At 72.7% G+C, this 57340-nt stretch carries 49 protein-coding genes (1 of these 49 cut by a window edge); 7 read left to right on the top strand and 42 right to left on the bottom strand.

What is annotated here, in order from left to right; genetic code table 11:
• Together AC2TEW_RS14560 and AC2TEW_RS14555 are read right to left on the bottom strand one after the other, a co-directional pair.
• Positions 1-485: the 5' portion of an ABC transporter permease gene (locus tag AC2TEW_RS14560; protein ID WP_484623758.1), read on the bottom strand. Its footprint begins 499 nt before the window's first position; 485 of the gene's 984 nt are visible here — the first part of the coding sequence; it begins with the start codon at positions 483-485; its stop codon lies beyond the left edge, outside the window.
• Between the two features lie 15 nt (positions 486-500).
• Positions 501-2237 (bottom strand): ABC transporter substrate-binding protein, encoded by a 1737-nt coding sequence (locus tag AC2TEW_RS14555; protein ID WP_484623757.1) that lies wholly within the window; start codon positions 2235-2237, stop codon positions 501-503.
• Between the two features lie 236 nt (positions 2238-2473).
• Between AC2TEW_RS14555 and AC2TEW_RS14550 the strand changes: the two genes are divergently transcribed.
• The gene (locus AC2TEW_RS14550) at positions 2474-3937 is read left to right on the top strand and encodes an aminopeptidase P family protein (RefSeq protein ID WP_484623756.1); all 1464 of its coding nucleotides are present in this window, start codon (positions 2474-2476) and stop codon (positions 3935-3937) included.
• A gap of 103 nt (positions 3938-4040) precedes the next feature.
• Here the strand turns inward: AC2TEW_RS14550 and AC2TEW_RS14545 are convergent, their stop codons facing one another.
• The 3 genes from AC2TEW_RS14545 to AC2TEW_RS14535 form a co-directional block, all read right to left on the bottom strand.
• Entirely contained in the window at positions 4041-5069 is a 1029-nt protein-coding gene (locus AC2TEW_RS14545) for an NAD(P)H-dependent flavin oxidoreductase (protein WP_484623755.1), read from the bottom strand.
• A gap of 252 nt (positions 5070-5321) precedes the next feature.
• The gene (locus AC2TEW_RS14540; protein WP_484623754.1) at positions 5322-5954 is read right to left on the bottom strand and encodes a response regulator; all 633 of its coding nucleotides are present in this window, start codon (positions 5952-5954) and stop codon (positions 5322-5324) included.
• Positions 5951-7111 carry a sensor histidine kinase gene (locus tag AC2TEW_RS14535; RefSeq protein ID WP_484623887.1) on the bottom strand — a complete coding sequence of 387 codons (1161 nt, stop codon included), beginning with the start codon at positions 7109-7111 and terminating at the stop codon, positions 5951-5953. Before AC2TEW_RS14535 ends, AC2TEW_RS14540 begins: the two co-directional genes overlap by 4 nt.
• Positions 7112-7342: 231 nt before the next feature.
• Here AC2TEW_RS14535 and AC2TEW_RS14530 point away from each other — a divergent pair, with 231 nt between their 5' ends.
• Together AC2TEW_RS14530 and AC2TEW_RS14525 are read left to right on the top strand one after the other, a co-directional pair.
• Positions 7343-8413, top strand: a complete 1071-nt coding sequence (locus tag AC2TEW_RS14530; protein ID WP_484623753.1) for an FtsX-like permease family protein — start codon at positions 7343-7345, stop codon at positions 8411-8413.
• Complete coding sequence (locus AC2TEW_RS14525; protein ID WP_484623752.1) at positions 8410-9114, top strand: ABC transporter ATP-binding protein; 705 nt, start codon at positions 8410-8412, stop codon at positions 9112-9114. Before AC2TEW_RS14530 ends, AC2TEW_RS14525 begins: the two co-directional genes overlap by 4 nt.
• Before the next feature lie 14 nt (positions 9115-9128).
• Here the strand turns inward: AC2TEW_RS14525 and AC2TEW_RS14520 are convergent, their stop codons facing one another.
• The 24 genes from AC2TEW_RS14520 to arc form a co-directional block, all read right to left on the bottom strand.
• Complete coding sequence (locus AC2TEW_RS14520; protein ID WP_484623751.1) at positions 9129-9725, bottom strand: Uma2 family endonuclease; 597 nt, start codon at positions 9723-9725, stop codon at positions 9129-9131.
• A gap of 88 nt (positions 9726-9813) precedes the next feature.
• The gene (locus AC2TEW_RS14515) at positions 9814-10524 is read right to left on the bottom strand and encodes a GntR family transcriptional regulator (protein WP_484623750.1); all 711 of its coding nucleotides are present in this window, start codon (positions 10522-10524) and stop codon (positions 9814-9816) included.
• A 54-nt stretch (positions 10525-10578) separates the two neighbouring features.
• Positions 10579-11535 carry an ornithine cyclodeaminase family protein gene (locus tag AC2TEW_RS14510; RefSeq protein WP_484623749.1) on the bottom strand — a complete coding sequence of 319 codons (957 nt, stop codon included), beginning with the start codon at positions 11533-11535 and terminating at the stop codon, positions 10579-10581.
• On the bottom strand, positions 11532-12554 hold the full coding sequence (locus AC2TEW_RS14505; RefSeq protein ID WP_484623748.1) for a proline racemase family protein: 1023 nt from the start codon (positions 12552-12554) through the stop codon (positions 11532-11534). Before AC2TEW_RS14505 ends, AC2TEW_RS14510 begins: the two co-directional genes overlap by 4 nt.
• On the bottom strand, positions 12551-13927 hold the full coding sequence (locus AC2TEW_RS14500; protein ID WP_484623886.1) for an aldehyde dehydrogenase family protein: 1377 nt from the start codon (positions 13925-13927) through the stop codon (positions 12551-12553). The genes AC2TEW_RS14505 and AC2TEW_RS14500 overlap by 4 nt, the downstream gene beginning before the upstream one ends.
• Positions 13928-14023: 96 nt before the next feature.
• Entirely contained in the window at positions 14024-15025 is a 1002-nt protein-coding gene (locus AC2TEW_RS14495) for a proline racemase family protein (protein ID WP_484623747.1), read from the bottom strand.
• 67 nt (positions 15026-15092) lie between these two features.
• Positions 15093-16034, bottom strand: coding sequence for a dihydrodipicolinate synthase family protein (locus AC2TEW_RS14490; RefSeq protein ID WP_484623746.1), 942 nt, complete (start codon positions 16032-16034; stop codon positions 15093-15095).
• 58 nt (positions 16035-16092) lie between these two features.
• Positions 16093-17493, bottom strand: a complete 1401-nt coding sequence (locus AC2TEW_RS14485; protein WP_484623745.1) for an FAD/NAD(P)-dependent oxidoreductase — start codon at positions 17491-17493, stop codon at positions 16093-16095.
• A complete protein-coding gene (locus AC2TEW_RS14480; RefSeq protein ID WP_484623744.1) occupies positions 17474-17794 on the bottom strand; it encodes a (2Fe-2S)-binding protein in 321 nt (106 codons plus the stop codon). The genes AC2TEW_RS14485 and AC2TEW_RS14480 overlap by 20 nt, the downstream gene beginning before the upstream one ends.
• Positions 17791-18960 (bottom strand): NAD(P)/FAD-dependent oxidoreductase, encoded by a 1170-nt coding sequence (locus AC2TEW_RS14475; RefSeq protein ID WP_484623885.1) that lies wholly within the window; start codon positions 18958-18960, stop codon positions 17791-17793. The genes AC2TEW_RS14480 and AC2TEW_RS14475 overlap by 4 nt, the downstream gene beginning before the upstream one ends.
• 156 nt (positions 18961-19116) lie before the next feature.
• The gene (tatC, locus tag AC2TEW_RS14470) at positions 19117-20055 is read right to left on the bottom strand and encodes a twin-arginine translocase subunit TatC (RefSeq protein WP_063794311.1); all 939 of its coding nucleotides are present in this window, start codon (positions 20053-20055) and stop codon (positions 19117-19119) included.
• Between the two features lie 218 nt (positions 20056-20273).
• Positions 20274-20447 carry a hypothetical protein gene (locus AC2TEW_RS14465; protein WP_484623743.1) on the bottom strand — a complete coding sequence of 58 codons (174 nt, stop codon included), beginning with the start codon at positions 20445-20447 and terminating at the stop codon, positions 20274-20276.
• Positions 20448-20475: 28 nt separating this feature from the next.
• A complete protein-coding gene (locus AC2TEW_RS14460; protein WP_484623742.1) occupies positions 20476-20706 on the bottom strand; it encodes a hypothetical protein in 231 nt (76 codons plus the stop codon).
• A 6-nt stretch (positions 20707-20712) separates the two neighbouring features.
• Positions 20713-21669, bottom strand: coding sequence for a helix-turn-helix transcriptional regulator (locus tag AC2TEW_RS14455; protein WP_484623741.1), 957 nt, complete (start codon positions 21667-21669; stop codon positions 20713-20715).
• A gap of 6 nt (positions 21670-21675) precedes the next feature.
• A complete protein-coding gene (locus tag AC2TEW_RS14450; protein ID WP_033819243.1) occupies positions 21676-22641 on the bottom strand; it encodes a helix-turn-helix transcriptional regulator in 966 nt (321 codons plus the stop codon).
• 147 nt (positions 22642-22788) lie between these two features.
• Positions 22789-23160 (bottom strand): FKBP-type peptidyl-prolyl cis-trans isomerase, encoded by a 372-nt coding sequence (locus AC2TEW_RS14445; RefSeq protein WP_484623740.1) that lies wholly within the window; start codon positions 23158-23160, stop codon positions 22789-22791.
• Between the two features lie 153 nt (positions 23161-23313).
• The gene (locus tag AC2TEW_RS14440; protein ID WP_484623739.1) at positions 23314-24594 is read right to left on the bottom strand and encodes an FKBP-type peptidyl-prolyl cis-trans isomerase; all 1281 of its coding nucleotides are present in this window, start codon (positions 24592-24594) and stop codon (positions 23314-23316) included.
• Positions 24595-24710: 116 nt separating this feature from the next.
• Positions 24711-25697, bottom strand: coding sequence for an FKBP-type peptidyl-prolyl cis-trans isomerase (locus AC2TEW_RS14435; RefSeq protein ID WP_484623738.1), 987 nt, complete (start codon positions 25695-25697; stop codon positions 24711-24713).
• Between the two features lie 124 nt (positions 25698-25821).
• Positions 25822-27183 carry a Pup--protein ligase gene (gene pafA / locus AC2TEW_RS14430; protein WP_033819240.1) on the bottom strand — a complete coding sequence of 454 codons (1362 nt, stop codon included), beginning with the start codon at positions 27181-27183 and terminating at the stop codon, positions 25822-25824.
• Positions 27184-27327: 144 nt separating this feature from the next.
• Positions 27328-28134, bottom strand: a complete 807-nt coding sequence (gene prcA / locus AC2TEW_RS14425) for a proteasome subunit alpha (protein WP_484623737.1) — start codon at positions 28132-28134, stop codon at positions 27328-27330.
• 36 nt (positions 28135-28170) lie between these two features.
• Positions 28171-29013 carry a proteasome subunit beta gene (prcB, locus tag AC2TEW_RS14420; RefSeq protein ID WP_484623736.1) on the bottom strand — a complete coding sequence of 281 codons (843 nt, stop codon included), beginning with the start codon at positions 29011-29013 and terminating at the stop codon, positions 28171-28173.
• A gap of 224 nt (positions 29014-29237) precedes the next feature.
• On the bottom strand, positions 29238-29456 hold the full coding sequence (locus AC2TEW_RS14415; protein WP_033819237.1) for a ubiquitin-like protein Pup: 219 nt from the start codon (positions 29454-29456) through the stop codon (positions 29238-29240).
• Positions 29457-29615: 159 nt separating this feature from the next.
• Positions 29616-31127, bottom strand: a complete 1512-nt coding sequence (dop, locus tag AC2TEW_RS14410) for a depupylase/deamidase Dop (protein WP_484623735.1) — start codon at positions 31125-31127, stop codon at positions 29616-29618.
• A 187-nt stretch (positions 31128-31314) separates the two neighbouring features.
• Positions 31315-33081, bottom strand: a complete 1767-nt coding sequence (gene arc, locus AC2TEW_RS14405) for a proteasome ATPase (RefSeq protein WP_484623734.1) — start codon at positions 33079-33081, stop codon at positions 31315-31317.
• 288 nt (positions 33082-33369) lie between these two features.
• Between arc and AC2TEW_RS14400 the strand changes: the two genes are divergently transcribed.
• Entirely contained in the window at positions 33370-33657 is a 288-nt protein-coding gene (locus AC2TEW_RS14400) for a ferredoxin (protein WP_033819234.1), read from the top strand.
• A gap of 34 nt (positions 33658-33691) precedes the next feature.
• On the opposite strand, the gene AC2TEW_RS14395 is transcribed toward AC2TEW_RS14400, so the two are convergent.
• The 3 genes from AC2TEW_RS14395 to AC2TEW_RS14385 form a co-directional block, all read right to left on the bottom strand.
• Positions 33692-34297 (bottom strand): hypothetical protein, encoded by a 606-nt coding sequence (locus AC2TEW_RS14395; protein WP_484623733.1) that lies wholly within the window; start codon positions 34295-34297, stop codon positions 33692-33694.
• A 188-nt stretch (positions 34298-34485) separates the two neighbouring features.
• Positions 34486-35451 (bottom strand): tRNA (adenine-N1)-methyltransferase, encoded by a 966-nt coding sequence (locus AC2TEW_RS14390; protein ID WP_484623732.1) that lies wholly within the window; start codon positions 35449-35451, stop codon positions 34486-34488.
• Between the two features lie 48 nt (positions 35452-35499).
• The gene (locus tag AC2TEW_RS14385) at positions 35500-36711 is read right to left on the bottom strand and encodes a site-2 protease family protein (RefSeq protein WP_484623731.1); all 1212 of its coding nucleotides are present in this window, start codon (positions 36709-36711) and stop codon (positions 35500-35502) included.
• Between the two features lie 253 nt (positions 36712-36964).
• Between AC2TEW_RS14385 and AC2TEW_RS14380 the strand changes: the two genes are divergently transcribed.
• Positions 36965-37858 carry a RecB family exonuclease gene (locus tag AC2TEW_RS14380; RefSeq protein ID WP_484623730.1) on the top strand — a complete coding sequence of 298 codons (894 nt, stop codon included), beginning with the start codon at positions 36965-36967 and terminating at the stop codon, positions 37856-37858.
• Between the two features lie 54 nt (positions 37859-37912).
• Entirely contained in the window at positions 37913-38584 is a 672-nt protein-coding gene (locus AC2TEW_RS14375) for a response regulator (protein WP_033819230.1), read from the top strand.
• Positions 38585-38659: 75 nt separating this feature from the next.
• Here the strand turns inward: AC2TEW_RS14375 and AC2TEW_RS14370 are convergent, their stop codons facing one another.
• From AC2TEW_RS14370 to metH, 3 genes are all read right to left on the bottom strand, one after another.
• Positions 38660-40267, bottom strand: a complete 1608-nt coding sequence (locus tag AC2TEW_RS14370; protein WP_484623729.1) for an ABC transporter substrate-binding protein — start codon at positions 40265-40267, stop codon at positions 38660-38662.
• 346 nt (positions 40268-40613) lie between these two features.
• On the bottom strand, positions 40614-41312 hold the full coding sequence (locus AC2TEW_RS14365) for an HAD family hydrolase (protein ID WP_484623728.1): 699 nt from the start codon (positions 41310-41312) through the stop codon (positions 40614-40616).
• Between the two features lie 138 nt (positions 41313-41450).
• Positions 41451-44975 (bottom strand): methionine synthase, encoded by a 3525-nt coding sequence (gene metH / locus AC2TEW_RS14360; RefSeq protein ID WP_484623727.1) that lies wholly within the window; start codon positions 44973-44975, stop codon positions 41451-41453.
• A gap of 155 nt (positions 44976-45130) precedes the next feature.
• Between metH and AC2TEW_RS14355 the strand changes: the two genes are divergently transcribed.
• Positions 45131-46189: a glycoside hydrolase family 18 protein gene (locus AC2TEW_RS14355; RefSeq protein WP_484623726.1), complete on the top strand. Its 1059-nt coding sequence runs from the start codon at positions 45131-45133 to the stop codon at positions 46187-46189.
• 31 nt (positions 46190-46220) lie between these two features.
• Here the strand turns inward: AC2TEW_RS14355 and AC2TEW_RS14350 are convergent, their stop codons facing one another.
• From AC2TEW_RS14350 to AC2TEW_RS14320, 7 genes are all read right to left on the bottom strand, one after another.
• On the bottom strand, positions 46221-46784 hold the full coding sequence (locus AC2TEW_RS14350) for a TetR/AcrR family transcriptional regulator (RefSeq protein WP_484623725.1): 564 nt from the start codon (positions 46782-46784) through the stop codon (positions 46221-46223).
• Positions 46781-47143 (bottom strand): DUF1304 domain-containing protein, encoded by a 363-nt coding sequence (locus tag AC2TEW_RS14345; RefSeq protein ID WP_484623724.1) that lies wholly within the window; start codon positions 47141-47143, stop codon positions 46781-46783. The genes AC2TEW_RS14350 and AC2TEW_RS14345 overlap by 4 nt, the downstream gene beginning before the upstream one ends.
• A 64-nt stretch (positions 47144-47207) precedes the next feature.
• Positions 47208-48824: a glycoside hydrolase family 13 protein gene (locus AC2TEW_RS14340; RefSeq protein WP_484623723.1), complete on the bottom strand. Its 1617-nt coding sequence runs from the start codon at positions 48822-48824 to the stop codon at positions 47208-47210.
• Between the two features lie 42 nt (positions 48825-48866).
• Positions 48867-49736 (bottom strand): carbohydrate ABC transporter permease, encoded by an 870-nt coding sequence (locus AC2TEW_RS14335; RefSeq protein WP_484623722.1) that lies wholly within the window; start codon positions 49734-49736, stop codon positions 48867-48869.
• Positions 49737-49748: 12 nt separating this feature from the next.
• Positions 49749-50696 (bottom strand): carbohydrate ABC transporter permease, encoded by a 948-nt coding sequence (locus tag AC2TEW_RS14330; RefSeq protein ID WP_484623721.1) that lies wholly within the window; start codon positions 50694-50696, stop codon positions 49749-49751.
• An 86-nt stretch (positions 50697-50782) separates the two neighbouring features.
• Positions 50783-52183 (bottom strand): extracellular solute-binding protein, encoded by a 1401-nt coding sequence (locus tag AC2TEW_RS14325; RefSeq protein WP_484623720.1) that lies wholly within the window; start codon positions 52181-52183, stop codon positions 50783-50785.
• A 479-nt stretch (positions 52184-52662) separates the two neighbouring features.
• Positions 52663-56958: a galactose-binding domain-containing protein gene (locus AC2TEW_RS14320; RefSeq protein ID WP_484623719.1), complete on the bottom strand. Its 4296-nt coding sequence runs from the start codon at positions 56956-56958 to the stop codon at positions 52663-52665.
• Between the last annotated feature and the right edge of the window lie 382 nt (positions 56959-57340).

Genomic DNA, 57340 nt, shown 5'->3' with positions numbered 1-57340 from the left:
ATGAAGCGGCTGATCACGGCGTCGGTGCGGCCGCCGAAGTAGCCTGCGGTGATGCCCAGCAGGACGCCGATCACGGTGGTGATGAGTGCGGCGCTGAAGGCGACCAGCAGGCTGATCTGCGCGCCGTACAGGAGCCGGGCGAAGATGTCGCGGCCGAGGGCCGGTTCGACGCCGAGCCAGTGGCCGGCGCTGACGCCGCCGAGCGCGCCCTTGGGCATGCCGCCGAGGTAGAGGTCGAGGGCCTTCTTGTCGGTGTCGGCCGGGCCGTGGCCGCCGAGGGCGCTGAGCACCGGGGCGAGCAGGGCGGCCAGGACGAAGAAGACGATGATGCCGAGGCCCACCATGGCGGGCCGTTCGCGGCGCAGGCGGTGCCAGGCGAGGCGCCAGGGGGAGGCGGGGCGTGCGGCGGGCGCGGGGGCGGGGTCTGCGGGGCCGACCGCCGCCCCCGCTCCCGGGGCCGCGGCCTCGGAGAGCGGGGCGGTCATGGGTCAGACTCCTGACTACTTGACGGACTTCAGGCCGATGACGGCGTAGTCGAGCTGGCCGGACCACACCGGGTGGGCGAAGGCGCCGGCGATGTTGGAGCCGACCAGCAGCGGCTTCTTCTGCCAGGTCATCGGGATGGCGGGCGACTTGTCCATGATCTTGGCGTCCAGGGCGAGCCAGGCGGTGTTGGCCTTCTGGAGGTCGTCCAGGGCGGCGATCCGGTCCAGTTCGGCGATGGTCTCCGGGTCGTTGAAGCGGCTGTTGTTGCCGTTGTTGCCCTTGTCCTTGATGGACCGGCCGTCGAAGATCATCGGCAGGAAGGTCGCGGCGGACGGGTAGTCCGGGCACCAGCCGCTGAGCGACAGGCCGGGCTGCTTGTCCTTGTCACCGGTGATGGAGGCGACGGCGGTCGGGTCGACGGTGGTGACGGTGACGTCGATGCCGACCCGCTTGAGCGCCGCCTGCACGGCCTCGGCCTGCGGCTTGCCGCCGGTGGAGGTGACCAGTTCGGTCTTCAGGCCGCCCGCGAAGCCGGCCTCGGCCATCAGCTGCTTGGCCTTGTCCGGGTCACCGGCCGGCTTGATCATGAAGTGGTCGATCGGCGCGCCCGCGGTCAGCACCGGCGGCAGGAAGGTGGTGGCGACGTCGTTGAAGGCGGGACCGCCGACCGCGGTCGCGTACGCCTCCTTGTCGACCGCGTACTGCAGCGCCAGGCGGAGCTTCTGGTTGTCGAAGGGGGGCTTGCTGGTGTTGGTCACCAGCATCGAGGTGCAGCCGGAGTTCTCGCTGATCAGACGCTTCTTCAGGTCCGGGTTGGTGAGCACCTCGCCGACCTTCGCGGAGACCAGGTCGACGTAGGAGACCGCGTTCTTGTCGTCCCCCTGGTCGGCGATCAGCCGGTCGGCGATGCCGGCGCCCTTGAGGGTCTGCTCGACCACGATCCGGTCCGGGTACGCCTTGCGGACCGGGTCGGTCTTCTCGTCCCAGTTGGTGTTGCGGACCAGCACCATGCGCTTGCCCCGGTCGTACTCCTCGATCTTGTACGGGCCGGAGGAGACCGGGTGGTTGCTGTAGTTGGCGCCGGCCTCCTTGGCCTTGGGCACCGGCGCGAAGGTGGGCAGGGTGACGGTGTAGCCGAACTCGGCGACCGGGCGCTTGAGGTGGAAGATGATGGTCTTCGCGTCCGGGACCTCGATCGCCTGCTTGCCGAGGCGCTCGCCGGTGAGCGGGCCCTGGTAGCCCTCGGGTGCGTCCAGGTAGCGCACCGCGTAGTCGGGGCCGCCCGGGAGCTCGGGCGAGAAGGAGCGCTCGACGTTGTACTTGATGTCGTCGGCGACGATCGGGGTGCCGTCCTCGTACTTGAGGCCGTCCTTCAGGTGGAAGGTCCAGGTCTTGGCGCCGTCGCTCGGGGTGCCGAGGTCGGTGGCCAGGTCGGGCTCGATCTTCAGGCCCTCGGCGCCGGGGGCGGCCTTGAAGGTGGTGAGGGTGCGGTAGAGCATCCGGACGCCCACGTCCATCACCGGCATGGTCCAGTTGCGGGCCGGGTCGAGCTGGTCGAAGTCCTGGTTGGACAGGATGGTGAGGGTGCCGCCCTTGACCGGCGTCCCGCCGATGATGCCGTTGCCCTCGGTGGTGACGCCCGCCTGGTCGCCGGCGCCGCCGCTGTCGGCGCTGCTGCCGCAGGCCGAGAGGCCGAGGGTGAGGGTTGCTGCGATGGTCGCCGCCAGGGCGACGTGGGTGCGCCTGTTCATGTCGAACTCCGAGATGGGGGGCCGAAGATGAGGCCCGGTCCGCCCCGGGGCTGATCCGGGGCCCACACCGGAGGGGCGACCTGGGGTCTAGCCCCTCCGGGATGTGACCCGTAACATAGTAATGTGAAATTGCACTGGCAAGAGCTGGTGCGGCCCGTTACCGAGCCGTGTCCTCCCCGGGCCCAACCCCCTTGCCGGTCCTGGTACTTCCACCCCAGGTCAGAGGAGTCGCAGCAGTGACCGCCGAACCCGTACCGCACCTCAACACCGGCAGCCACGATCTGCCCGTCTCGCCCGCACTCGACGCCTTCATGGGCACCGCCTGGGCCCCCAGCCCGCTGCCCGCCGGCGTCCGGGTCCCCGGCCACGACGCCACCGGCCCGCGCCGCCGGCGGCTCGCCGCCGCCTTCCCCGGCGAGCGACTGATCGTCCCCGCAGGGCAGTTGAAGGTCCGCAGCAACGACTGCGACTACCGCTTCCGCCCGCACAGCGCCTACGCCTGGCTCACCGGCCTGACCGGCGAGGACCAGGTCGGCCACGTCCTGGTGATCGAACCCGACGGCGAGAGCGTCCTGCACCTGCGCCCGCGCTCCCCGCGCGGCGGCGGCAGCCCGTACGGCTCCGAGTTCTACCGCGACCGCCGCTACGGCGAGTTCTGGGTCGGCCGGCGGCCGGACCTGGCCGAGGCGGCCGCCCTCACCGGCATCCGCACCGCCCACCTCGACGACCTCGCCAAGCTGCTGACCGGCCCGCAGCCCGCCACCCGGGTCCTGACCGGCGTCGACCCGGCCCTCGACGCCCTGACCGGCCGGACCACCCCCGCGCACGGACCCCAGGACGCCGCGCTCGCCACCACCCTCGCCGAACTGCGCCTGATCAAGGACGCCTGGGAGACCGGCCAGCTCCAGCACTCCGTCGACCTCACCACCACCGGCTTCCAGGACGTGGTCCGCGCCCTGCCCACCGCACTGCGCCACGGCCGCGGCGAACGCTGGCTGGAGGGCACCTTCAACCTGCGGGCCCGCGCCGAGGGCAACGGCACCGGCTACGACACCATCGTCGCCTCCGGCGCACACGCCTGCGTGCTGCACTGGATCCGCAACGACGGCGCCCTCGACCCGTCCCAACTGCTGCTGCTCGACGCCGGCGTGGAGACCGACACCCTCTACACCGCCGACATCACCCGCACCCTCCCGCTCTCCGGCACCTTCTCCCCCGTCCAGCGCCAGGTGTACGAACTGGTGCTGGCCGCCCAGGACGCCGCCATCGCCACCCTGCGGCCCGGCGCCAGCTTCCGGGACTTCCACCGGGCCGGCATGCGGGTGATCGCCGAGGGGCTGGCCGACTGGGGCGTCCTGCGGATCCCCGCCGAGCAGGCGCTGCACGAGGACAGCGGCCTGTTCCGCCGCTACACCCTGTGCAGCAGCGGGCACATGCTCGGCCTCGACGTGCACGACTGCGCCAAGGCCCGGGCCGAGACCTACCTCGACGGCGTCCTGGCGGAGGGCATGGTGCTCACCGTCGAACCCGGCCTCTACCTGCAGCCCGACGACGAGACCCTGCCGCTGGAACTGCGCGGCCTCGGCGTCCGGATCGAGGACGACCTGGTGATCACCGCCGACGGCGCCCGGCTGATGTCCGGCGGCCTCCCGCGCACCGTCGACGCCATCGAGGAGTGGATGGGCACCCTGCTCGGCTGAACCGGCCGGAGCCCCCCGGAGCGCTCGCGGACGGCCGGCCCCGCCCTGACGGCCCGCCGGCGCCCGCGCCCGCGCCCGCCCCCGCCCGTCCCGCCGGAGCGGCTCAGCCCGCCGCGTCCGCGGCGATCGAGCGGGCGATGGCGGCCGCCGGGCCGGTGCGGGCCAGCCGGTGGCCGGTACCGGCCCACAGGTGCATCGCGTCCAGGTCGCCGCGCGCGGCCGCCGCCGCCCGCAGCGGCTGGGTGAGGTGGTGCACCTCCGGGTAGGCGGTCGGCGCGTACGGCTCGTAGCGGTCGATGAAGGCGTTGCGCAGGCCGCGCGCCGGGCGACCGGTGAAGGTACGGGTGACGGCCGTTTCCGGGAACCGGTCGTCGACCAGCGCGGCCCGGTGGGCGGCCGGGGCGCCGGACTCGGCGGAGCGCAGGAAGGCCGTACCGAGCTGGCCGGCGACGGCGCCCGCGCGCAGGACCGCCGCCAGGGCGGGCCCGTCCGCGATGCCGCCGGCCGCGATCAGCGGCAGGCCGGTCACGGCCCGGACGGCCGCCAGCAGGTCGGCCAGCGGCAGGGTGCCGGGTTCGGCGTCCGCCCGGTGGGTGGCCCGGTGGCCGCCGGCCTCGGGGCCCTGCACCGTGAGCGCGTCCATCCCGGCGGCCTCGGCCGCCACCGCCTCGGCGGCCGAGGTCACCGTGGCGACCTGGGTGGTCCCGGCGGCCCGCAGCGCCTCGGCCTCGGCCGGGCCGGGCAGCCCGAAGGTGTACGAGACCACCGGGACCGGGTCGGCCAGCAGCAGGTCGAGCTTGGCCTCCCAGTCGTCCCGGTCCGGGGCGATCACCTCCGGCAGCACCACACCGTGCCGCTGCGCCTCGGGCCGCAGCCGCTCCCGGTAGGCCGCGACGGCGGCCGGGTCGCCCGGCTCCGCCGGCACGAACAGATTGAGTCCGAACGGGCGGCCGGTCAGCTCCCGGACGGCCCGGATCTGCTCGCCGACCGCGGCCGCGGTCCGGTACCCGGCGGCCAGGAACCCTAGGCCGCCGGCCTCGGACACCGCCGCGGCCAGCTGCGGGGTCGAACCTCCGCCCGCCATCGGCGCCGCCACCACAGGCAGGTCGAAGCGGATCCGATGCACCGTCATACCGTGCTCCCCTCGGGCCGTTTCGCCCCACCCTAGTACCGCGCCGGTCAGCCTCCGCCCGTCGAGCAGCGGCCCGTGGCGCCCGGCCGGGGGAGGCGCCGGAGCAGCCGCGCCCTGGACGTACCCGGGTACTCCGGCGCTGCGTCCGGGCGGGGTACCTCCCGGCCGGAAGCCGGGGAGGGACGTACCGGGGCGCGACGGGAGGCGGGCTCGGACCCGGCGGCTCGGACCCGGCGGCTCGGACCTGGCGGCTCAGACCTGGCGGATCAGGCCCGAGTTGAGGCCCGCCGCGACCGCGCTGGTGCGGCTGTCGACTCCCAGCTTGTCGTACACGTGCACCAGGTGGGTCTTGACGGTGGCCTCGCTGATGAACAGCCGCTTGGAGATCTGCCGGTTGGCCAGACCCTCGGCGACCAGCTGCAGGATCTCGGTCTCCCGGGGGGACAGCGTCGGACGGCCCGAGCGGACCCGCCCGAGCAGCCGGGCGGCGACCGGCGGGGCGAGCACGGTCTCACCGCGGGCCGCGGCGTGCACGGCGGCGGCGACCTCCTGCGGCGGGGCGTCCTTGAGCAGGTAGCCGGTGGCGCCCGCCTCGACGGCGGCGAGGATGTCGGCGTCCGTGCTGTAGGTGGTCAGGATCAGGACCGCCGGCGGGTCGGGCAGCGCGGTGATCCGGCGGGTCGCCTCGACGCCGTGCATGCCGGCGCCCATCTGGAGGTCCATCAGCACCACGTCCGGCCGCCGGTCCAGCCTGGCGAGCACCTCCAGCGCCTCGGCGCCGTCGGCCGCCTCGCCGACCGCGGTGACCTCCGGCAGGTCGTCGACCATGGCGCGCAGCCCGCGCCGGACCACCGGGTGGTCGTCCACCAGCAGCACCCGGATCACCGGGCGCCCGCCTCGGCGAACAGGCCGACGCCGTCGGCCGGGCGCAGCGGCAGCGCGGCGGCGACCGCGGTGCCCTCGCCCGGCGCGGACTCGACACTCAGGCTGCCGCCGAGCGCCGCGATCCGCTCCCGCATGCCGTGCAGGCCGAAGGTGCGGCGCTCGCCCTCCGGGCGGGCCAGCGGGTCGAAGCCGACGCCGTCGTCGAAGACGTCCAGCGTCACCTCGTCGTCCAGGTAGGCGAGGGTGACGGCGATCCGCTGCGCCCCCGCGTGCCGTACCGCGTTGGCGAGTGCCTCCTGGGTGAGGCGCAGCAGTGCCACCTCGGCCTCGACGGGCAGCGGGTGGGGTTCGCCGTCCAGGTGGAAGCCGGCTCCGGCGCCGCGGGCCAGGCGGCGCAGCGCCTCGGTGAGGGTGGTGTCGTCGAGGGCGGGCGGGGTGAGCGCGTGGACGAAGCGGCGGGCCTCGGCGAGGTTGGCGGAGGCGGTCTGCCCGACCTCGCGGATCCGGTTCGCGGCGGCGTCGGGGTCGGCGGGCAGCGCGGACTCGGCGGAGCGGGCCAGCAGCACGATCGAGGACAGTCCCTGGGCGAGGGTGTCGTGGATCTCGCGGGCGAGGCGCTGCCGTTCGGCGAGGCGGCCGGCCTCGCGCTGGGTGGCGGCGAGCTCGTCGCGGGTGCGCACCAGGTCGTCGATGAGGCGCTGGCGTTCGCGGCCCTCCCGGTAGAGCGCGGCGTAGCCGTAGGCGGTGAGCAGGGCGACGGCGGCGCCGGCGACCGGGCCGAGCACCTTGGCGGTGGTCAGGCCGCCGTCGGTGCCCGCCTGGGCGGCGACGACGACCCCGGTCAGGGCGGCGACCGCCAGGACGGCCCGGCGGGCGGGCAGCAGGTGCAGGCAGACGAAGTACAGCGGGAACGCCAGGTAGCAGAACTCGGGGTGGAGCAGGGTGAGCACGACCCAGAGCAGGACCACCGTGGCGAGCCAGAGCAGGGCGCCGGTCCGGGTGGTGCGGATCCGGCCGACCAGGCCGCCGGCGGCGTAGGCCGCGGCGAGCAGGGCGGCGGTGGCGAGCGCGCCCGGTCCGAGGCCGCGGTCGAGGACGCCGCGGGCCAGCAGGACGCCGAGCAGCGCGAAGAACAGCCCGTGCAGGGCGAGGTTCATCAGCCGCAGGGCGGGGGTGCTGCCGGTGTGCGCGGCCGGGTCGTCACTGGTCACGCCTTCCGAGGGTACGGGGTGCGCGGCGGGCGGCCGACCGGCCGGGCGTCAACCGTTCGATGGATTTCCGGGTGCACCGCGGGGTGGAGCCGGGGGCCGTTCCTCTCCACGATGGCATCGGCGGCCGCGGCGGACAGGGTGGACGGCAGGACAAACCACCTCCACCGGAAGGTCCCCGTGTTCGTCGCACTGCGTGACATCCGCTTCGCCAAGGGCCGGTTCGCGCTCATGGGCGCGGTCGTCACCCTGATCACCATGCTGGTCGTCTTCCTCTACGGCCTGACCGGCGGCCTGGCCGCCGCCGCCTCCTCCACGGTCGCCGGACTGCCGGCCGACCGGATCGTGTTCGGTGCCCCGGCGGGCGCCGCCGCGACCGTCTCGTTCGGCAACAGCGTCGTCTCCGCCGGGCAGCAGGCCGCGTTCGCCGCGGCGCCCGGGGTCGGCGCCGCGCACCCGCTGGGTGTCTCGCTGACCCGGCTGACCGCGTCCGACGCCGCCGGGTCGGTCAGCGTGCTGGGCGCCCCGGCCGCGCTGCTGCCGCCGCTGCGGCAGGGCGCGGCGCCCGCGGACGGGCAGGTGGCCGTCGGTGCGGACACCGCGGCCGCGTACCACCTGGCGGTGGGCGGGCAGGTCCGGGTCGGTCCGAGCACCCTGACCGTCTCCGGCGTCACCGAGCAGCGCTCGTACTCGCACGCGCCGACCGTCTGGACCACCCTGGCCACCTGGGAGCAGCTGAGCGGCCAGGGCCGGCCGACCGCGCTGGCGCTGACCGGCTCGCCCGCGGGCGGCGCGGCGCTGGACGCGGCGCAGGGCACCACGACGGTCCCCCTCGCGGACGCGCTGGCCGGGATCAACGGCTTCTCGGCGGAGCAGGGCAGCCTGCAGCTGATCCAGGGCTTCCTGTTCGCGGTCAGCGCGCTGGTGGTGGGGGCGTTCTTCACCGTCTGGACGGTGCAGCGCCGCCCCGACATCGCGGTGCTGAAGGCGGTCGGGGCGAGCAGCGGCTACCTGGTGCGCGACGCGCTCGCGCAGGCGGCGGCCGTGCTGCTGGGCGGGGCGCTGCTGGGCGGGGCGGCCGGCGGGGTCGGGGGGCTGCTGGCGGCCTCCGCGGTGCCGTTCGACGTCGGCCCGGCGACCGTGGCCGTCCCGGTGGCGGCGATGGTGCTGCTGGGTCTGGCCGGGGCCGCGCTGGCGGTCCGCCGTATCACCTCCGTCGACCCGCTGGCCGCCCTGGGAGCCTCCCGATGACCACCACCGCACAGAGCACCACCGCCACCCGTACCGGCCTCGCCCTGCGCGGGGTGACGCTGACCTACCCGGACGGCGAGAGCCGGCTGACCGCGCTGGACGAGGTGACGCTGGAGGTGGCGCCGGGCGAGTTCACCGCGGTGGCGGGACCGTCCGGGTCCGGCAAGTCGAGCCTGCTGGCGGTCGCCGCGACCCTGCAGCGGCCCGACCGGGGGCAGGTGCTGATCGACGGTCTGGACGCCGGTGCGCTGGGTGACCGGGCGCGGACGGCGCTGCGCCGCGAGCGGCTGGGGATCGTCTTCCAGCAGTCCAACCTGCTGGCCTCGCTGACCGCCGTCGAGCAGCTGCTGGTGCTGGAGTCGGTCCGCGGCGGGCGCCCGTCGGCGGCCCGGGAGCGGGCCGAGGAGCTGCTGTCCTCGGTCGGGCTGGACGGTGCGAAGCAGCGGCGGCGCCCGCACCAGCTGTCGGGGGGTGAGCGGCAGCGGGTGAACATCGCGCGGGCGCTGTTCGGCCGGCCGTCGGTGCTGCTGGTCGACGAGCCGACCTCGGCGCTGGACCACGAGCGCGGCGCGCAGATCGTCGGCCTGCTCGCGGAGATCACCCGCAGCCACGGCACGGCGACGGTGATGGTCACCCATGACCGGGACCTGCTGGGCCGGGTCGACCGGGTGCTGGAGATGCACGACGGCCGGCTGGCCTGAGCGCCGCCGGGCGGCTACTTCTCGGGGCCGAGGACGGCGTCCACGTCGAGCTTGACCTCGGCCCCGACGGAGGCGGGCAGGACGAAGGACTGTCCGGGCCGGTGGACGGCGTTCACCCGGTACTCGCCGTCGCTCGGCTCGGTGAGCACCATGACCCGGCGGTTCTGTCGGTCGACGATCACGTAGACCGGGATGCCCGCGGAGGCGTAGGCCGACGGCTTCTTCCTGAGGTCGTCGCCGAGGTCGGCGGAGGTGACCTCCAGGACCAGCCGGAAGGCCGCGGGGTCGTAGCAGTTGTTGCCCGCGGGGTGGTCCGCGAAGTCCGCGTCGACCAGCGCGAGGTCCGGCACGGCGTAGTCCGACGGACCGTCCGGGAGCCGGACCCCGATCGCCTGGATGAGCTGGGTCTCGGTTCCGTGCAGGCCTGCTGCCAGGAACGGGATCATCAGGGTGGTGAGGGCGCTTCCGTGCTGCCCGTCTGCAGGTGGCGTCACGATGATCTGACCCCCGATGATCTCGACCCGGTGCCCCGTCAGGCGACTGGAAATCAGGTCGGCCGCCTCGAGCAGCGTCGGCTGCTCGTACGGGTGCTCCACTGCTGCGGCGGACATGGATTCCTCCTGGCTGCCGATGTCGGGACCATCATCGTAGGCCCGGCTCCCCGGAACGGCCCGGATCGCGGCCCTTCACCCGGACGGGTCAGCGGGCGCCGAGCCGCAGGGCCGGGCGCTCCTCGGCGGCGGACTCCGCGCCGGCCGCCCAGAGGTTGCGGATGTGGCCGAGGTGGCGGGCCATGCAGTCCTCGGCGTCGTCGGCGCGGCCGGCGATCATGAGGTCGAGCAGTTCCAGGTGCTCCTCGGCCGAGGAGACCAGTTCGCCGCGCTGGTCGAGCCGGTTGAGGCCGTAGAGGCGGGAGCGCTTGCGCAGGTCGCCGACGGTCTCGACGAGCCGGGCGTTGCCCGCGAGGCCGAGCAGGTCGAGGTGGAACTGGCGGTCGGCCTCCAGGTACCCGATCAGGTCGTGCTCGCGGGCCGCGACCACGATCGCCTGGGCCTCGGGGCGCAGCGCCTCGAGCTGCTCGGGGGTGGCGGTGCGGGCGACCCGGCCGACGGTGGGCACCTCGATCAGGGCGCGGATCTCGGTGTACTCGTCGAGGTCGCGCTCGCTCAGCTCGGTGACCCGGAAGCCCTTGTTGCGGACCGCCTCGACCAGGCCCTCGCGGGCCAGGTCGAGCATGGCCTCGCGGACCGGGGTGGCGGAGACCCCGAAGTCGGCGGCGAGGGCGGGGGCGGAGTAGACGACACCGGGGCGGAGCTCGCCGGAGATGAGCCCGGCGCGCAGTGCGTGGGCGACCTGGTCGCGCAGCCGCTCCTGGACGGAGATGAGGGTGCGGGGCTTTCGGTCCGCCATGGTGTTCCTCCGGAGGTTCGCAGGACACCATTGTACAATGTCACGTTACTCAATTTATGGAAGATTCAAGCGAAATCCGGGGGACATTTCGTATTGCATGGCAGCGACTGCCAGATCCTGCCAGGCCATCCCGACGCTTTTGAAGAACCGCGGCCGGTCGAACGCCACAGCGGCCTCATCGTTCACCAGTTCTGAGAGGTTCGCAAGCATCGCTGCCCCCGGTGCCCGGCCCATCGGAAAAGCCATCAGGAGGTCCCCCGCCTCCCGCAGCGCACTGGCCCGGGACTCCGTGTACAGCGCCGATCTGCGCACCAGCGCACCGTCCACCTCCCGGGCGCCGGGCTCGTGCGAACCGACCGCCGCCACCACCGCCCGGTCGGCCACCGCTCCGCCGTCGAACAGCGGCGTCCGGGAGGTGGTGCAGCACACCACGATGTCCGCGCCGGCCACCGCCGCCGCCGTCCCGGGCGCGGCGTCGAGCCCGAGCGTCCGGGCGTGGGCGCACAGGTCCTCGGCGGGCGCCGCCCGGCGGGCCACCACGGTCACCCGGGTCAGCGGCCGGACCTCCGCCAGCGCCGCCAGGTGCCCGTACGCCTGCGGGCCGGCGCCGAACAGCACCAGGTGCGCCGCGTCCGGTGCGGCGAGCCGGCCGACGGCCAGCGCGGTCACCGCCGGGGTGCGCAGCGCGGTCAGCGCGGCGCCGTCGAACAGCGCCAGCGGCCGCAGGGTCGGGCCGTCCAGCAGCAGGTGGCTCCCGGTGATCCGGGGCAGGCCGAGCCCGGGGTTGGCAGGGGCCACGCCCGCGATCTTCACCCCGGCGTAGCGCCCGGTGGCGGCGGGCATCAGCAGCAGCTCGCCGGCGGGGACCGGGATGTTCGAACGCGGCGGGCAGCTCTCCGGGTCCAGGCCCTCCCGCAGCACCCGCTCCAGCGCCTCGCGGGCCTGCCGCGGCGTCAGGGTGAGCTCCAGGAACGGCAGGGCGGCGCCGGCCCGGGCGGGGGCGGGCGTCACAGCAGGAACCCCGTTCCGAGCGGGTCGCCGGGGTCGAGGTCGAACCGGTGCTCGCCGGTGCGGTACGCGCTGCCGGTGACCTCGGTGACCACCCCGCCGTCCCGCTCGCCCGCCAGCCGCCCGGTGAACACCGTGCCGATCACCGACTCGTGCCGCAGTTCCTGGCCCGCCGTCAGCCGGCCCTCGGCGGCCAGCAGGGCGAGCCGGGCGGAGGTGCCCGAGCCGCACGGCGAGCGGTCGATCTGGCCGTCCGCGAAGACCGTGACGTTGCGCTGGTTCGGGCCGCCCGGCAGGTCGGGCAGCTCCTCGTGCAGGATCACCCCGTAGACGCCGGACAGCCGCGGGTCCGCCGGGTGGCGGGTGGCCGGCTCGGCGGCCAGGGCGGCGCGGATCTCCCGTCCGGCGGCGGTGAGTTCGGGCAGCTGGGCGGGGTCGACGCGCAGGCCGAGGTCGGCGGCGCGGACCGAGGCGTAGCAGGCGCCGGAGTGGGCGAGGCCGACGGCGACCGGACCGCGGGAGGTCTCCACCCGCAGGTCGCGGGCGGTGACCCGGGTGGGGACGTTGCGGAAGGTGACCGCGGTGGTCCGCCCGCCGCTGCGGTGGACGGCGGCCGAGACCCGGCCGGACGGCACGTCGATCCGGACCCGGGTGGTGCCGTCGGCGGGGGCGGCGACCAGGCCGGAGTCGACCGCCCAGGCGCCGAGCGCGATGGTGCCGTGGCCGCAGGCGGTCGAGTAGCCGTCCTTGTGCCAGAACAGCACCCCGAAGTGCGCCTCGCTGTCGTCGGCGGGCACCACGAACCCGCCGTACATCCCGGCGTGGCCGCGCGGCTCGCGGGAGAGCAGCCGGCGGACGTCGTCCAGCGCGCCCGGGCGCGGGGCGGTGGCCGTGCCGCCGGCGCCGAGCGCGACGGCCCGGCGCTCCGCGACGGTGTCGCCCGGCACGGGCGGCAGGCCGCCGGTGACGATCCGGAACGGCTCGCCGGCCGTGTGGTAGTCGACGGTGGTGACGGTCCTCATCGGGGCGTCCCGGCGGGCAGCAGGGTGATGGTGCGGCCGGCCGTGAAGAAGTCGAGCGCGGCCTGTCCCTGTTCCCGGCTGCCGTAGCTGGCGGCCTTGGCGCCGGAGAACGGCAGGTGGAAGTCGACGCCGCTGGACGGGGCGTTGACCCGGATCATCCCGGCGTCCAGCCGGTCGGCGGCGGCCAGTGCGGTGTCCAGGTCGCGGCTGTGCACCGAGGTGGCGAGGGTGTGCCGGGTGCTGTTGGCGAGCGCGATCGCCTCGTCCAGGGTGGCCGCCCCGGACAGCACGGCCAGCGGGCCGAAGAACTCCTCGGTCAGCAGCGGGTGCCCGGCGGGTACGTCCTCGAGCAGGGTCGGCCCGAAGTACCAGCCGGCCCGCTCGACCCGCCCGCCGCCGGCCACCACCCGGGCGCCGGCTGCGACCGCCGAGTCGAGGGCGCCGGTCAGCCGGTCCAGCGCGGCCTCGTTGATCACCGGTCCGCAGGCCGTCGCCGGGTCGGCCGGGTCGGCGGGCGCGGCGGCGGCCAGCGCCTTGGCGAGCGCCTCGCGCAGCGGCCCGAGGGCGTCGCCGACGGCGATCACCCGGCTGGTGGCGGTGCACTTCTGGCCCGCGTAGCCCGCGATGGCGGCGGCCAGGTGCGCGGCGGCCTGCTCGATGTCGGCGTCCGGGAGGACCAGCGCGGAGTTGAGCCCGCCCATCTCGGCCTGGACCGGGACGCCGCGCCCGGAGGCCGCCGCGACCACCGCCCGGCCGACCCCGGTGGAGCCGGTGAAGGAGACCACGTCGACGGCGTCGACCAGGGCCGCCCCCTCCTCGGCCGCCCCGGGCACGACCGTCAGCACGCCCTCGGGCAGGCCGGCCAGCTCGGCCAGCCGCAGCGCGCAGGCGGTCGCCTCCGGGGCCGGCTTGAGCACCACGGTGTTGCCGGTGGCCAGGGCCGGGGCGGCCTTCCAGACCGGGATGGCCAGCGGGAAGTTCCACGGCGTGATCAGCCCGGCCACCCCGTACGGGCGGCGCCGGGTCATCAGCAGGCCCTGGCCGGCAGCCGGTTCGTGCAGCTCGCCGGCCGGGGCGTACGGCGCCTGCGCGTAGTAGCGCCAGATCGCGGCGGTCCTGGCGACCTCGCCGCGCGCCTCGGCGACCGGCTTGCCGACCTCGCGGACCACCAGCGCGGCGAGCTCCCCGGCGTGCGCCTCGACGGCGTCGGCGGCGCGGGTGAGCGCGGCCGACCGGGCGGCCGCTCCCGCGGCGAGCCAGCCCGGCTGGGCGGCCCGGGCGCGCCCGACCGCGGCGGCGGTACCGGCCGCGCCGGGCGCCTCGACGCGGACGACGAGGTCGGCCGGGTCGGCCGGGCTGTACGAGTCGATCATCACGGGTGGGAGCCTTTCGGGAGGGCGGTCGCCCCGGTCGGGGGGCGCGGCGGCGCGCCGGCGCGGGCCGCCGCGCCCGGTCGGGCCCGGGACGGGTCAGAGCAGGAAGCCGGCCGGGAAGGGGTCGGTGGGGTCGAGGAAGTACTGCGCGGTGCCGGTGATCCAGGCCCGGCCGGTGACGGTCGGCACGACGGCGGGCCGGCCCGCCACGGTGGTCTCCTCGACCAGCCGCCCGGTGAAGGTGGTGCCGATGAAGGAGTCGTTGCGGAAGTCCCGGTGCAGCGGGAGCTCGCCGCGGGCGTGCAGCTGCGCCATCCGCGCGGAGGTGCCGGTGCCGCACGGCGAGCGGTCGAACCAGCCGGGGTGGATGGCCATCGCGTGCCGGGAGTGCTCCGCGGTGGAGCCGGGGGCGAGCAGCTGGACGTGGTGGCAGCCGTGGATGGACGGGTCCTCGGGGTGCACCGGACGGTCGTCGGCGTTGATCGCCGCCATCACCGCCAGGCCGGCGTCCAGGATGTCCTGCTTGCGCTCGCGTTCGAACGGCAGGCCGAGGTCGGCGAGCGGCAGGATCGCGTAGAAGTTGCCGCCGTAGGCCAGGTCGTAGGTGACGGCGCCGAAGCCCGGCACCTCCACCTTGCGGTCCAGCGCGGCCGCGTACGAGGGGACGTTGCGGATGGTGACGTCCAGCGCGGCGCCGTCCTCGACCCGGACCTCGGCGACCACCAGACCGGCCGGGGTGTCCAGGCGGACCGTGGTGACCGGCTCGACCACCTCCACCATGCCGGTCTCCACCAGCACGGTGGCGACGCCGATGGTGCCGTGCCCGCACATCGGCAGCAGCCCGGAGACCTCGATGTACAGCACGCCGAAGTCGGCGTCCGGCCTGGTCGGCGGCTGCAGGATCGCGCCGCTCATCGCGGCGTGGCCGCGGGGCTCGTACATCAGCAGGGTGCGGAAGTGGTCGAGGTGCTGCTGGAAGTGGACCCGCTTCTCGGCCATGGTCGCGCCGGGGATGGTGCCGAAACCGCCGGTGACGACCCGGGTCGGCATGCCCTCGGTGTGCGAGTCGACGGCGTGGAAGACGTGACGGCTGCGCATGGGTGCAGAGCTCCTTGTCCTGGCCCGGCGGGCCGGCTGTCCCCGCAGCCGGCCCCGCTGGCGGTGGCTACTTCAGGCCCTCGGCGAGCGCCTTCTCGGTGGCGGCGCGGACGGCCGCCTCGGTCTCCGCGGAGAGCGGGCCGCGCGGCGGGCGGACCGGGCCGCCGGGGCGGCCGGCGATGTCCATCGACAGCTTGATCGCCTGCACGAACTCGATCTTGGAGTCCCAGCGCAGCAGCCGGTGCAGCGACCGATAGAGCGGCAGCGCGGTCGCCAGGTCACCGGCGACCGCGGCGCGGTAGAGCTCGGCGGAGGCCTGCGGCAGCGCGTTCGGGTAGCCGGCGATCCAGCCGACGGCGCCGGCCAGGGCCAGCTCCAGCAGGACGTCGTCGGCGCCGATCAACAGGTCCAGGCCGGGGGCCAGTTCGGCGATCTCGTAGGCCCGGCGGACGTCGCCGCTGAACTCCTTGACCGCGACGATCGAACCGGCCGTGTGCAGCTGCGCCAGCAGCTCGGGGACCAGGTCGACCTTGGTGTCGATCGGGTTGTTGTACGCCACCACCGGGATCCCGGCGGCGGCGACCTCGGCGAAGTGGGCGCGGACGGCGGCGGCGTCCGCCCGGTAGGCGTTGGGCGGCAGCAGCAGGACCGAGCCGGCCCCGGCCTCGGCGGCCTGCTCGGCCCAGCGGCGGGACTCGGCGCTGCCGTACGCGGCGACGCCGGGCATCACCCGGGAGCCGTCACCGGCGGCCTCGACCGCGACCGTGACGACCCGGGCGCGCTCCTCGTCGGTGAGGGTCTGGTACTCGCCGAGCGAGCCGTTCGGGACGACGCCGTCGCAGCCGTTGGCGATCAGCCAGCGGACGTGCTCGGCGTACGCGTCGTAGTCGACGGAGAGGTCGTCCCGCAGGGGTAGCGCGGTGGCGACCATGATGCCGCGCCACGGACGGGTGGGGTCATGGGGTGCGAAGGACACGGGGGGTTCTCCCTGAGTGGTGAGGTGTGACATTTTATTAGAGGAAGCAGGGCGGCCACAAGAGCCGCCCGGCGGAAATCCGCCGGAGGGTCTAGTCGGCGTCCGGCCCGGCCGGACCCGCGAGCTGCCCGAGCGGCACCGGACAGGCCAGCGGACGGCTGTCCGCCCGGACCTGCCCGTCCCCCGCCAGACAGGCCACCGCCGGGCCGCACATCCGCCCCTGGCACCAGCCCATCCCGGCCCGGGTGAGCAGCTTGACGCTCCTGGCGTCGCGCGCCCCGAGCTCCGCCACCGCCTCCCGCACCGCCCGGAGCGGGACCTCCTCGCAGCGGCAGATCTCGGTCTCCGGGGTCAGCCAGCCCGTCCAGTCCGGGCCGGGCCGGTGGGCGGCGGCCATCAGCTCGGCGAAGGCCCGGCGCCGGTCGCGGCGGCGCCGCACCCCGGCCGGGGCGGGCCGCCCGGCCACCGCGTACGCGGCGAGCACGCCCTCGGCGACGGCCAGGTCGGCGCCGCCGACCCCGCAGGTCTCCCCCGCCGCCCACAGGCCGTCCACGCTGGTGCGCTGCTCGCCGTCGACGGCGAGGGCGGCCGTGCCGTCCGGGGTGGCCCGGGTCGCGGCGCCGAGTTCGGTGGCGAGCTCGATCTGCGGGACCAGGCCGTGGCCGACCGCCACCGCGTCGCAGGCGATCCGCCGCTCGGTGCCGGGCACCGGCCGCCAGCGGCGGTCCAGCCGGGCCACGGTCACCGCGGTCACCCGGTCGGTGCCGTGCGCCTCGGTGACCGCGCTGCCGCGCAGCAGCCGTACGCCGTGGCGCAGCAGGGTGGCGCCGTGGCCGGCGCCCTCGGCGAGCTTGGCCGGGTTGCCGAGCAGGACGGGCAGGCCGCGGGCGTAGCCGAGGTAGTCGGCGGCCTCGACGATCGCGGGCACCTCGGCCCCGGCGGTGACCAGCGAGGACGCGGCGGCCAGCAGCAGCGGGCCGCTGCCGGCCAGCACGATCCGCCGGCCGGGCAGCACCAGCGAGGACTTGAGCATGGCCTGGGCGCCGCCGGCCGTGACCACCCCGGGCAGCGTCCAGCCCGGGAAGGGCAGCTGGCGCTCGTACGCGCCGGTGGCCAGCAGCAGCGCGGCGGCCTCGACGACGGCGGTGTCCCCGGCGCCGGGGCCGGTGGTGGCGTGCAGCCGCCAGCCGTCGGCGCGCTCGGCGGTCCAGACGTGGTGGCCGGCCAGGTGGGTGATCCGGCGGCGGTCGGTGTGGGCCCGCAGCCGGGCGGTGAGCGCGGCGAAGACGGACCAGCCGTGGTGCAGCCGCTCGGGCCGGGCGGCGCCCAGGGCGGGCGCGGGGTGGCGGTAGAACTGTCCGCCGGGCCGGGGGCCGGCGTCGACCAGGGCGACGGTCAGTCCGAGGTCGGCGGCGGTGACGGCGGCGGCCAGGCCGCCGGGGCCGGCCCCGGCCACCGCGAGGTCGTAGCGGTCAGACGGCGAGGTCGGCACGGCCGTAGCCCTCCTGGGTGGTGACGGTGTCGCCGGGCTCGGCGGGGATCAGGCAGGTGCGCCGGTTGGGCTCTCCGTTGACGGTGGCCAGGCAGTCGAAGCAGACGCCGATGCCGCAGAACGCGCCGCGCGGCCGGCCCCCGGTGCGGGTGGTGCGCCAGGCGAGGACGCCGTCGGCCCACAGCGCGGCGGCGATGGTCTGCCCCGGCAGGGCGGGGACCGGCCGGCCGTCGAACTCGATGGTGTGCGCGGGGCCGGGTTCGGCGCCGACCAGCTCGGCGGGGGTGCGGCGGCGGCTCATCGGGCTCCTTCGGCGGGGTGCCGGTCGGCGAAGCGGTCGGGCCGCATCGGGGTCAGGTCGAGTTCCGGCGCGGCGCCGGTCAGCTGCCCGGCGATCAGCAGCCCGGTGGCGGGGGCCAGTCCGATGCCCGCGCCCTCGTGGCCGCAGGCGTGGTGGAGGCCCGGCACCCGGGGGTCGGCGCCGATCGCGGGCAGGTGGTCCGGCAGGTACGGGCGGAAGCCCCGGTAGGCGCGCTGCACGGTGACCTCGCGCAGCACGGGGAAGAGGGCGGCGGCCCCCTCGGCCAGCCGGCGCAGCACCTCGGGCGCGAGGGTGCGGTCGAAGCCGACCCGCTCGCGGCTGGCCCCGATCAGGACCGGCCCGGCCGGGGTGCCCTCGACCACGGCGGAGGTCTGCAGGGCGGCGGAGCCGCTGGCGACGTCCGCGACGTAGTCGGCGGCGTAGACCTTGTGCCGGACGATCCGCGGCAGCGGTTCGGTGACCAGGACGAATCCGCGCCGGGGCAGCACCGGCAGGTCGACCCCGGCGAGCCGGGCCACCTCGCCGCCCCAGGTGCCGGCCGCGTTGACCACCGCGGGGGCGTCGAGTCGGCGGCGGTCGGTGGTGACGCCGAGGACGGAGCCGTCGGCCCGGGTGCGCACGGCGGTCACCTCCTCGCCGAGGAACACCTCGGCGCCGCGGGCCCGGGCGGCCCGCAGCAGGTGGGCGGCGGCCAGCGCGGGCTGCACCTGGGCGTCCTGGGGGTAGTGGAAGCCGCCGGCCAGGCCGGGGGCGAGATGCGGTTCCAGTGCGGCCAGTCCGTCGCCCTCGACCTCGGCGCAGTCGACCCCGGCGGCGGCCTGGCCGGCCGCGAACCGGCGCAGCGGCTCCAGCCCGGCCGGGTGGGCCGCGACCACCAGTCCGCCCTTGGGCTCGTACTCGACCGCGTCGCCGAGGGTGGCGGCCAGTTCGCGCCAGAGCCGGGTGGAGAGCAGCGCGAGGTCGAGTTCCGGGCCCGGCTCCTTGTCGGAGACCAGCAGGTTGCCCTCGCCGGCGCCGGTGGTGCCGCCGGCCACCGGGCCGCGGTCGACCACGGCGGGCCGCAGGCCGGCCAGGGTGGCGTAGTACGCGCAGGCGGCGCCGACGACACCGGCGCCGATCACCACGACGTCGTGGGGGGATCGCATGGGCACGGCAGTAATATGTCACATGGCCAACGGGCTGCCAAGACGGTCCGCCGGCCGGCACCCTCCCCGCCCCGCCGCCCCCGCGGCCCGGGAACGCCGAAGGCCCGTCCCGCCGGGCGGCGGAACGGGCCTTCGTCGGCGTGGCGCACGGACCGGTCAGGTGATGTCGTCCATCTGCTCGTGCCGGGCCGCGGGCACCACCGGCGCGGGCGCGGCCGGGGCGGCCGAGGCCGACACCGACTCGGCGCCGTCCACCGCGTCCACCGACAGGTCGACGTGCGAGGCCTCGTCGTCGTCCAGCCCGGCGTCGGGGTTGCGGCGGGCCCGGCGGCGGTCGTTGAGCAGTGCGATGCCGACGGCCAGGAAGTACAGGCCCCAGATCGGCGCGGCCAGCGCCAGCATGGTCAGCGGGTCCGCACTGGGCGTGGCGAAGGCGGCGAACACCGTGATCGCCATGACCATCGCGCGCCACCAGCCGAGCATCCGCTTGCCGGTGAGCACCTTGACGAAGTTCAGCATCACCAGGAACAGCGGGAACTCGAAGCCCAGGCCGAAGACCACCACCATCCTGGTGACCACGTCGAGGTAGTCCTCGACCGGCAGGATGTTGGTGATCTTGTCACCGGTGAACGAGATCAGCATCTGCGCGGTCAGCGGCATGACCAGGTACGCGAAGGCCGCGCCGGCCAGGAAGAGCGGGGTGCCGGCCGCCAGGAACGCCATCGAGTAGCGCCGCTCGTGCTTGTGCAGACCGGGCGAGACGAACTGCCACAGCTGGTACAGCCACACCGGGGTGGCCGCCACCAGGCCGGCCGTCAGGCTGACCTTCAGCACCAGGTTGAACGGGGTCAGCAGGCCGATGTTGACGACGCTCGCGCAGTTGGTGTCACCCGGCAGCGGCTTGTTGTCCGGCCCGCACCGGGGCAGCGGCGCACTGAGGAAGTCGATCAGCTGGTTGTGGAAGTAGGCGGCGACGAGCGTGAAGACCAGGATCGCCAGGACCGACTTCACCAGCCGGCTGCGCAGCTCGCGCAGGTGATCCGCGAGGGCCATCCGGCCCTCGGGGTCCTTGGGTGCTTTGGAAGACTTGCTCAACCCCGGTCCTCGAACTCGTGCGACAGAACCCGCCGGGCGACGGGTCCCCGTACCGGCCTGTCGTCAGGCCGGCCATTTCCGGGTACTGCCCTGCTGCGGGCGATGGTAGCCGCTGCCGGTGTCGGCCCGGCAACCACCCGGCAGCCCTCGGCCGCGCGACCACGCAGCGGGGCACCTGCCGCACCGCAGGGCCCTGCCCTAGAGGGTAACCCGGCCGGTCAGCCCGCCGACCGGCCCGCGAGCCCGCCCGCCGCCCCGGCCAGCGCCCGCGAGGCCCGGTCGACCTCCCGCGCCAGCGCCCGGACGTCGAGCCACACCCGCGCCGCCAGGACGCCGAGCACCAGCAGGCCCGCGGTGGCCGCCAGCACGGCGGCGACAATGATCCACTGCATGCCCGTGACCCTATCCGTCCCGCGTTCGCTAGCCGTCCACCGGCAGCAGCCGCATCGTCCGCACCCCCGCGGCGGTCAGCGCCGCGACGATCTTCTCACCGGCGGTCTTGCGCACCGCCGCCCCGCAAGAGGGGCAGGTGAAGCTGTAGAAGGTGCGCTCCGCGGTGGCCCCGAGGGCCAGCCGGAACTCCGTGACCGCCAGCTCCACCTTCTCCCGGCACTGGGAGCAGTAGACCTTGAACCTGGTGCCCTCCCCCACCGGCGCTCAGACCTGCCCGTCCCGGTAGGCGTCCAGCGCGGCGAGCGCGGCCGCCGCGGCCTGCTCGGCGAGCTCGGGCGGGGAGACGATCCGGCCGTCCCGGCCGAGCCGCAGCGCCAGCGGACGCAGCCCGGTCGGGTCGGCGCTGCGCAGGGTGATCCGCAGGCCGCCGTCGGGCAGTTCCTCGGCCGAGTCGTGGGTGTAGTACTCGGCGACCCAGCGGCCGCCGGGGCCGACCTCGACCACCACCTCGGGGTCGTCGGCGCCCGGGTTGACCAGGCCGGCCGACAAGTCCCGCGGCTGGAGCCGGGGCGGGTTGGCGGGTTCGTCCAGGACCTTGATCTCGGCCACCCGGTCCAGCCGGAAGATCCGCCGGTCCTCGGAGGTGCGGCACCAGCCCTCGAGGTAGGTGTGGCCCTCGGTGACCAGCCGGATCGGGTCGACCTCGCGCTCGGTCATCCCGCCGCGGCCGTGCGACCAGTAGCGCAGCCAGATCAGCCGGCCCTCGCTGAGCGCCCGGTCGATGTCGGCGAAGACCTGGCCCTCGGCCTCGAAGGTGACGCCGACCCGGGCACTGGACTCGGCGCTCTCGCCGGCCGCGTCCTCGATCTTGGCGACGGCCCGGGTGAGCGCCTGCCGGTCCCGCTCGCGCAGTCCGGGCAGGCCGGCCACCGCGCGGGCGGCGACCAGCAGCGCGGTCGCCTCGTCGGCGGCCAGCCGCAGCGGCTGGGCCACGTCGTCGACGTTGTGCCACCAGATCCGCTCGCCGTCGGTGTCGATGTCGAGCAGGTCGCCGCCGCGGAAGCTGGTCCCGCACATCGGCAGCACGTTGAGGTCGCCGATCAGCTCGCGCTCGGTGATGCCGAAGGCGCGCGCCACCTCGGCCACCTCGGCGCCCGGTCGCTCGCGCAGGTAGGTGACCAGGGAGAGCATCCGCCGGGTCTGGTCGATCGCGTTGCTCATCTGCCCCTACTCCCCAAGTCCCGCGACGGCCCGCAGCCGCTCGATGACATCCGCCCGCAGGTCGTCCGGGCCCAGCACCACGACGTCCGGGCCGAACTCGGCCAGGTCGGCGCCGAGTCCGTGGCCGTACGGGATCTCCAGCTCGTCCCACTGCTCGTCGACGTGCCGGCTGCCCAGCGCCTTGGTGCGCAGCGGGAAGGCGGCGCCCCGGCGCAGCCGGACGGTGGCGGCGGTGGTGGCGCCCTCGCCGGCGAACCGGGCCACGGTGGCCCGGACGTCCATGTGCTCGGGCACCGTGCCGGTGAACTCACCGGCCCGGGAGCGGACCCGGCCGGTGATCCGGCTGAGCCGGAACACCCGGGCGTCCTGCCGGTCCCGGTCGAAGCCGGCCAGGTACCAGTGGCCGCGCCAGCACTCCAGCGCCCACGGTTCGACGGCGCGCTGCTCGGCAGCCGCGGCACCGGCCTTGCGGTACTCGAAGGAGACCGGGCGGCGGTCGCGGGCGGCGGTGAGCAGCGGCTCGAAGGCGGCCTCGCGGGCCGGGATCCGCGGTTCGAGGGCGCTGTGCTCGGCGTCCTCGGCGAACGGCACGCCGGCCGCGCGGAGCTTCTGCAGCGCGCCGCTGGCCGCACCGGACATCTTGGCCTGCTGCCAGACCCGGGCGGCCAGGGTCAGCGCGGCGGCCTCCTCGGCGTCCAGCGCGATCTCCGGGAGCCGGTTGCGGTCCCGGCGGGCCAGGTAGCCGACCTCGCCGTCGAGGGCGTTCTCGTCGACGTCGATGACCAGGCCGAGTTCGCGCAGGTCGTCCTTGTCCCGTTCGAACATCCGGTTGAAGGCGTCCTCGCTGCCCTGCTGCCAGGCCTCACGGTAGGCCTCGACGGACTCCCGGAGCTCCTTCTTGGAGAGCGGGCGTCTGGTGTTCATCAGGCACAGGGCGAGGTTCATCAGCCGCTCTGCCTTGGCGATCGCCATCGCGGACCTTCCTGGTGGGTCTCGGCGGGACATTCTTGATCCGGCGACCCGACCGTACCGGTCCGGGCACGCTGTGCAAAAGCCGAGTCCGCACGGGCGAGGGGCCGCACCCCGCCGAGCGGGATGCGGCCCCTCGTGGACCCGCGGTCAGACGCCGAGCAGGTCGACCACGAAGATCAGGGTCGAACCGGCCGGGATGAGCGGGCTCGGCGACTGGTTGCCGTACGCCAGGTGCGCCGGGATGACCAGCTCGCGGCGGCCGCCGACCTTCATGCCCTGGACGCCCTGGTCCCAGCCCTTGATGACGCGGCCGGCGCCGAGCGGGAAGCGGAAGGACTGGCCGCGGTTCCAGGAGGCGTCGAACTCCTCGCCGGTCTCGAAGGTGACGCCCACGTAGTGGACCTCGACGACCGCGCCGGCCTTGGCCTCGGCGCCGTCGCCGACCACGATGTCGCGGATCTGGAGGTCCTTCGGCGCGTCGCCGACCGGGAAGTCGATCTCCGGCTTGCTGATGCTCACAACAGACTCTTCTCGTTCGCTGATAGACACATGACGCGGCGGCAGCCGCCCGCGCCGAGGTCCTGTCCAGGACCACGGTACGACCGGCCGCCGCCCGTCGAAGTCAGGCCCGGCCGCGAGTTGCCCCGCGTCCGGTTACCCGATCATTATCCCTCAGCTGCCGCCGCCGATGCCGGCGTCCAGGATGTCCACCACGAAGACCAGGGTGGAGTTGGCCGGGATGGTGTCCTTGGCCTGGTCCTTGTAGGCCAGCGAGGCGGGGATCACCAGCTCGACCCGGCTGCCGATGGTCTGGCCGACCAGGCCCTTGTCCCAGCCCTCGATGACGTTGCCGCCGCCGGTGACGAAGGAGAACGCCTGCCCGCGGTCGAGCGAGGAGTCGAACTTCTTGCCGTCCTTGTAGAGCGCGCCGGTGTACTGGACCAGGACGCCCTCGCCGGACTCGACCTTGCGGCCCTTGCCCTGGATCAGCACGGCGGTCTTCAGCTCGGTCGGGTCGGCGGCCCCGGGGACCGGGGTGATGTCGGCCGCCTTCTTGCCGTTGTCCTTGACCTTCGGGAAGTCCGCCGGCGGCGGGGTGACGTCGCCGCTGACCACCGCGTCGGGCGCGTTGGCGTTGCGGATGTCGATCACGAAGACCAGGTTGTCGGTCGGGCCGACGCCCATGCCCTGGCTGCCCTGGTCCCGGAAGGCGGCGGCCGGCGGGGCCACCACCAGCAGGCGGCTGCCCACCTTGTGGCCGGTGACCGCGGCGTCCAGGGCCGGGATCAGCTGACCGCCGTCGGCCTGGAACAGCTGCGGCTTGCCGCCCTCGTACGAGCCCTGGATCTCCTTGCCGGTGGTCCAGTTCATCGCGGTGAAGTCGGCGGTGACCCAGTTGTTCTTGTCCACCTTCGGGCCGTTGCCCGGGATCAGCTCCTTGACCACGAAGGTGCCGTCGGCCGCCTCCTTGGGCAGCGTGATGGTGGCCTTGCTGCCGAAGTCGCCGGTGACCGTCGGGAGCACCTTGGCGGTGTCCTTGATCGGCGGCACCGGGGCCTCGGTGGGCGACGGCGCCGCGGTCGGCGCCGCGTCGGACTTGGCGGCCGAGCTCTTCGAGTCCGACTTGTTGGTCAGGTACATCGTCACGCCGCCGCCGACCAGCAGCAGCGCGAGGACGGTGCCGAGGATCACACCGAGCTTGCCCACCCCGGGCGGGTTCTCGTTGTAGCCGGCCTCCGAGAGGTCCGGGCGGCGCCGGGTCGACGCGAAGATCTGCGGCTGCTCGTCGGGGCCGGGCGCGACCGGGGCGGCCGGGGCGGGACCCCAGCCGGCCTGCTGGGCCAGGACCGACGGCGGCACGACGATCGACTCGCGTTCGGGCGACGCCGGGCCGGGGCCCACCGCGCCGTTCGCGGTGCCCGCCTCGCCCGGACTCGACGCTTTCTCAGACATGACTCCCCAATTCATCTCGCCCGACGACAGGCACCACTGCGGAAGGGCAGCAGTATGTCAGGTCACCATGAGGACGGGCGTTCAGGTTCGGCGAACGCCCGTCCGACCCCATGGGATCAGACCGCCTCGAGAATGTCGATCACGAACACCAGGGTCGAATTGGCGGGGATGCTGCCGCTCGCCTTGTCGCCGTAGCCCAGCGACGGCGGCACCACCAGCATCACCCGGCTGCCGACGGTCTGGCCGACCAGCGCCTGGTCCCAGCCCTTGATCAGGCTGCCGGTGCCCACCTGGAGGGCCTGTGCGCCGCCGTGGCTCCACGAGGAGTCGAACTGCTTGCCGTCCGCCCAGACCACACCGGTGTACTGCACCAGCAGGGTCTGTCCGGAGGTGACCTCCTTGCCGTCCCCCTTCACCAGCACGAAGGTCTGCAGGTCGGTCGGCGGCGCCTGGCCGGGCGGGATCGTGATGGTCGGGGCGGCCTTGCCGTTGTCCTTCACCTGCGGCATGTCGGCGGGCGGCTCCGCCATCGTCCCGGTGATGGTGGCGTCCTGCGGCACGGACTGCATGATGTCCAGCACGAACACCACGGTGTCGTCCGCGCCGATCCCGAGCGCGGTGTTGCCCTGGCTGCCGAAGCCCGCCGCGGGCGGCGCCACCACCAGCACCCGGCTGCCGACCTTCTTGCCCTCCACGCTCTGGTCGAAGGCCGGCACCAGCCCGCCGCTGCCGGCCTGGTACAGCTGCGGCTTGCCGCCCGCGTCGTACGAACTGGGCAGGTCCTTCCCGGTGGTCCAGTTCTTCGCGGTGTAGTTGACGGTGACCCAGTCGTTCTTCGCCACCGTGGAGCCGTTGCCCTCGGAGACGGTGTTCACCACGAACTGGCCGCTCGGCTTGGCGTCCGGGAGCGTGATGGTCGCCTTGGTCCCGAAGCTCCCCGACACCGTGGGCATCGGGTCGGCCGAGGCGACCGGGCTCGGCACCTCCACCGGTCCCGCCGAGGTCGCGGAGGCCGTGGCCCCCGTCGAGGATCCGGAGCCGCTGCTGCAGGCGGCCAGCAGGACGGCGAGGGGGACGGCCAGAAGGGCGGCGAATCTACGCATGAAGGTCAGCGTATGGCCCGATTCGTCCCGGATGCCGGAGGCGCAAGGGGCGCGCCGCCGTCCGGGCAAGGCCGAGGGGTGGCGGCCGGACCACCGTCCGACCGCCACCCCCGGGCCCGCCGGATCACATCCCGGCGATCAGCTTCTCCACCCGCTCGTCCACCGAACGGAACGGGTCCTTGCACAGCACCGTCCGCTGCGCCTGGTCGTTCAGCTTCAGGTGCACCCAGTCCACCGTGAAGTCACGGCGCTGCTCCTGGGCCCGGCGGATGAAGTCGCCGCGCAGCCGCGCCCGGGTGGTCTGCGGCGGCACCGACTTCGCCTCGAAGGTCTTCAGGTCGGTGGTCACCCGGGTCGCCTGCCCCTTGTTCTGGAGCAGGTAGAACAGCCCGCGGCGGCGGTGGATGTCGTGGTACGCCAGGTCGATCTGGGCGACCCGCGGGTTGGACATGGTCATCTGGTGCTTCTCGCGGTACCGCTCGATCAGCTGGTACTTCATGATCCAGTCGATCTCGTTGCCGACCCGGCCGAGGTCCTCGGTGCGGACCGCCTCCAGGGTGCGGCCCCACAGGTCGAGCACCCGGGCGATGGTGCCGGTGTTGAGGCCCTTGCGGTCGGCGAACTCCAGCGCCTTGGTGAAGTACTCCTCCTGGATGTCCAGCGCGCTGGCCTCCCGGCCGTTGGCCAGCCGGACCTGGTGGGTGCCGGTCAGGTCGTGGCTGACCTCTCGGATCGCCCGGATCGGGTTCTCCAGGGTGAGGTCGCGCATCACCACGCCGGCCTCGATCAGCCGCAGCACCAGGTCGGTGGCGCCCACCTTGAGCAGGGTGGTGGTCTCCGACATGTTGGAGTCGCCGACGATCACGTGCAGCCGCCGGTAGCGCTCCGCGTCGGCGTGCGGCTCGTCCCGGGTGTTGATGATCGGCCGGGAACGGGTGGTCGCCGAGCTGACGCCCTCCCAGATGTGCTCGGCCCGCTGGCTGACGCAGAACACCGCGCCGCGCGGGGTCTGCAGCACCTTGCCCGCCCCGCAGATCAGCTGGCGGGTCACCAGGAACGGGATCAGCACGTCCGCCAGCCGGGAGAACTCGCCGTGCCGGGCCACCAGGTAGTTCTCGTGGCAGCCGTAGGAGTTTCCGGCGGAGTCGGTGTTGTTCTTGAAGAGGTAGACGTCGCCGGCGATGCCCTCCTCGTGCAGGCGCCGCTCGGCGTCCACGAGCAGCCCTTCGAGGATGCGTTCGCCGGCCTTGTCGTGCGTCACCAGCTCGGTGACGTCGTCGCACTCGGGGGTGGCGTACTCGGGGTGCGAGCCCACATCGAGGTACAGGCGTGCACCGTTGCGCAGGAAGACATTGCTGCTGCGGCCCCAGGAAACTACGCGGCGGAAGAGGTACCTGGCCACCTCGTCCGGAGACAGACGCCGTTGTCCCCGAAACGTACACGTGACACCGTACTCGTTCTCCAGCCCGAAAATTCGGCGGTCCATGAGGCATCTTTTCTCTTTCGCGGGCCTTTCGAAACCCAATCCGACGATGCCAATCCGATCACGGCGGGCCGTCAAATCCCCGCAGGCGCACGTGAATCCCGTACGGCTCGATTTCTCGCTCCGCACGGGATCCACACCGCCGGGTCACTCCCCGGCGGACTCCTCGCCGGTGGTGCCACCGGTGGTGTCGGTGCCCGCGGCCTTCGGCTCGTCCGCCGCCGCCTCCGCGGCGTCGTCGGCCGCGCTCTGGTCGCCGCTCAGCAGCCGGGACAGCTGGCCGCCCAGGATCCGCTTGAACTTGCGCTGCTGGGGCCGCTGGCGGTCCAGCACCGCCACCTCCAGCTGCTCGGGGGTGAGCGTGCGCGGGGAGCCGCCGTTGGGGTCGCGGGCGAGTGCGTCCACCGCCACCTTGAGCGCCTCGGCCAGGTTCAGTCCGGCCCGGTGACGCTGGCCCAGGTAGTTGCCGATGGAGTCGGCGTTGCCGCCGACCACGACCGAGTTCTTCTCGTCGACCACCGAACCGTCCGGGGTCAGCCGGTAGATCTGGTCGTCCTCGCCGGTCCGGCCGACCTCCGCGACGATCAGCTCCACCTCGTACGGCTTCTCGCCGACCGAGGAGAAGATGGTGCCCAGGGTCTGCGCGTACACGTTGGCCAGGCCGCGGGCGGTCACGTCGGCCCGGTCGTAGGAGTACCCGCGCAGGTCGGCATAGCGCACGCCGCCGATCCGCAGGTTCTCGAACTCGTTGTACCGGCCGACCGCGGCGAAGGCGATCTTGTCGTAGATCTCGGACACCTTGTGCAGCGCCCGGGAGGTGTTCTCGGCGACGAACAGGATGCCGTCGGTGTAGGTCAGCACGACCACGCTGCGCCCGCGGGCGATGCCCTTGCGGGCGTACTCCGCGCGGTCCGCCATGGCCTGCTGGGGCGAGACGTAGAACGGTGTGGACACCTGAGGACCGTCCTTTCCGATGGGAGCGCGGGTGGGCTAGAGGAGCGGGGCCTGCGGGCCGTTGGGGTGGTCGCGGCGGCCGGCCGTGATGGAGGCCGCGATGCCGGAGACCTCGTCGTCGGCGAGCCGGCGGAAGCCGTCCTCGGTGATCACCGAGACGATCGGGTAGATCCCCCGGGCGAGGTCCGGGCCACCGGTGGCGGAGTCGTCGTCGGCGGCGTCGTAGAGCGCCTGGACGGCGAGCGTGGCCGCCTGCTCGGCGCTCAGGCCGTCCCGGTAGAGCTTCTTCATCGAGCCCCGGGCGAAGACCGAACCCGAGCCGGTCGCGGCGAACCCGCGCTCCTCGGAGCGGCCGCCGGTGACGTCGTAGGTGAAGATCCGGCCCCGGCCGAGGTCGAGGTCGTAGCCGGCGAAGACCGGGACCACCGCCAGGCCCTGCATGGCCATCGCGAGGTTGGACCGGATCATCGTGGTGAGCCGGTTGGCCTTGCCCTCCAGCGAGAGGACCGCGCCCTCGATCTTCTCGTAGTGCTCCAGCTCCAGCTGGAACAGCCGGACCATCTCGACCGCGAGGCCGGCGGTGCCGGCGATGCCGACCGCGCTGTACTCGTCGGCCGGGAAGACCTTCTCGATGTCGCGCTGGGCGATCACGTTGCCCATGGTCGCGCGGCGGTCACCGGCGATCACCACCCCGCCCTCGAACACCGCCGAGACGATCGTGGTGCCGTGCGGCGCCTCGATCGTCAGGCCCTCGGGAAGGGTGCGGCCGCCGGGCAGCAGGGACGGCGAGTGCTGGGCCAGGAAGTCGATGAACGACGAGGACCCCGGGGTCAGGAAGGCAGCCGGTAGACGCCCGGTGCCACCAGTGTTGGCTTCCACACGTTTCCTTCCGATGGACGATCAGTGCAGCTGATGACCCGGACCTTACCCGCTTCCCGGCCGTGATCCACATGTCCGGCCGGGTGCGCTTGCGGGAGGTCGGCCGGGGCGGAGCACCGCGGGCCGGACAGCACGCAGCGCCGCAGACGCGATAGGCGCCTGCAGCGCTGCCCGCCCCGAATTCCCTACGGTTCTCCCGGCCCGGGGGAAGCCCCCGGGCCGGTCTACTGGCCGCCCTTTTGCACGAATCCGCGGACGAAGTCCTCCGCATTCGACTCCAGGACCTCGTCGATTTCGTCCAGCACGGCGTCGACGTCGTCGCCGAGCTTTTCCTGGCGCTCCTTGAGGTCCTCGGAGCCCTGCGTCTCCGCGGCCTGCTCCTCGACCTCCTCGGAGGAGCGGTTCGCCCGCTGCTGGCCGCCACCGGTGTCCTTACTGGCCATTTCCCTCACCCCGCTCGATCGCTCTGGCACGGCTTGGTCTGCTGCTTGAGTCAGACCCTATCCACAGGGTGCGGCTCTCGCCCCCGGTTATCGTTCAACGCTCGGCTCTCCCCCGGATGATTCCCATCCGGGCGCCGTTCACCCGTGGTGATCGAAAAGTTACCCGCCGGAGAGCACCCGGACCAGTTCCTCCGCGGTCCGGCAGCGGTCCAGCAGCTCCTTGACGTGGTTCCTGGTGCCCCGCAGCGGCTCCATGGTCGGCACCCGCTGGAGCGAGTCCCGGCCGGGCAGGTCGAAGATCACCGAGTCCCAGGAGGCGGCGGCCACGTGCTCGGCGTACTGCTCCAGACAGCGGCCCCGGAAGTACGCCCGGGTGTCCTCCGGGGGCTTCAGGACGGCCCGCTGGACCTCCTCCTCGGTCAGCAGCCGGTCGAACCTCTCCCGTGCCACCAGCCGGTTGTACAGCCCCTTGTCGGCCCGTACGTCGCTGTACTGCAGATCGACCAGGTGCAGCCGCGGGGCCTCCCAGCCCAGCCCGTCGCGCTGGCGGTAGCCCTCCAGCAGCTCCTTCTTGGCGATCCAGTCGAGCTGCCGGGACAGGCTCATCGGGTCGCGCTCCAGGCGGCCGAGCACGTCCTCCCAGCGCGCCAGGACGTCGACGGTCTGGTCGTCGGCGTCCTGGCCGAAGCGGTCCTCGACGTACTTGCGGGCCAGCTCGCAGTACTCCATCTGCAACTGGACGGCGGTCAGCTTGCGGCCGCTGCGCAGCGTGATCAGGTACTCCAGCCCGGGGTCGTGGGAGACCCGGTGCAGGGTGCGCACCGGCTGGTCGACGGCGAGGTCGACGGCGATGAAGCCGTCCTCGATCATCGAGAGCACCAGCGAGGTGGTGCCCAGCTTGAGGTAGGTGGAGATCTCCGAGAGGTTGGCGTCGCCGATGATCACGTGCAGCCGGCGGTACTTCTCGGCGTCGGCGTGCGGCTCGTCGCGGGTGTTGATGATCGGGCGCTTGAGGGTGGTCTCGAGGCCCACCTCGACCTCGAAGTAGTCCGCCCGCTGGCTGATCTGGAAGCCGTTGGCGGAGCCGTCCTGGCCCAGGCCCACCCGGCCGGCCCCGGTGACCACCTGGCGGGAGACGAAGAACGGGGTCAGGTGGCGGACGATGTCGGCGAACGGGGTCGCCCGCTTCATCAGGTAGTTCTCGTGGGTGCCGTAGGAGGCGCCCTTGTTGTCGGTGTTGTTCTTGTACAGGTGGATCGGCTGCCCGTTCGGCAGTTCCAGGGCGCGGGCCGCCGCCTCGGCCATGATCCGCTCGCCGGCCTTGTCCCAGAGCACGGCGTCGCGCGGGTTGGTGACCTCGGGCGAGCTGTACTCGGGGTGCGCGTGGTCGACGTAGAACCGGGCGCCGTTGGTCAGGATGACGTTGGCGAGGCCGATGTCCTCGTCGGTGAGCTGGCTGGCGTCCGCGACGTCCCGCGCGAGGTCGAAACCCCGGGCGTCGCGGAGCGGATTCTCCTCCTCGAAGTCCCAGCGGGCCCGCCGGGCCCGGTGCATCGCCGCCGCGTACGCGTTGACGATCTGGGACGAGGTGAGCATGGCGTTGGCGTTCGGGTGGCCGGGCACGGAGATTCCGTACTCGGTCTCGATCCCCATCACGCGCCGTACGGTCATGCGGCCCTCCTTGCCCGGTACCCCGCCCCCGCCGGGCTGGGGTACTGACGTCCCGCTGTTTTCGGCTCCGCCGGCGGTCCGCCGCCGACGGTTCGAGCTTGGCCCGCCCCCTGCGGCCGGCCCCCGAGACACGCCGTCCGGCCGCGGGGCCCGTAGGCTCCGCAGCCGGACGGAGGGTGACCGCCGCTTAGAGGTACTGCCCCGTGTTGGCGACAGTGTCGATGGAGCGGCCGGACTCGGCGCCCTGCTTGCCGGTGACCAGCGTGCGGATGAAGACGATCCGCTCGCCCTTCTTGCCCGAGATCCGGGCCCAGTCGTCCGGGTTGGTGGTGTTGGGCAGGTCCTCGTTCTCCTTGAACTCGTCGACGCAGGCGGCGAGCAGGTGGGAGACGCGCAGGCCCCGCTGGCCGTGGTCGAGGAAGTCCTTGATGGCCATCTTCTTCGCCCGGTCCACGATGTTCTGGATCATGGCGCCGGAGTTGAAGTCCTTGAAGTACAGGACCTCCTTGTCACCGTTGGCGTAGGTGACCTCCAGGAAGCGGTTGTCCTCGGTCTCCGAGTACATCCGCTCCACCACGGACTGGATCATCGCCGCCACGGTGGCCGGCAGCGAGCCGTCGTGCTCCTTGACGTCGTCCGGGTGGAAGGGCAGCGTCTCCTTGAGGTACTTGGAGAAGATGTCCTTCGCCGCCTCGGCGTCCGGCCGCTCGATCTTGATCTTGACGTCCAGGCGGCCGGGCCGCAGGATCGCCGGGTCGATCATGTCCTCGCGGTTGGAGGCGCCGATCACGATGACGTTCTCCAGGCCCTCCACACCGTCGATCTCGGCGAGCAGCTGCGGGACGATGGTGTTCTCCACGTCCGAGCTGACGCCCGATCCACGGGTGCGGAACAGCGACTCCATCTCGTCGAAGAAGACGATGACGGGCGTGCCCTCGCTCGCCTTCTCCCGGGCCCGCTGGAAGACCAGGCGGATCTGCCGCTCGGTCTCGCCGACGTACTTGTTGAGCAGCTCGGGGCCCTTGATGTTGAGGAAGTAGCTCTTGCCCTGCGGGCGGCCGGTGACCTCGGCGACCTTCTTGGCCAGCGAGTTGGCCACCGCCTTGGCGATCAGCGTCTTGCCGCAGCCGGGCGGGCCGTACAGCAGCACGCCCTTGGGCGGGCGCAGCTCGTACTCCCGGAACAGGTCGGCGTGCAGGTAGGGCAGCTCGACCGCGTCCCGGATCTGCTCGATCTGGTTGTGCAGACCGCCGATCTGCCGGTAGTCGATGTCCGGGACCTCCTCGAGGACCAGCTCCTCGACCTCGGACTTCGGCACCACCTCGTACACGTAGCCGGAGCGGGGCTCCAGCAGCAGGGCGTCGCCGGGGCGCAGCGTGATCCCGTGCAGCGGCTCGGCGAGCCGGACCACGCGCTCCTCGTCGGTGTGCCCGGTGACCAGGGCGCGCTCGCCGTCCTCGAGGACCTCCTTGAGGGTGACGATGTCGCCGATGCTCTCGAAGGCCATCGCGTCCACGACGTTGAGCGCCTCGTTGAGCATCACCTCCTGGCCGCGGCGCAGCTCGTCGAGGTCGACGCTGGGGCTGACGTTCACACGGAGCTTGCGCCCACCGGTGAAGATGTCGGCGGTACCGTCCTCGTTGCGGCTGAGGAAGGTGCCGAATCCGGCGGGAGGCTGGGCGAGCCGGTCGACCTCCTCCTTGAGGGCCACGATCTGGTCGCGGGCCTCACGGAGTGTGGAGGCGAGCCGTTCGTTCTGGGCGGAGACCCCGGCCAGATTGGTCTGGAGCTCGACGATGCGCTCCTCGAGAACTCTCGAGTTTCGCGGCGAGTCGGCCAGCTTGCGGCGCAGCACAGCGATTTCCTGCTCAAGGTACGAGACCTGTGCGGCCTCGTCGGAACCACGAGCAGGCCGGCCGGCGCTGCGGTTGTAGTCGTCATCGTGGGCGGCCACGGTCCTCACCTCCTCCTGGGGGAGCTGGACGCTTCCAGACCCTACCTGGGACCAGGGGTCCGTAAACCCCTAGATCAAGAAAGATGGAGTGGGCGTGTCCGATCTTCGCCCTCGCGTGCTTCCCCTCTGGTAGAGGAGATGCCCACCGGCCGACGATTCAAAGCGGACCAGATGTATCGTCGATCGGGTCAATACCTGATCGTGACCGTGGAAAGCGGTGCGATCGTTGTACGAATGGCGGGATTGCCTACGAAATCGGGGCAACCCGGATCAGAAACGGCAGGGGACATGTCGGAGTCCGGCGAGGCGCTCGAAGTATGGATCGACCAGGACCTGTGCACCGGTGACGGTATCTGCGTGCAGTACGCGCCGGAGGTCTTCGAGCTCGACATCGACGGCCTGGCCTACGTGAAGGGCCCGGACGACGAGCTGCGCCAGCAGCCCGGCGACAGTGCGCCGGTGCCGCTGACGCTGCTTCAGGACGTGGTGGACTCCGCCAAGGACTGCCCCGGCGACTGCATCCACGTGCGCCGGGTCGCCGACCGGGTCGAGGTCTACGGGCCGGACGCCGAGTAGCGCCCGGCGCGGCCGCCGGGCGTGCGCCGGCCGCTCAGACCTGGGTGGTCGGCGCGGTGCCCTCGCCGCGGGTCCAGCGGCCGTCCCGGCGGACCCAGCTGAGGTCCTTCGACACGTCCGGGCAGCAGCGCGGCACGTCCTCGTCCGAGTACCCCTGGACGTGCGCGGTGACGAAGCCGCCGGCCGGGGCGAGCCGGGTGACGGTGAGGTTCTCCTCGGGGCGCAGCAGGGTCTCCAGCACCACCGGGCGTCCGCCGGTGCCGGGGCCGAGCAGGTAGATGCCGTCGGGCGGGGTGCCGTTGTCGGCGGCGCAGTGCGCGGCGACCACGGTGACCGGGCGGTTGCCGCCGAGGTCGGCGGGGAAGCTGGAGCCGATGGCGACCGGGAACGGGCCGCAGTCCAGCGGCAGTTCGGCCTTGGCCGGGTCGGGTGCGGCGGCCGCCGGGGCGGGGGTGGTGGCCGTCGGGGCGGCGGCCCGGACGCTGCCGGTGGCGGGGGTGGCGGCGAGCGCCCCGCCGACCACGGCGGCGCAGCCGGCGGCCACCAGGGCCCAGTGCCGCAGTCCGGGACGGGCGTGGGCGGGTATGCCCGGTCCGTCGTTCCCGGTCATCGTCTGTGCCGTCTCGACCGCTGCTTCCACCAGGCAGTCCCCTCCACCGGTACGGTGCCTGATCGGCACGGTGGGTGCTGTGAGCGAGCATCGTCCCACACCCGGACGGCCCTGTCCGCACCGGGTCGGACGGCAGGTCAGCGGTGGTGTGCCGCGAGGGGTGGCGCCCCGGGCGGGTGCCCGGTGCGCCACCCCTCGCGGGTGGTCCACGGTGACGGTCAGTCGAGTTCGCGCGCGTCGTGCGCGGCGGCCTGGCGGGCGGCGCGGCGGACCGCGGCGCGCTCGGCGAGGCTGAGCTCGGGCTCGGCGCCGGTGTCGTAGTCCTCGCCGTACGCGCCCTTGGCGGGGCGGCGGCGGCGCAGCGGCGGCTCGACGCCGTCGGCGAGCCGGCGGGCGGTGAGCAGGAAGCCGGTGTGGCCGATCATCCGGTGGTCCGGGCGGACCGCGAGGCCCTCCAGGTGCCAGGTGCGGACCATGGTCTCCCAGGCCTGCGGCTCGGTGAAGGTGCCGTGCTCGCGCAGCGCCTCGACGGTCCGCGACATCTGGGTGGTGGTGGCCACGTAGCAGCAGATCAGGCCGCCGGGGACGAGCGCCTTGGAGGCGACGTCCAGGCACTCCCAGGGGGCGAGCATGTCAAGGATGACGCGGTCGACGTCGGTCTCCACCAGGTTGTCCTGGAGGTCGCCGACGGTGAGCTTCCACGCCGGGTGCGGGCCGCCGAAGTAGCGTTCGACGTTGCCCTTGGCGATCTCGGCGAAGTCCTCGCGGCGCTCGTACGAGGCGAGCATGCCGGTGTCGCCGACGGCGCGCAGCAGGTAGCTGCTCAGCGCTCCGGAGCCGACGCCGGCCTCGACCACGCGGGCGCCCGCGAAGATGTCGGCCATGGCGAGGATCTGGCCCGCGTCCTTGGGGTAGATCACCGCCGCACCGCGGGGCATGGACAGGACGTAGTCGGGGAGCAGGGGTCGCAGCGCCAGATAGGGCACGTTGCCCGTGGTACGCACAACAGTGCCCTCGGGGGCACCGATCAGCTCGTCGTGGGGGAACGCACCCTTGTGGGTGTGGAACTGGTTCCCGGCCTGGAGAGTGAACGTGTAGTGACGGCCCTTGGGGTCGGTCAGCTGAACCTGGTCCCCGACCTGGAAGGGCCCGCGTCGGCGGGTGGCACCGGTCGGTTCGGACATGCGGACAATCTTAGGGGAAGCCGGACGCCCGTCCGACCAGTGCCCGTCCTAGGGACGCCCCGCCAGTGCGGCGGTCAGCCGCCGCTCCAGGTCGGCCAGGGTGAGCACCCCGTACGGCGTGCCGTCCGGGCGGACCACCAGGTACTCGGTGGCGGGGGTGCGGCGCAGGGCGGCCAGCAGCTGCTCGCCGGTGAGGTCGAGCGGGATCCGCAGGCCGGGTTCCAGGTCGCGGGCGAGGGCGCCGACCGCCATCCAGGGGCGCCGGTGCTCGGGGATGCCGCTGACGGCGTGCTCCTTGACCAGCCCGACCGGCTCGCCCCGGCCGTCCACCACCAGGATCGCGCCGGCCTCGGCCTCCCGGGCCTGGCGCATCGCCTCGCCGAGCGGGGTGTCGGCGGTGACGTGGACGGCCCGGCGGGTGAAGTCGCGGACCTTGATCCGGGGCAGGACCTCCTTGAGGCGGGCGTTGCGGACCCCGGCGGTGGCGCCGTTCCAGATGATCACCGCGAGCACGGCGGCGAGCACCCCGTCGATCAGGCTGTCGGCGGTGGACTGCCCGGGTCCGGCCTGGGCGGCGCTGAACAGCGGGAGTCCGAACAGCACCACCAGGGCGAGGGCCCGTCCGGCCCAGGAGGCGGCGACGGTGCCCGTCATCGGCCGGCCGGTGACGCCCCAGACCACGGCCCGCAGCATCCGGCCGCCGTCCAGCGGGAGGCCGGGCAGCAGGTTGAACGCGGCGACCACCAGGTTGGAGACCGTCAGCCCGGCCAGCAGCACCCCCGGCACGGTGCCGGCCTCGACCCCCTGCATGGCCAGGTAGAACAGGCCGCCGAGGACCAGCGAGAGCAGCGGGCCGACGAAGGCCAGCCAGAACTCCCGGGCCGGGGTCTCGGCCTCCTTCTCGATCTCCGAGACGCCGCCGAAGAACTGCAGCCGGATCCGCCGGACCCCGAGCCGGTAGTGCTTGGCGACCACGGTGTGGGCCAGCTCGTGGACCAGCACGGAGGCGTAGAACGCCACGGCGAAGGAGAGCGCGACCAGGTAGCGGGTGTAGCCCAGGTCGGGCAGGATCTCGGTCAGCCGGCCGCCGAACAGCCAGGTGATCAGGGCGGCGATCACGAACCAGGACGGCGTGACGTACACCGGCACGCCGAAGGGCCGGCCCATCAGGATGCCGCCGCGCGGCTGGTCCCCGTCCGGCCCGTCCGGGTCTCGGGGCCCGGGTCCCGCGGAGGTCTGCTGCCCCCTGGTGTCGCTCACGCTGCCCCTTCGCCCTCGGTACCGCCGGTCGGTGCGCCCACGCTACGTGATCGCGCGCGCGATTCTGTGCGCGCCCCTCGGATGGCTCTATACCCCTTTCAACGCGGCGTGCGCCCCCGTTGGTGCCGCCGACCGGGACCGCCGGTGCCGCGGGCCCGCCCGGTGCCCTGCTCCGGGTGTGTTCTTCGGCCCATCTCCCCGCGGCTCAGCGACCTGACAGCGAGATGTGAGCGCCGGGCAATAGGGTCTGGGTATGCAGCAGACCGACCCCGACCCCGCCGCGCCCGCGCAGCCGAGGCCGGCCACCGCCCCCACCGGCCTGTCGCCCTCCCGGGCTGGCGACTTCATGACCTGCCCGCTGCTCTACCGGCTGCGGGTGATCGACCGGCTGCCGGAGCCGCCGAGCCCGGCCGCCACCCGCGGCACCCTGGTGCACGCGGTGCTGGAGCGGCTGTTCGACAGCCCGGCCGCCGAGCGCACCCCGGAGCTGGCCCTCGGGCTGCTGCGCCCGCAGTGGGAGCGGCTGCTGGGCGAGCGCCCGCAGCTGGCCGAGCTGTTCGGCCTGCCCGGCGGGGACGAGGCCGCGGCCGCCTCCGCGCTGGCCCGCTGGCTGGGCGACGCCGAGAAGCTGCTCGGGCAGTGGTTCCGGCTGGAGGACCCGACCCGGCTGCACCCGGTGGAGCGGGAGCTCTACGTGGAGACGGCGCTGGAGTCCGGTCTGCTGCTGCGCGGGTACATCGACCGGGTCGACGTCGCGCCGACCGGTGAGGTCCGGCTGGTGGACTACAAGACCGGGCGGGCGCCCTCGCGGGACTTCGAGGGCAAGGCGATGTTCCAGATGAAGTTCTACGCCTTGGTGGTGTGGCGCTGGAAGGGCGTCATCCCCAAGCGGCTGCAGCTGGTCTACCTGGGCGGCGGGGGCGACGTGGTCACCTACGACCCGGACGAGGCCGACCTGCTGTCGGTGGAGCGCAAGCTGGAGGCGCTCTGGGAGACCATCTCGCGGGCGGTCGCCACCGGCGACTTCCCCGCCACCCGCAACCGGCTCTGCGACTGGTGCGACCACAAGTCCGCCTGCCCGGAGTTCGGCGGCACCACGCCGCCGTACCCGCTGCCGATCAGCATCACCCTGCCCGCCCAGGGCTGAGGACCGAGGACCGTCCCGACGGGGGACCGAAGAGATGAGCAAGAGGAGTCACAGGTGACGATCCGAGTGCTGCTGGTGGACGACCAGCCACTGCTGCGCACCGGCTTCCGGATGATCCTGGAGGCCGAGCCGGACCTGGTGGTGGTCGGCGAGGCCGGTGACGGCCAGCAGGCGCTGGACCAGGTCCGGGCGCTCCAGCCGGACGTGGTGCTGATGGACATCCGGATGCCCCGGATGGACGGGGTCGAGGCGACCCGCCGGATCTCCGGCCCGGGCCGGGACGGCCCGGCGAAGGTGCTCGTGCTGACCACCTTCGACCTGGACGAGTACGTGGTGGAGGCGCTGCGCGCGGGGGCCAGCGGCTTCCTGCTGAAGGACGTCCCGGCCGAGGAGCTGGTGCAGGCGATCCGGGTGGTGGCGGACGGCGCGGCGATGCTGGCGCCCTCGGTCACCCGCCGGCTGCTGGACATGTACGCCACCCGGCTGCCGTCCGGCGAGGACCTGCCGCCGCAGGCGCTGACCGCGCTGACCGAGCGCGAGGTGGAGGTGCTGAGACTGGTCGCCCGCGGCCTGTCGAACGCCGAGATCGCCGCCGAGCTGTTCGTCAGCGAGACCACCGTGAAGACCCACGTCGGGCACGTGCTGACCAAGCTCCAGCTGCGCGACCGGGTGCAGGCCGCGGTCTACGCGTACGAGAGCGGCCTGGTGCGGCCCGGCTCGATCTGAGCGGACGCCGGTAGCGCGAACGGCCCGCCCCCTGCACGGGGGGCGGGCCGTTCGCGGTGGCCGGGGCGGCTCAGGTCACTTCTTGTTGACCCGGCCGATCTCCCAGAAGCGCACCACGCCGGTGGTGTCCATGGTGCCCTCGATGCCGGTGATGTTGTTGCGCGAGGCGAAGAAGGACTTGCTCTGGTACAGCGGCAGCATCGGCACGCCTTCGGCGACCAGCTTCTGGATCTGGGTGTAGCTGCCGCCGGCCGTCCGGTCGGTGGACTTGATGCTCTCGGGCACCAGGGTCTGGCTGATCTTCGGGTCGTCCCAGCCGTTGTGGAACGCGCCGCCGTCGACCACCAGCGGGGTGATGAAGTCGTCCGGGTCGGCGTAGTCCGGGGTCCAGCCGACGGTGTACGCCTGGTACTTGCCCGCCTTCCAGCCCTCCTTGTACGCGTCCCAGTTGGCCTCCTGCTCGACGGTGACCTGGAACAGGCCGCCGGCCTCCAGCTGCTTCTTGATCAGCTCCAGCTCGTCGGCGCCCGCCCGGGCCCGCGACCAGGTCATGGTGATCTTGATCGGGGTGGCCACCTTGGCGTTGGCGAGGATCTTCTTCGCCTTGTTGAGGTCGGCCTCGCCGTACTTGTCGAAGAAGGCGGTGTTGTGGGCCGTGATGCCGGTGGGGACCACCGAGTACAGCGGCTGGACGGTACCGGCGTAGACGTCGCGGGCCAGCGCCTTGCGGTCCAGCAGCTGGGCCGCGGCCTGGCGGACGGCGACGTTGCCGGCCACCGGGTCCTTGGCGTTGAAGACCAGGAAGCGGGTCTCGGCGCCGTCGCCCTCGGCGACCTTGAGGTCGCCCTTGCCGGCCAGCTCGTCGTTCTTGATCTGGGCGGCGGCGGCGGGCTCGAGGCTGTTGTCCGCGACGTCGACCTCGCCCTTGTCCAGGGCCGTCTTCAGGTCGTCCGCCTGGGCGAAGTAGCGCAGCGCGAACTTGCTGCTCTGCAGCTTGGCGTCGCCCTTGTAGTTGGAGTTGGCCGACAGCGACACCTTGCCGGGGCCGTGGCTGCCGCCGCCCATCTCCTCGATCGAGTCGATCTTGTACGGGCCGGAGCCGATCAGCTTGCCGTTGTCCAGCAGCTTGTCGGCCGGGAAGACCTGGTGGTCGACGATCGAGCCGGCCGCCGAGGCCAGCTTCGCCGGGAGCACCGCGTCCGGGCCGGTGAGGTGGAAGGTCACCTCGGAGTCGCCCTTGGCCTCCACCGACTCGATGCTCGACAGCAGCGAGGAGGGGCCGTTCGGGTCGTTGATCTTCATCATCCGCTGGACGGAGAACACCACGTCCTCGGCGGTCAGCGAGTGGCCGTTGGAGAACTTCAGGCCGCTGCGCAGGGTGCAGTGGTAGGTCTTGGCGTCGGTGCCGCTGAACTCGCAGGACTGCGCCGCGTCCGGCTGCGGCACGGTGGCGCCGGCCGGGAAGCTGAGCAGCGACTGGAAGGTGTTGTTCAGGATCATCCAGGAACCGGCGTCGTACGCGCCGGCCGGGTCGAGCACGGTGGTCACGTTGGTGGTGCCCATGGTGATCGCACCGCTGGAGTCACCGCCCGTGACGACCTTCGTCGCGGAGGCGCAGCCGGCGGCCGTCGAGGCCACCAGGGCCGCGCAGCCGAGAACAGCCAGACGGTTGGCGGTAGTCATTCGGTTCGGGTTCCTTCTGCATGCGGGCGGCTGCGGTGGGCGCCGGGAGCCTCCTGGACCTGCCGGAGTGGGGCAGGCGTCGAAGGGCCGTACGGCCGCGGGCACGCCGCCGACGGGATTTCCCGGCGGCGGAGCTGACGCGGCATGAGGGCTGGGCACTGACTCCCCCGTAGCGTGCCACATCGAACATGTACGAATTGTGCCCGCGCGAGGGAGCCTCGCCGCCGGGCCGGAGGCCCGCCGACGAGTTGTCAGCCAATGCCCGATTTCTCCCCCGCGCCCGGATACGCACCGTCGCCGCGACAGCGCGGTACGGAAACGACCAAACCCCCCAAAGAGAGCAATCTCACACCCGGGCCGCGACCACCGCGCGCAGCAGCTCCAGATCCACCTGCTCCAGCGAGGCCAGCACCGTCCGGCCCGGGCCCGGCTCGATCACGGCCACCGACGGCACCGCGATCACCGGGCACCCGGCCGCCTCGGCGGCCCGGACGCCGGTCGGCGCGTCCTCGACCACCACGCAGCGGCCCGGCTCCGCGCCGAACCGGGCGACCGCCGCCAGGTAGGGGTCCGGGTGCGGCTTGGTGCGCACCACCTCGTCACCGGCCACCGAGAAGGCGAAGTGGTGGGCGCCGAGGCTCTTCAGCACGATGTCGATGATGTGCCGGTGCGAGGCCGAGACCAGGGCGGCCGGGATGCCGTGCGCGTCCAGGGTGTTCAGCAGCCGCTCGGCGCCCGGCATCAGCGGGACCCCGCCGGCCAGCAGGTCCACGAAGCGCTGGTTGATCAGGATCGTGAGCTCCTCCGGGGTGAGGGTCACCCCGGTGCGCTGCAGCAGGTAGTCGATCACCCGGCTCATCGGCCCGCCGACCACGTGCGCCCGGTCCGCCTCGTCCAGCTGGTGGCCCAGCTCCGCGAAGAGCGAGGCCTCGGCCTGCCACCAGAAGTCCTCGGTGTCGACCAGGGTGCCGTCCATGTCGAGCAGGACCGCCTGCAGGCCCGCGCCGTCGCCGGTGGTACGCGGGGAGGTGGAAACGGTCGTCATGTGATGGTCCCTTCCGAAGCGCCGGCCACCCCGAGGGATGGCACGGGCCGGCCCGCTGGTCAGCGGACCGGCCCGTTCAGGATCATCAAGCTTACGCCCGGCTCCGGCTTTTGCAGCGAACGGAGCGCGAGGCGCACATTACCGGGCGTTGAAGTACTTGGCCTCGGGGTGGTGGATCACGATCGCGTCGGTGGACTGCTCCGGGTGGAGCTGGAACTCCTCGGAGAGCACCACCCCGATCCGCTCCGGCCGCAGCAGCTCGGCGATCTTCGCCCGGTCCTCCAGCTCCGGGCACGCCCCGTAGCCCAGCGAGAACCGCGCACCCCGGTACTTCAACGCGAACATGTCCCGCACGTCCTGCGGGTCCTCGTCACCGAAGCCCAGCTCGAACCGGACCCGGGCGTGCCAGAACTCCGCCAGCGCCTCCGCCAGCTGCACCGACAGCCCGTGCAGCTCCAGGTAGTCCCGGTAGGCGTTGCCCGCGAACAGCTCGTTCGCCGCCTCCGACACCCGGTTGCCCATCGTCACCACCTGCAGCCCCAGCACGTCCCGCTCACCCGACTCCTCCGGACGGAAGAAGTCCGCCAGACACAGCCGCCGACCCCGGCGCTGCCGCGGGAAGGTGAACCGGGTGTGCTCGGAGCCGTCCCCGTTGAAGACGATCAGATCATCGCCCTTGGAGTTCGCCGGGTAGTACCCGTAGATCACCGCCGGCTCCAGCCAGCCCTCCGTCTGCAGCCGGTCCAGCCACATCCGCAGCCGCGGCCGGCCCTCCGTCTCCACCAGCTCCTCGTACGACGGGCCCTCCCCGGACCGCGCCGCCTTCAGCCCCCACTGCCCCTTGAACAGCGCGTCCTCGTCCAGCCAGGACGCGTAGTCCGCGAACGGGATCCCCTTGACGATCCGGTCCCCCCAGAACGGCGGCTCCGGCACCCGGTTGTCCACCGCCACATCGGAGCGGACCTGGCCGAGGTTGACCTCCTCCGCCGGCTCCTCCACCTCGACCCGGGCGTGCCGGCGCTGCCGCAGCTCCGGCAGAGCCGCCCCCGGCACCCCGCGCTTGACCGCGATCAGGGCGTCCATCAGGCGCAGTCCCTCGAAGGCGTCGCGGGCGTAGCGGACCTCGCCTTCGTAGATGGCGTGCAGGTCCTGTTCGACGTAGGCGCGGGTGAGGGCGGCGCCGCCGAGGATGACCGGGTAGTCGGCGGCGAGGTTGCGCTGGTTGAGCTCCTGGAGGTTCTCTTTCATGATCACGGTGGACTTGACGAGCAGGCCGGACATCCCGATCACGTCCGCCTTGTGCTCGACGGCGGCGTCCAGGATCGCCGAGACCGGCTGCTTGATCCCCAGGTTGACCACGGTGTAGCCGTTGTTGGACAGGATGATGTCGACCAGGTTCTTGCCGATGTCGTGCACGTCGCCCTTGACGGTGGCCAGCACGATGGTGCCCTTGCCCTCGTCGTCGGACTTCTCCATGTGCGGCTCCAGGTACGCCACCGCGCTCTTCATCACCTCCGCCGACTGCAGCACGAACGGCAGCTGCATCTGGCCGGAGCCGAACAGCTCGCCGACCACCTTCATCCCCGCCAGCAGCGTCGAGTTGACGATCTCCAGCGCCGGACGCCCCGTCAGCGCCTCGTCCAGGTCCGCCTCCAGGCCGCCCCGCTCACCGTCGATGATCCGGCGCTGCAGACGCTCCTCCAGCGGCAGCGCCGCCAGCTCCTGCGCCTTCGACTCCGCACTCGAGGCCACCGACACACCCTCGAACAGCTGCAGCAGCCGCTGCAGCGGGTCGTAGTCCCCGGTACGGCGGTCGTAGACCAGATCCAGCGCCACCTCCCGCTGCTCGTCGGGGATCCGCGCCATCGGCAGGATCTTCGAGGCGTGCACGATCGCCGAATCCAGGCCGGCCTCCACGCACTCGTTCAGGAACACCGAGTTGATCACTATCCGCGCCGCCGGACTCAGACCGAACGAGATGTTCGACAGGCCCAGCGTCGTCTGCACGTCCGGGTGGCGCCGCTTCAGCTCGCGGATCGCCTCGATCGTCTCGATGCCGTCCCGCCGGGACTCCTCCTGGCCGGTGCCCAGGGTGAAGGCCAGGCAGTCGACCAGGATCGAGCTCTCCTCGATCCCGTACTCACCGGTGAGCTGGGCGATCAGCCGCTCCGCGATGGCGACCTTCGTCCCCGCGGTGCGGGCCTGCCCGTCCTCGTCGATGGTCAGCGCGATCAGACCGGCCCCGTGCTCACGGGCCAGCGACGCCACCTTCCCGAACCGGGTGTCCGGCCCGTCACCGTCCTCGTAGTTCACCGAGTTCAGCAACGCCCGCCCACCCAGCGCCTCCAGACCCGCCCGCAGCACGTCCGGCTCGGTGGAGTCCAGCACGATCGGCAGCGTCGAGGCCGTCGCCAGCCGCCCCGCAATCTCCTTCATGTCCGCCACACCGTCCCGGCCGACATAGTCCACGCACAGGTCCAGCAGGTGCGAGCCGTCCCGGATCTGCTCCCGGGCGATCTCCACACACGCCTGCCAGTCCCCCGCCAGCATCGACTCCCGGAACTTCTTCGACCCGTTCGCGTTGGTCCGCTCCCCGATCGCCAGGTACGACGTGTCCTGCCGGAACGGCACCGACTGGTACAACGACGCCGCCGACGGCTCCGGCCGCGGATCACGCGCCACCACCGCACGACCCTGCACCCGCTCCACCACCAGCCGCAGATGCTCCGGGGTGGTACCGCAGCAGCCACCCACCAGCGACAACCCGTACTCACGGGTGAACACATCATGCGCATCCGCCAGCTCCGCCGGCGACAGCGGATAGTGCGCACCGTCCTTGCCCAGCACCGGCAGACCCGCGTTCGGCATGCACGACAACCCCACCCGGGCGTTCTTCGCCAGATACCGCAGGTGCTCGCTCATCTCCGCCGGACCGGTCGCACAGTTCAGCCCGATGTAGTCCACCCCCAGCGGCTCCAACGCCGTCAGCGCCGCACCGATCTCCGAACCCAGCAGCATCGTGCCGGTGGTCTCCACCGTCACCTGCACCAGCACCGGCAGATCCAGCCCCGCCTCCGCCAGCGCCCGCTTCGAACCCAGGATCGCCGCCTTCGTCTGCAGCAGGTCCTGACTGGTCTCCACCAGCAGCGCATCCGCACCACCCGCGACCAGACCGGCCGCATTCGCCTGGAACCCGTCCCGCAGCAGCCCGTACGGGGCGTGCCCGAGGGTCGGCAGCTTGGTGCCGGGCCCGATCGACCCGAGCACCCACCGCACCCGGCCGTCCCGCGCCGTGAACGCATCCGCCGCCTCGCGGGCGATCCGGGCGCCCGCCTCCGACAGCTCGAACACCCGCTCCGGGATGTCGTACTCCCCCAGCGCCGCATGGTTGGCGCCGAAGGTGTTGGTCTCCACACAGTCCACGCCCACCGCGAAGTACGCGTCGTGCACCGAGCGCACGATGTCCGGGCGGGTCACGTTCAGGACCTCGTTGCAGCCCTCCAGCTGCTGGAAGTCCTCCATCGTCGGATCCTGCGCCTGCAGCATGGTGCCCATCGCACCGTCCGCCACCACCACCCGGGTGGCGAGCGCTTCACGCAAGGCATCCGCACGACCCTGCCGGGCAGAGGCGGTCTGGGCGGACGAGGGGACGGCTGTGGCCATGTGGCTGCTCCTGGGTGCGACGGCTGTCGGCTATGCGGTCCCGGTCTGTGATCCGGCACGCACCCGGCCAGGGTATCCGTCCGGAGCCGTCGGCACGGAACCCGTTTCGCATCGTGGGCGTCCTGATGGACGCCGGACGACGACGGGGAGGGCCTGTGGGACGGGCGATACGGGCGAGGCTGCGGGCCGTCCGGGCGAGGCTGCGCGGCTGGAGCCGGCGTCGCCGGATCGGCGTGGCGGCCCTGCTGGCACTGGCCTTGCTGCTGCTCCCGATCGCGGGGGCGGCGGCCGCGCTGCGGATCGCCTACGCGGGTGACCCGGCCCCCGAGGCGCGCACCCGGGGGCGCGACGCGGTCTGGCTGGGCCACGCCTGGGTGGACGGCCGAAAGGGGGACGCCGAGCTCGCGGCCCTCGGCCGGCGGCTGGCCGGCACCGGCATCCGCGACCTGTACGTGCACACCGGACCGCTCGCCCACGACGGCTCGCTCGACCCGGCGCTGTACCCGAAGGCGCAGGAGTTCCTGGCGAGCGCGCACCGGGCGCTGCCCGGAGTGCGGGTGCAGTCCTGGCTCGGGGACGTGGTCGCCCCGGAGAAGGAGGGCCTGCACCTGGACCGGGCCGACGTCCGCGACCGGATCACCGCCTCCGCCGTCCAGGTGCTCGACCTGGGCTTCGACGGGGTCCACTTCGACCTGGAGCCGGTCCACTCCGGGGACCAGGGGTTCCTGCTCCTGCTCGACCAGGTGCACGCGAGGACCGCCGGGCGCGGCGTGCCGTTCTCGGTCGCGGCGCCGCAGATCGACCCGCTGCCCGGCCTCCACGCGGCCGGGCTCGCCCTCTCCGGCCACGGCAAGTGGTGGTCCCAGGCGTACTTCGCCCAGGCCGCCCGCCGGGTCGACCAGATCGCGGTGATGTCGTACGACACGAGCATGCAGCTGGAGTCGCTGTACGGCGGGTACGTCGTCCAGCAGACCCGGCTCGCGCTCGAGGTGACGCCGGAGCGGGTCGACCTCCTGATGGGGCTGCCCGCCTACTGGGACGACACCTACCAGCACCGCGGCTCGGCGGAGACGGTGGGCGCCGCCGTCCGCGGCGCCCGGCTGGGGCTCGGCCACAGCACCCGGCAGTCCTTCGGCCTGGCCCTGTACGTCGACTTCACGGCCACCGACGAGCACTGGACGGCCTACCGGACGGGCTGGGGCGCGGCCGGCTGACGCCGGACCGGCGGCCCTGCCGACCCGGACCTCAGGTGAAGCGGGTGCGGTGGAGGGAGACCAGCAGGCGCCAGGTGTGGGCCGCCAGGGTGGCCGGCGGGACGGCTCCCGGGGTGTGCAGCCAGTCGGCGAGGAGAGCGGTGAAGGCTCCGGCGACCGCGGTGGCCACCACCTCGGGGTGGGGGGCGCCGGCCAGTTCGCGTTCGGCGCGGCTGCGCTCCCGCAGCTGCCGGTTGAGCAGTTCCCCCAGGGGGCCGCTCCCCCCGGGGTGCAGCAGCGAGCGGTACAGCCCGGCCTGCTCCCGCACCTGTCCGAGGAACAGCGCCAGCGCGGGCGGCGGGGCGGCCGGGTCCGGAGCGCCGCGCCAGGCGTGCAGCGCGTCGACCGCCTCGCGGACCACCTCGGCGCAGGCGTCCACGGCGAGCGCCTGGAGGTCCTGGTAGTGCAGGTAGAAGGTGGCCCGGCCGAGCTCGGCCCGCCGGACCACCGCGGAGACGCTGACCTGTTCGAGCGGCCGCTGCTCGCACTCGGCGAGCAGCGCCGCCCGCAGGGCCGCCCTGGTCCGCTCGGCCCTCGGGTCGGCGGCCGGGGTCATCCGGCCACCAGGACGGCGGTCAGGGCCAGCGCCCCGGGCAGGGCCTGGGCGAACAGGATCCGCCGGTTGGCGGTGGCGCCGCCGTACAGGCCGGCCACCACGACGCAGCTCAGGAAGAAGATCTGCACCTGGTACCCGGTCGGGTCGGCCGCTATCAGGCCCCAGAGCAGTCCGGCGGCCAGGAAGCCGTTGTAGAGGCCCTGGTTGGCGGCGAGCGGCGCGGTGGCGGCGGCCATCTCGGCGTCGAAGCCGGAGAGCTCGCGACCGGGCCGGCGCTGCCACAGGAACATCTCGAGCACCAGGAAGTAGGTGTGCAGCAGGGCCACCAGAGCCACCAGCACCACGGACAGGGTCTGCATCGTCGGCCACTCATTCACTCGCTATGGACAGGTGTCCACCAATCATAGACAGGTGTCCACAAGATTACGAGCCGTTCAGCCAGACCGCGGTGTCGACCGGCAGCCGTCCACCCGTCAGCGGACCGCTGGCGAGCAGCACCGCGCCGCCCGCGGGCAGCGCGACCGGTCCGGCGCCCAGGTTGACCAGGCAGCGGAACCCGCCCGCGCGCCGGAACGCCAGCACCCCGGAACCCGCGGGCAGCCAGCCGAACCCGCCGCCCACCGCCGCCCGGCGGATCCGCAGCGCGGCCCGGTAGAGCTCCAGCATCGAGTCCGGGTCGCCCGACTGGGCCTCGACCGTCAGCGCCGCCCAGTCGGCCGGCTGCGGCAGCCAGGGCTCGACCCCGGGCGGGGCGAAACCGTACGGGGGCTCGGTGCCGGACCAGGGCAGCGGCACCCGGCAGCCGTCACGCCCTGGGTCGGTGCCGCCCGAGCGCAGGTGCATCGGGTCCTGGAGGCGCTCCAGCGGAAGGTCCTCGACCTCCGGCAGGCCGAGTTCCTCGCCCTGGTAGAGGTAGACCGAGCCGGGCAGGGCCAGCGAGAGCAGGGCGGCCGCCCGGGCCCGGCGGAGCCCGAGCGGCAGATCGGTGGGGGTGCCGAAGGCCTTGGCGGCGAAGTCGAACCCGGTGTCGGCCCGGCCGTAGCGGGTCACGGTGCGGGTCACGTCGTGGTTGCACAGCACCCAGGTGGCGGGCGCGCCGACCGGCGCGTGGGCGGCGAGCGTCGCGTCGACCGAGGCCCGCAGCTCGGCCGCGTCCCAGGGCCGGGCCAGGAAGTCGAAGTTGAAGGCGGTGTGCAGCTCGTCGGGGCGCAGGTAGCGGGCGAAGCGTTCGGTGTCGGGGACCCAGATCTCGCCGATCAGCACCCGGGGCTCGGCGTACGAGTCGGCGATCCGCCGCCAGGACCGGTAGATCTCGTGCAGTTCGTCGCGGTCCACGTACGGGTGCGGCTCCCGGCCGGGGGTGAAGTCGGGCAGCGCCGGGTCCTTGGCGAGCAGGCCGGCGGAGTCGATCCGCACCCCGGCCGCGCCCCGGTCGAACCAGAACCGCAGGATCGACTCGTGCTCGGCGCGAACCTGCGGGTGGTGCCAGTTGAGGTCGGGCTGCTGGGCGGCGAACAGGTGCAGGTACCAGTCGCCGGGGCTGCCGTCGGCGTTCACCGTTCTGGTCCACGGGCAGCCGCCGAACTCCGATCTCCAGTCGTTGGGCGGGAGTTCGCCGCTCTCGCCGCGGCCCGGGCGGAAGTGGAAGAGCTCGCGCTCGGGACTGCCCGGCCCGGCCGCGAGGGCGGCGGCGAACCACGGGTGGGCGTCGGAGACGTGGTTGGGCACGATGTCGACGATGGTGCGGATGCCCAGTTCCAGGCCTTCGGCGATCAGCTTCTCGGCCTCGGCCAGGGTGCCGAAGGCCGGGTCGACGTCCCGGTAGTCGGCCACGTCGTAGCCGCCGTCGGCCATCGGGGACGGGTACCAGGGGTTGAACCAGACCGCCTGGACGCCGAGTTCGGCGAGGTAGGGGAGGCGGGAGCGGACCCCGGCGAGGTCCCCGGTGCCGTCGCCGCTGCCGTCGGCGAAGCTGCGCGGGTAGACCTGGTAGATCGCGGCGTCCCGCCACCAGTCCGAGTGCTCGGGCTGCTGTGCCACGGTGGGGCCCCTTTCAGAAGGCTGGCGATGGGTGACGGGCCGTCAGCCCTTGAGGCTGCCTGAGGTCAGGCCGGCCATGATGTTGCGCTGGAAGATCAGGAAGAACACGATGGTCGGCGCCGAGGCGATGGCCAGCGCGGCGATGATCACATTCTGCGAGACGCCCAGCGAGAGCGAGTTGATGCCGATGTTGAGCGGCTGCTTCGCCGGGTCGGGCTGGACCAGCATCGGCCACAGGAAGTCCTTCCAGACGTTGACCACCGCGAAGATGGAGACCACGCCGAGGATCGGCCGCGACATCGGCAGCACGATCGACCACAGGGCCCGCAGCGGGCCCGCGCCGTCCATCGCGGCCGCGGCCATCAGCTCCTCGGGGATGGAGTCGAAGAAGCGCTTCAGCAGGAAGATGTTGAAGGCGTTGGCGACCGTGGGCAGCCAGATCGCCCAGGGTGTGTTGATCAGGTTGAGGTGCAGCAGCGGCAGGTCCAGCACGGTGAGGTACTGCGGCACGATCAGGACCGCCGCCGGGATCATCAGGGTGGCGAGCATCATCCCCAGGATCAGGTTGCCGAGCACCGGGCGCAGCTTGGACAGCGCGTAGGCCGCCGCGACGTCGAACACCAGCTGGAGGGCGAGCGCGCCGAAGGCGTAGTAGAGCGTGTTGAACAGCAGCCGTCCCATCCGCAGTTGGCTCCACGCCTCGCGGTAGGTGTCGGTGTGGATCTGGCTCGGGAACAGCGTCGGCGGGCTCTGGACGGCCTCCCGGGTGGACTTGAGGCCGCCGGTGACCAGCCAGTAGAGCGGGCCGAGGAAGACCAGGGTGAAGACCACCACCACCAGGACGAGCACCGTCCAGTAGACGATCCGGCCGCCGCGGCGGTTCAGCTGGGTGTCGGAGATCAGGGTGCGCATGGCGGCCGCTCCTCAGTCGGCGGTGCGGCTGAGCCGCGCGTACAGTCCGGAGAAGCCGGCCAGCACGACCAGCATGACCAGGCCGAGCGCGGAGGCGCTGCCGTAGTTGTTGAAGTTGAAGGCGTACTGGTAGATCAGGTAGACCACGGTGGTGGTGGAGCCCTGCGGGCCGTTGCCGCCGGTCAGCAGGAACGGTTCGACGAACACCTGCATGGTGGCGACGATCTGGAGCAGCAGGAGCAGCGAGAGGATCAGCCGGGTCTGCGGGATGGTGACGTGCCAGATCCGGCGCAGCAGTCCGGCGCCGTCCAGTTCGGCCGCCTCGTAGAGTTCGCCGGGGATGCCCTGGAGGGCGGCCAGGTAGATCAGGGTGGCGCCGCCCATGTTCATCCAGGTGGCGGCGATGACCACGGAGACCATCGCGGTGGACGCGGAGTTGAGCCAGGCCGAGGTCGGCAGGTGCAGGGCGTGCAGGACGCTGTTGAACAGTCCGTAGGACGGGTCGTAGAAGTACTTGAACAGCAGCACCGAGGCGACCGGCGGCATCATCACCGGCAGGTAGACCAGCACCCGCAGGTAGGCCTTGGCGTGGCGCAGTTCGTTGAGCAGGACGGCGACCAGGAACGGGACGGCGAAGCCGAGCACCAGCGCGAGGACGGTGAACAGCAGGGTGTTGCGCCAGGCCTGCCAGAAGGCCGGGTCCTCGGTGATGTGGCGGAGGTTGTCCAGGCCGACCCAGGTGGTCCGGCCGCGTCTGGTCCGCTGGAAGCTCATCACGATCTCGCGGACCATCGGGTACCACGAGAAGCAGGCGAAGCAGAGCAGCGCGCCGAGCAGGAAGCCGTGGGCCGTGAGGTTGCGGCGCACGCGCTGCGCGAGCGCGGCGCGGCGGGAGGGCGGGGCGGGGTCCGGGGGCGGGCCGGCCGGTCTGCGGCGGGCGGAGACGCTGATCGCTGCCATGGGGAGGGACTCCTGGGTGGGCTGGTCCGGTGGGTGCGGGCGGCGCGGGGGCCGGCGGGATCGGTGCCGCCGGCCCCCGCGGGCCGCTACTGGAGGCTCGCCAGGACCTGGTCGACCTGGTTCTCGGCGTCCGAGAGCAGCTTGTCGACGTTGGCGTTCTTGTCGGTCAGGACGGCGGAGACCGCGTTGTCCAGCACCTTGTAGATCTGCTGGGCGTTGGCGGGCTCGGTCTTGCCGGGGACGGAGGCGGCCAGGTAGGGCGCGTAGTTCTGGACCGGCACGGTGGCGTCGGCGGCCTTGGCCTTGTTGTCGGCGGCGAGGCTGGCGCCGGTGAAGAAGAACGGCTGGGGCAGGCCGACCGGCAGGCCGTCGGTCTTGTTGCGGGCGTAGTCGAACTGGCCCTTGCCGATGGTGAGGAACTTGAAGTTGATCCAGGCGATGCCGGCCTTGATCTGGTCCGGGGTCGAGCCCTTCTTGAAGAGGTAGTCGTTGCCGCCGAGCAGCGCCGACTTCCCGCCGGGCATCGGGCCCATGCCGTAGTCGGCGTAGTTGCCCTTGAGGGTCTGCACCATGTACGTGATGTCGTCCGGTGCGCCGACGTACATGCCGAGCTTGTCGGTGGACATCTGGGTCATCAGGTCGGGCCACTTGAGGCCCTGGGTGGCGCCCATGCTGTTGTCGGTCCAGCGCATGTCGTAGAGGTTCTGCAGGACCTTCTTGCCCTCGGGGGTGTTGAAGGCGGCCTTCTTCCCGTCCTGGTCGGTCATCGAGCCGCCGAGGCCGTACAGCTCGGCGGTGTAGTGCCAGCCGCCCTGGTTGGTGGCGCTGTAGTCGCCGTAGCCGTTGACGCCGCCCCCGAGCGCCGCGATCTTCTTGGCGTCCTCGCGGATCTCCTCCCAGCTGGTCGGCGGCTTGTCGGGGTCGAGGCCGGCCTGGGTGAAGAGCTTGCGGTTGTACAGCAGCCCCATCTTGTAGTTGGAGTACGGCAGGCCGTAGAGCTTGCCGTCGGACTTGAGGGTGGCCAGCACCGAGGGGTCGATGTCCGCCAGCGCGGGGACGGACTTCTCGTTGACGTAGGCGGTGATGTCCTCGGCGCCGTCGGCGTCGAGGACCTGGTTCAGGTCGGTGAAGTAGCTGTAGAAGACGTCGGTCTGGCTCTTGCCCTTGAGCTGGGCGGTGAAGGCGGCGGGCTCCTCGCAGGGGAAGCCGTCCTTCGCGTTGACCGTGACGTTCGGGTAGAGCTTGTTGAACGCGGCGACGTCGTCGGCCCACTGCTTGCGCTCGGCGGCCTTGGTGACCGGCGGCTGGCAGTCGATGCTGATCGTCACCTTGGTGGCCGGGTCGAGCGGGGCCGCGGCGTCCGCGCTGCCGCCCTTGGCGGCGGAGGTGTCCGCTGTCCCGGAGGAGCTGCAGGCCGCGGCGGTGAGGGCCAGGCCGGCCGCGGCGGCGAGGGCGACGGATCTGCGGATGAGCCGGTCTCTGTTCATGCGGGTGGACCCTTTCGAGCACGTGGGCAGCGCGAGGGCGCGGGAGTAGCCCGTGATTTCCGGTGGGGGCCGCCCCCGAGAGAAGCACCGTCGGGTGGCGGGAGGACGCGTGCGAGGGGATACCTCGGCCGCTGCGGTGACGCATCGCCTGCTGGCGTCGACCACTTAACCAGCCTCGACAGATGACCACAAGATGTCGACGAGATTTCGCAAAAACACGACTGTCCACTTGCGTGAGCCGTCCGGCGGACCGGTCGCGGGCATGCCGGAGCAGGGCGGGCACCCCGGTGCCCGCCCTGCTCCGGAGCTCGGCGTCAGGCCGTGTCTGACAATTCCCGCCGGGCGCCCGACGCCGCGCATCCCGCCTGGACGCACCGGCGAATCGCCCAAGTACGACCCAGTACGAGGGCGCCTCGCCGGCACGCCCAGCCGGGCGCCCGACGCCGCGCGCTGATCCGACGCGAATTGTCAGACACGACCTACGGGTTGACGGTGATGTGGAAGGTCGAGGTGGTGTTCTGGATGTCCTTGGCGTTGCCGCTCAGGGTGAGGTGGTTGAAGGTGACCGAGCCGACCGCGGGGCCCTGGCCGGCCTCGGGCATCTCGTTGGCCCAGATGCCGTAGCCGGACCTGGCGTCGTAGGCGTCGCCGCTCCTCCTGGCGCCGGTGATCGACACGTTGGTGAACACCGTGTCGGTGACCGGGTTCTGCGGCTGGCCGCCGCTGTAGTTGGTCTGGAACATGATCCCGCTGTAGGTCGGGTCGACGATGTCCACGTCGCTCACCCGGATGCCCTGGAAGACCTTGGAGGCCGAGAAGACCCAGATCGCCGGGAAGACCTGGGCGCCCCAGAAGTGGCCGCCGGCCCGGACCAGCGAGATGTTCTGCAGGTTGGTCGGGTCGGTCCCGAACCCGTTCATCGGGTAGCCGAAGTCCAGCGAGGAGATGGTGACGCCCGAGTAGCAGAGGGTGTCGGCGATGTAGACGTTGCGGAAGGTGTTGGCGTAGCCGCCGTAGACCGCCACGCCCGCCGCCCGCCAGGTCAGCAGCGAGGTGAGGTTCTCGAAGACGTTGTTCTTCTCGTCCGCGCCGCCCGCGTCGATGGCGGAGAACAGCGCGAAGCTGTCGTCACCGGTCGCCCGGGCCTCGTTGTTGGAGACCAGGTTGTCGGTGGAGCCGTTGGTCATGTTGATGCCGTCCGCGAAGGTGTCGCGGATCCGCGAGTTGGTGATCCTCATGGAGTCGGTGTTGGCACCCCAGTACATGCAGACCATGTGCTCGGTCCAGATGTTGTCGATGGTGATGTTGGCGACGTTGGCGAAGTCGAAGACCTTGCCGGGCCCGTCGATCCGCGAGGTGTAGTTGCCGAAGTAGGCGAAGCCGGCGAAGGTCGAGCCGTTCGCCGAGGCCTCGGCGCGGAACCCGATGTCGGTGTTGGACTGGCCCGAGGGGGCGCGGAAGCGGGTGAACCAGGGCCCGGCCCCGATCACCTTCACGGCCTTGCCGTAGACCTGGAACTTTCCCGCGGTCTGGTAGTCGCCGGCCGGCAGGTAGACGCCCACCAGGGTGCCGGTGGTGTCCATCCGCACCCGGTCCAGGGCGGCCTGGACGTCGTTCTGGGTGAAGCCCGCCGGAACCGCGTACTTCGCGGGGTCCGGGTCGGCGGTCTGGGTGGCCTGCTCCAGGCTGATGAAGTCGATCGCGTACTGGCTGGTGTTGGCCGCGTCCTTCTGCAGCCGGATCCGGCTGCCCGCCGGGACGGTGGTCCCCAGCAGCACGTTGGCCTCGTCGTAGATGTGCCGCTGGCCGCCGGCGCTCGGGCCGTTGCCCGGCGCGGTCTCGCTGCCGTACAGCCAGGCGTACCGGGAGGTCAGGTCGATCGACTTGAGGAAGCTGCCGTCGACGTAGACGTTCAGCGTGGAGTCGATGCCGTCGCCGCCCGGCGCGTCCGGGACGGAGAACCGGGTGACCAGCGTGTTGGTCGGCGCCTTGGTGGTGAACTCCACCGAGGCGCCGGTGGAGTTGAGCGTGACGGCCTTGCGGCCCGAGGCCTCGCCGGCCAGGTCGCCGATGGTCCGGTTCGGGCCGACCACGGCCGCGCCGCCGGCCAGCACGCCGTCCTCGGCCTCGTAGGTGTCGTACGGCATGTTGGCGCCGCGCCCGACGTACAGCGGCTGGCTGGAGGTGTTGTTGCCCTGCTTCACCGGCAGCTCGTTCGCGTCGTTCGCGATCACGGTCCGGACGGTGTACTTGCCGTTGGCCGCCGTCCAACTCCCTAGCGGCACCGGGGTGGTGGCGGCGCCCGCGGCGATGGCCCCGCTGTACGAGCCGGTCAGCGTCCGCACCACCGCGCCGGTGGCGTCGGCGACGGTCACGGTGATGCCGTGGCTGCCGCCGGCGGATGCCACCGTGCCCTGGTTCTTCAGCGCCACCGAGAAGTTGACGGTGTTGCCGGCCGCCGGGTTGCCGGGTGTCCAGCCGACCGGCGCGGCCACCAGGTCGGAGCTGGCGACCGGGCTGACCACCAGCGGGCCCGGGGCGGTGAAGTCGTTGTTGGTCTCGTCCCGCTCGATCACGACGCCCGTCTCGTCCGCCTTGGCGGTCAGCTGGTAGCTGCCCGCGTTCTGGACGCCGATGCCGGCCGAGACGGTGCTGGAGGCGCCGGCCGCCAGCGCGCCGACCTGGGCGGTGCCGACCTTGGTGGTGCCGAGGTAGAGGCCGACGGTGCTCGGCCCGGCCGCCGCGGTGCCGTTGTTCCTCACGGTGGCGGCCAGCGACACGGCGTCGGTCTCGACGGGGTTGGCGGGCGTCGGGGCCAGGGCGGTGACGACCAGGTCCGGGTTGGGCGCCGGGACGCCGATCACCTGGAACTCGGCCACCTGCCCGGCCGCCGCACCGCTGTTGGCGGTGATCCGCAGCTGGACGTCGGCCGCGGTGGCGGTGACGGGGATGGTGACGGTGTTCCCCGAGGCCGGGTCGAAGGAGTACGTCTGCGGGGCGACCAGCTGGGTGAATGCCGAGCTGCTCTGCTCCCGGCCGAGCACCTCGATGGTCTGCGTCCTGGCCGACCAGGCGGCGGCCGGGTTGAGCTTGACCACGACCGAGCTGGTGGCGGCGTTGGCGCCGAGCGCCACCGTCAGGGTGTCCGGGTAGCTGTTCGGGCCGCCCTCCCAGTACGTGGTGGCGTCGTTGTCGTTGGCGTTGGCGGCGACGAAGGAGAAGACCGAGGAGGAGCCGGTGATCGGCTTCCCGGCGGCCAGGTTGGTCCCGGTGCCGCCGCTCTGGCCGGTGCGGATCACGGTGTTGCTGCTGGCCGACTGGTTGCCCGCCGCGTCCTTGGCCTTCACGTAGTAGGAGACCGTCGCGGTGTCGGGCTGGCTGTCGGTGTACGTCAGCACGGTGCCCGCCACCGAGGCGCGCAGCGCGCCGTTGGCGTACACGTCGTAACCGCTCACCCCGGTGTTGTCGGCCGAGGCGCCCCAGGTCAGCCGGATCTGCCCGGAGGCGGGCTGGGTGTACGCCAGCCCGGTCGGGGCGGACGGGTCCTGGGTGTCGCCGCCCTGGCCGGTGCGGGTGACGGTGTTGCTGGCGGCGGACTGGTTGCCCGCGGCGTCCCTGGCCTTCACGTAGTACGCCACGGTGGCGCTGTCCGGGCGGCTGTCGGTGTACGTCAGTACGGTCCCCGCGACGCTGGTGAGCAGGACGTCGTCGGCGTACAGGTCGTAGCCGGTGACGCCGGTGTTGTCGGTGGCCGCGTTCCAGGTCAGCCGGATCTGGCCGGGGGCGGGCTGGGTGTACGCCAGGCCGGTCGGGGCGGTCGGGGCCTGGGTGTCGCCGGAGGCCGGGCCGTAGGCCTCGAACTCGGCGAGCTGGGCGGCCGGCCAGCCGGAGTTGGCGGTGAAGGTGAGCCGCAGGTAGCGGGTGGTGGCGGTGGCCAGGCTGACGGTGGCGGTGTTGCCGGTCGCCGGGTCGAAGCCGTACCCGGTGGCGGCGGCGAGGTCGGTGAAGTTGGTGCCGTCGGTGCTGCCCTGGACCTTCAGCGTCTCGGTCCGGCTCTCCCAGCCGGCCGGCAGCTTCAGCACCAGCTTGTTGACCGGGACGGCGGCGCCCAGATCACCCTGGATCCACTGCGGGAAGGCGTTGTTGGCGCTCTCCCAGTAGCTGCCCTGGTTGCCGTCGGCCGCGTTGGCACCGGTGTAGGCGCCGTTGGCGCTGCTGGTGGTGACCGGGCGGCCGGCCAGCAGGTTCGCGGACGCGGAGGCGGCGCCGTACACCTCGAACTCGGAGAACTGGGCGGCCGGCCAGCCGGTGTTGGCGGAGACGTTGACGCGGACGTAACGGGCGCTGGTGGAGGCGAAGTTGATCCGGACGGTGTTGCCGGCGCCCTGGTCGAAGGAGTAGACCGCGGAGCCGGTCAGGGTGGCGAAGCTGGTGCCGTCGGTGCTGCCGAGCAGGGTCAGCGTCTCGGTCCTGGACTCCCAGGCGGCCGGGAGCTTGAGGACCACCTGGTCGATGGCGGTGGCGCTGCCGAGGTCCACCTGGACCCACTGCGGCAGGGCGTTGCCCGCGCTCTCCCAGTAGCTGTTCTGGTTGCCGTCGTTGACGTTGCCGACGACGTAGACGTCACCGACGCTGCTGGCGGTCACCGTCTTGCCGGCCGCCAGGTTGGGGCCGCCCGCGGCCTGCGCGGCCGGCAGCAGCGGCCCCGCCAGCAGGAGCATCCCCAGCACGGCCGAACCGGCGGTCAGCCGTGGCAGTCTGCGCTTCGATCTCATTGCGTCCCTCTGTCTCTGACTCCGCGACCGATGTCCGCGATCGGCGTCGGTGGGGCGGCGTCGGTGATCGATGACGGTTCGCGACGGGTCGGCTCCCGGCTCCGCCGCGGGTGCACCCGGTGGGCGGGTGCGGGTGGTGCGGTCCCCCGCGGGGCGCGGGACGTCGGTACGGCCCGGGCCGCCACTGTCAGGGCGACGGCCCGGAACTCCGCTGCCGGCACGTCCGGGGCGGTGGCTCCGGGAAAGTTGCGGCAGATATCGAGAAAATGACGTAGCTCTGTACGTCTTTTGCGTGATTGCAGCCAAGAGTTACAGAGCGGCTACGGGCATGTCAACGGCTCGTACCGACCCGCCGGCATCCGGGCAGACAGAAGCGGGGGGG

This window comes from Kitasatospora sp. NEAU-CNBT7, from assembly GCF_057220535.1.
Note: the sequence above shows the minus strand (reverse complement) of the source record. Positions and strands in the feature narration are given on the sequence as shown.

Excerpts from the sequence above, each read along its gene's own strand:
- AC2TEW_RS14455 (WP_484623741.1), bottom strand. The coding sequence starts at position 21,669 with ATGAGCAACGCGATCGACCAGACCCGGCGGATGCTCTCCCTGGTCACC.
- AC2TEW_RS14390 (WP_484623732.1), bottom strand. The coding sequence starts at position 35,451 with ATGTCCGAACCGACCGGTGCCACCCGCCGACGCGGGCCCTTCCAGGTC.
- AC2TEW_RS14525 (WP_484623752.1), top strand. The coding sequence starts at position 8,410 with ATGACCACCACCGCACAGAGCACCACCGCCACCCGTACCGGCCTCGCC.
- AC2TEW_RS14475 (WP_484623885.1), bottom strand. The coding sequence starts at position 18,960 with ATGCGATCCCCCCACGACGTCGTGGTGATCGGCGCCGGTGTCGTCGGC.
- AC2TEW_RS14515 (WP_484623750.1), bottom strand. The coding sequence starts at position 10,524 with ATGGCGGACCGAAAGCCCCGCACCCTCATCTCCGTCCAGGAGCGGCTG.
- AC2TEW_RS14440 (WP_484623739.1), bottom strand. The coding sequence starts at position 24,594 with ATGTCTGAGAAAGCGTCGAGTCCGGGCGAGGCGGGCACCGCGAACGGC.
- AC2TEW_RS14545 (WP_484623755.1), bottom strand. The coding sequence starts at position 5,069 with ATGACGGTGCATCGGATCCGCTTCGACCTGCCTGTGGTGGCGGCGCCG.
- AC2TEW_RS14555 (WP_484623757.1), bottom strand. The coding sequence starts at position 2,237 with ATGAACAGGCGCACCCACGTCGCCCTGGCGGCGACCATCGCAGCAACC.
- AC2TEW_RS14495 (WP_484623747.1), bottom strand. The coding sequence starts at position 15,025 with ATGCGCAGCCGTCACGTCTTCCACGCCGTCGACTCGCACACCGAGGGC.
- AC2TEW_RS14490 (WP_484623746.1), bottom strand. The coding sequence starts at position 16,034 with ATGTCACACCTCACCACTCAGGGAGAACCCCCCGTGTCCTTCGCACCC.
- AC2TEW_RS14350 (WP_484623725.1), bottom strand. The coding sequence starts at position 46,784 with ATGACCCCGGCCGCCGACCCGAGGGCCGAGCGGACCAGGGCGGCCCTG.
- pafA (WP_033819240.1), bottom strand. The coding sequence starts at position 27,183 with ATGGACCGCCGAATTTTCGGGCTGGAGAACGAGTACGGTGTCACGTGT.
- AC2TEW_RS14480 (WP_484623744.1), bottom strand. The coding sequence starts at position 17,794 with ATGAGCCGCCGCCGCACCCCCGCCGAGCTGGTCGGCGCCGAACCCGGC.
- AC2TEW_RS14450 (WP_033819243.1), bottom strand. The coding sequence starts at position 22,641 with ATGGCGATCGCCAAGGCAGAGCGGCTGATGAACCTCGCCCTGTGCCTG.
- AC2TEW_RS14500 (WP_484623886.1), bottom strand. The coding sequence starts at position 13,927 with ATGATCGACTCGTACAGCCCGGCCGACCCGGCCGACCTCGTCGTCCGC.
- AC2TEW_RS14380 (WP_484623730.1), top strand. The coding sequence starts at position 36,965 with ATGCAGCAGACCGACCCCGACCCCGCCGCGCCCGCGCAGCCGAGGCCG.
- AC2TEW_RS14320 (WP_484623719.1), bottom strand. The coding sequence starts at position 56,958 with ATGAGATCGAAGCGCAGACTGCCACGGCTGACCGCCGGTTCGGCCGTG.
- AC2TEW_RS14345 (WP_484623724.1), bottom strand. The coding sequence starts at position 47,143 with ATGCAGACCCTGTCCGTGGTGCTGGTGGCTCTGGTGGCCCTGCTGCAC.
- AC2TEW_RS14505 (WP_484623748.1), bottom strand. The coding sequence starts at position 12,554 with ATGAGGACCGTCACCACCGTCGACTACCACACGGCCGGCGAGCCGTTC.
- AC2TEW_RS14435 (WP_484623738.1), bottom strand. The coding sequence starts at position 25,697 with ATGCGTAGATTCGCCGCCCTTCTGGCCGTCCCCCTCGCCGTCCTGCTG.
- AC2TEW_RS14400 (WP_033819234.1), top strand. The coding sequence starts at position 33,370 with ATGTCGGAGTCCGGCGAGGCGCTCGAAGTATGGATCGACCAGGACCTG.
- AC2TEW_RS14335 (WP_484623722.1), bottom strand. The coding sequence starts at position 49,736 with ATGCGCACCCTGATCTCCGACACCCAGCTGAACCGCCGCGGCGGCCGG.
- AC2TEW_RS14325 (WP_484623720.1), bottom strand. The coding sequence starts at position 52,183 with ATGAACAGAGACCGGCTCATCCGCAGATCCGTCGCCCTCGCCGCCGCG.
- metH (WP_484623727.1), bottom strand. The coding sequence starts at position 44,975 with ATGGCCACAGCCGTCCCCTCGTCCGCCCAGACCGCCTCTGCCCGGCAG.
- AC2TEW_RS14520 (WP_484623751.1), bottom strand. The coding sequence starts at position 9,725 with ATGTCCGCCGCAGCAGTGGAGCACCCGTACGAGCAGCCGACGCTGCTC.
- AC2TEW_RS14330 (WP_484623721.1), bottom strand. The coding sequence starts at position 50,696 with ATGGCAGCGATCAGCGTCTCCGCCCGCCGCAGACCGGCCGGCCCGCCC.
- AC2TEW_RS14535 (WP_484623887.1), bottom strand. The coding sequence starts at position 7,111 with ATGAACCTCGCCCTGCACGGGCTGTTCTTCGCGCTGCTCGGCGTCCTG.
- AC2TEW_RS14365 (WP_484623728.1), bottom strand. The coding sequence starts at position 41,312 with ATGACGACCGTTTCCACCTCCCCGCGTACCACCGGCGACGGCGCGGGC.
- AC2TEW_RS14415 (WP_033819237.1), bottom strand. The coding sequence starts at position 29,456 with ATGGCCAGTAAGGACACCGGTGGCGGCCAGCAGCGGGCGAACCGCTCC.
- AC2TEW_RS14370 (WP_484623729.1), bottom strand. The coding sequence starts at position 40,267 with ATGACTACCGCCAACCGTCTGGCTGTTCTCGGCTGCGCGGCCCTGGTG.
- AC2TEW_RS14465 (WP_484623743.1), bottom strand. The coding sequence starts at position 20,447 with ATGCAGTGGATCATTGTCGCCGCCGTGCTGGCGGCCACCGCGGGCCTG.
- dop (WP_484623735.1), bottom strand. The coding sequence starts at position 31,127 with ATGACCGTACGGCGCGTGATGGGGATCGAGACCGAGTACGGAATCTCC.